The organism is Hymenobacter sp. UYP22 (assembly GCF_040547285.1).
Classification (GTDB): Bacteria; Bacteroidota; Bacteroidia; order Cytophagales; family Hymenobacteraceae; genus Hymenobacter.
Genome location: NZ_JBEPPK010000004.1, coordinates 344,078 through 401,748, shown reverse-complemented (window position 1 = coordinate 401,748; position 57,671 = coordinate 344,078). Strand labels below are relative to the sequence as shown.

Genomic DNA, 57,671 nt, shown 5'->3' with positions numbered 1-57,671 from the left:
CCGATAAGAAGCCTCTCAAACTGGTAACCGTGTTTGCCGGCATGGAAACCGAAGCCGTAGCCAAAGCTCGGGAGCATATGCTGCCCTATCCGCCCAGCAGCCCCTGCATTGCGCTGTTCAAAGATGGCGAGCTGGTGCACATGATTGAGCGTTACCACATCGAAGGCAACGACCTGATGCGTATCGTTAACAACCTGCAAGGTGCTTTTGAAGAATATTGCTAATTAATTGGCTTTTTCTTTACTTGAGTCGTTTAACCGTCTGTAGCGCTGAGCTGCAGACGGTTTTTCTTTTGGGCTCAGCTATAATGGCCGGTTTATGTCTATTTTGATGGAATACGGGGTACAGTCGTTGCCATGGGACAGCCAGTTTTTCGGGTTTCCGGTGGGCCGTTTAAAAGGCAGGCGCTTCACGGAGGAGCAGTTGCGCGAAGTAATTCAGTTGGCCCGGGAGGACGGTTGGCGGCTGGTGTATTGGTTTGTTGAGCCCACGGATACTGTGTCGGCGGCCAGTGCCCGGGCCCTTGGTATTCAGCTCACTGACCGCAAAGCCCGGTATGCCCGGCCAGTGCCGGCCGTACCGCCACCAGTGGCCACCAATATTCTGCCCACCGAGGAGCTCACCCCGCGCCTCTTGGATTTGGCCCGGCAAAGCGGCCACCATTCCCGCTTCCGCGTCGACCCGGTGTTTCAGGCCGGGGTGTATGAGCGGCTCTATGAGCACTGGATCCGGAGCAGCGTAACCGGCCAAACGGCCCGGCAGGTGCTCGTGTATCACCCGCTTACCTCACCCGATGCGCTTGGACTGATTACGCTCGGCTACCAGACCACGCACGCCATCATTGGCCTATTGGCTGTGCAGCACGAGCACCGGGGCGAAGGCATTGGCAAGCAGCTGGTGGCGGCGGCGCTGCACTACGCCCACGCCTGGCAGCTCCCCGAAATACAGGTTGCCACCCAGCTCGACAACAAGGGTGCCTGCCGCTTTTACGAACGGGAGGGCTTTGAGCGCATCCACGAGGAGCACGTCTACCACTTGTGGCTGTGACTTTTTACTTCTTCTCTCTGACTTCTTAATTCGCTACTTCGCTCAGGAATTTGATGCGCATCAGGCGCAAATCTTCCTCCGTGTAGTCGTCGGTGCCGAGTTCTTTGAGGGCCACCGCAATGTTATCGGTCTGGGCCGTCATGAAGTAATCGTAGATTTCATCCTGCCGCTCCTCATCCAGCACCCCGTTGATGTAGTAATCTAGGTTGAGCTTGGTGCCCGAGTAGCAGATGTGCTCAATCTCCTCCATCAGCTCCCGCATATCAATGCCCTTGGTGGAAGCAATTTCCTCCAAGTCCATCTTTTTGTCAATCTGCTGGATGATGTAAATCTTGATTTTCGACTTGTTAACGGCCGATTTTACCACCACGTCGGCGGCCGTCATAATGTCGTTGTCCTCTACGTACTTCTTGATCAGGTCGAGGAAAGGCTGCCCAAACTTCTGCGCCTTGCCCTGGCCCACCCCCGATACGTGCGACAAATCCTCCAGTTTGGTGGGGAACGTCGTGGCCATTTCCTTCAGGCTGGGGTCCTGAAACAGCACGTAGGGCGGCAGATTTTTTTGCTGCGCTACCTTCCGGCGGAGCGCCTTCAGCATTTCAAACAGGGCCTCGTCGTGGCCGGCTGCCTGCTGGACTTCTTCCTGTTCCTGTTCTTCTTTCACCTCTTCCTCGTAGTTATGGTCCTTGGTGAGCTTGATGGAATGCGGATTCTCAATGAAGTCAATACCCTTGGCCGTAATTTTCACTACGCCGAAGTTCTCAATGTCCTTTTCCAGGTAACCATTCAGCAAGGTCTGGCGCAAGAGTGAGTGCCAGAACTGCGCATCGTGGTCTTTGCCTTGGCCATACACGGGCAGCTTGTCGTGGCCGTAGCTTTCCACGTGGGGATTGTTCATGCCCATGAGCACGGTGCCAATGTGGTCGAGGCCGAACCGCTCATCGGTCTGCACGACGGCCTTCAGAGCATTTACCACCTCGTTTTTGCCCTCAAACCGTTCTTTGGGGTGCTTGCAGTTGTCGCAGAAGCCGCAGTCCTTCTCAAAATGCTCCCCGAAGTAGTGCAGCAGCTGCTTGCGCCGGCACACCGCGGAGTCGGCGTAATTGGCCATTTCCTGCAGCAGCAGCTTGCTGTTGTCGCGCTCCGTTACCGGCTTATCCTTGTTGAATTTCTCCAGCTTTACAATATCATCGTAGCTGTAGAACATCAGGCAGTCTCCATCCAGGCCGTCGCGGCCGCCGCGGCCGGTTTCCTGGTAGTAGCCCTCAATGCTCTTGGGCGTGTCGAAGTGGATTACAAAGCGCACGTCGGGCTTGTCAATGCCCATGCCGAAGGCAATGGTGGCCACAATTACATCGGCCTCTTCGTTCAGGAAAGCATCCTGGTTGGCCATGCGTACGTGGGGGTCGAGGCCGGCGTGGTAGGGCAGGGCCCGCACGTCGTTTACCTTCAGCAACTCGGCAATTTCCTCCACCTTCTTGCGGCTCAGGCAGTATACAATGCCGGCCAGGCCCTTGCGCTGCTTCACGTACTGAATCAGCTGCTTTTTGGTGTTGTGCTTGGGCCGTACCTCGTAGTATAAGTTGGTGCGGTTGAAGGAGGTCTTGAACACGGAAGCCTCATCCATCTGCAGGTTTTTCTGGATGTCCTGCTGCACTTTAGGCGTAGCCGTGGCCGTGAGGGCAATGATGGGCACCTGTACGCCCAGCCCGTCAATAATGCTGCGAATTTTGCGGTACTCCGGCCGGAAGTCGTGGCCCCACTCCGAAATGCAGTGGGCTTCATCAATGGCCACAAAGCTGATGACGGCCTTGTTCAGAAACTCAATGGTTTCGTCCTTGGTCAGGCTTTCGGGCGCCACATATAGCAGCTTCACTTCCCCGCTAATCACGTCCTTCTTCACCCGGTTCATTTCCGATTTCGACAGCGTCGAGTTCAGAAACTGGGCGTTTACTCCAAAAGCGTTGAGCTGGTCCACCTGATTTTTCATCAGGGCAATGAGGGGCGAAATGACGATGGCCGTGCCGGGCAGCACAAGGGCGGGCAGCTGGTAGCACAGGCTCTTACCGGCCCCAGTGGGCATAATCACGAAGGTGTTGTTGCCGGCAATTACGTTCTGGATGATGTCTTCCTGCACGCCGCGGAACTGACCGTACCCAAAAACTTCCTTTAACTTGCCTTTCAAATCAGCCTCTTGCTGCACTTGTTGTTTCACGGCTGGCATGGACATCCTCTCTTACTCAGTTGGGTTGGCAGATTGGCGAAGCAGCACACCGGTGTTGCGTACTCAATCTAGGGATTTTAGGTATTCGGTACTAGGGAGTTAAGTGAAAGAATTCGGCCTTAACCAAATTTTGCCGCTACAGTCCAGCTCCCGATATACAATATCAAATTTAGATTGAAACCACAGAACGAACTCAACAATCTTGCAAAAAAAGTGCTTCAGCAGGAAGCTGAGGCAATTCAGGGGGTGGCTGAGGCCATTAGCCGCACCCCCGATTTTGCACAATGCGTAGAGGCAATACTCTCTTTGCGCGGCCGGGTAGTGGTAACGGGTATTGGCAAGAGCGCCCACATTGCCGGCAAAATGGTGGCCACGCTGAACTCCACGGGTACGCCCGCCCTGTTCATGCACGCCGCCGATGCCATTCACGGGGATTTGGGTATGATTCAGCCCGGCGACTTTGTCATTGCCATCAGCAAGTCCGGCGACACGCCCGAGATTAAGGTGCTGGTGCCCTTGCTCAAACGCAAGGGCGTGCCCCTGGCGGCCCTGGTTAGCAAGGCCGACTCTTACCTGGGCGTGCAGGCCGACTATGTACTCCACGCCCCCGTGGAGCGTGAGGCCTGCCCCAATAACCTGGCGCCTACTACCAGCACTACCGCCGCCATGGCCCTGGGCGATGCGCTGGCCGTGTGCCTACTGGAAAGCCGGGAGTTTACGCGCCAGGATTTTGCCCGCCTTCACCCCGGCGGCACTCTGGGCAAGCAGTTGTATTTGAAAGTAGGCGACCTGAGCCGCCAGAACCAGCAACCCCAGGTACCCGACACGGCCCCGCTGAAAGACGTGATTCTGGAAATATCCGGCAAGCGCCTGGGCGCCACAGCTGTGCTAGCTGATGGTGGTGAGTTGGTCGGCATCATCACCGATGGTGACATCCGCCGTATGCTTACCACCTACGAAGGTCGCCTGGAAAGTGTGCGGGCGCAGGATATTCTCACCCCCTCACCCGTGACTATCGAGGTTGATGATTTTGCCATGGAGGCGCTGGCCCGCATGCAGGAGCGCAATATCACGCAGTTAGTGGTGTTGGAGCAAGGCCAGTTCAGCGGCTTTATTCATCTGCACGATTTGCTGCGGGAAGGGCTCCTGTAAGTATTTAGTTAAATATTTTTCAGGAATTGTTCTATAAATTACTGAATCCAGTATTATTGCTCTAGCGGACGAATAGTAGGTAGTACTTCTGTACCTTGGATAAAGTAGTGCTGGAACTGTTCAGCTACTTACTCCGCACGCTCTCGTTACTCTCCTTTTTCTCTCTCCAACAACGAACCTCTGGTTCGGCGCCGATGGAACAACACACGTATCTCGTTGTAATGGCCGGCGGCATAGGGAGCCGCTTCTGGCCCTTCAGTCGTACTCATCATCCCAAACAGTTTCATGATGTGCTCGGCCTCGGGCGGTCGATGCTACAGTTGACCGTTGACCGATTCCGGGGTATTTGTCCGCCGGAAAACGTGTTTGTGGTGACCAACCGCGACTATACGGAGCTGGTCCACCAGCACTTGCCGGAGTTGGGAGCCGACCAGATTTTGGGCGAGCCCATTGGCCGCAACACCGCCCCGTGCATTGCCTACGCCAGCTACCGCATTGCCCAGCGCGACCCGGAAGCCGTGATAGTAGTGACGCCCGCCGACCACGCCGTGATGCATGAGGAGAACTTCCGCGAAGCCATTCGGACGGCCCTGCACGGGGCCCGCACCCACGATGTGCTTATTACCCTAGGCATCCAGCCCTCCCGCCCCGATACCGGCTACGGCTACATTCAGTTTCTGGATGAAGTGGTACGGCCGCAGGATGTGCAAACGATGCCCGGCCACGAGGATAGGACCTTCCCGAAGGACCTGCGCAAGGTGAAAACCTTCACCGAAAAGCCTAATCTGGAGCTGGCCAAAATGTTCGTGTCCAGCGGCGACTTCCTCTGGAACTCCGGCCTGTTTGTGTGGCGGGCCGATGCCATCATCAAAGCTTTTCACCACTACCTCTCCGATATTGCTGAAGTGTTCGATGAGGGCGAAAACCAACTGGGTACCCCGCAGGAGGAAGCCTTTATTGCCCGCGCCTACAGCCAGTGCCGCAACATCAGCATCGATTACGGGGTGATGGAGAAGGCCGACAACGTGTACGTGCTGCCCGCCGATTTTGGGTGGAGCGACCTGGGCACCTGGGACTCCCTGCACCGGATGGGCCACCACGACGCCGACGAAAACGTAGTGGACGGCAACGCCCTGCTCTACGACACTAAGGAGTGCGTTATCAAAACCCCTTCCGAGCGCCTGGTAGTAGTGCAAGGCTTGGAAGGCTACATCGTGGCCGAGTATGATAACGTGCTGCTCATTTGCAAGCGCACCGAAGAGCAGCGGGTGAAGGATTTTGTGGCCGACGTAAAATCGAAGAAAGGCGTGGGGTATAATTAAAGATCGAAAGTAAAAGCCAAAAGCCCCGCTGTCATTCTGAGCTTGCGAAGGATCTTATAGCAGCAGAACGTTTGTCGTAACAACGACTCGTACTGACGTAATAAGGTCCTGCGCAAGCTCAGGATGACAGCGGGGCTTTTACTTTCTCCTTTTAACTTACTTTTTTACCAGCCGTTGGCGCAGCACCTCGTAGAGCATGATGCCGCTGGCTACGCTTACGTTGAGGGAACTGATCTGGCCGGCCATGGGGATGCGCAGCTTGTGGTCGGCGAGGCGCAAGTACTCGGGGCTGATGCCGTCTTCCTCGGAGCCCATGAGCACGGCCAGGGGGCCGGAGAGGTCCACGGTTTCGGCTTCCAGGCTGGCGTCCGACTTCTCGGTGCAGGCCACTACCTGCACGCCCGACTCGCGGAGGAAGGTGAGGGTATCCTTCAGATTGGGTTCACGGCACACCGGAATCAGGTTCAGGGCACCGGCGGAGGTTTTCAGGGCGTCGCCGTTGATTTGGGCGGCCCCGCGGCTGGGGACCACAATGGCGTGCACGCCCATACACTCAGCGTTCCGGGCAATGGAGCCGAAGTTGCGCACGTCCGTAATGCGGTCCAGCACTAGCAGCAGCGGAGTTTTGCCTTCCTCATACAAGCCGGCCAGAATGCTGTCCAGGGGCATGTAGTCGATGGGCGATACGAAGGCTACGGCGCCTTGGTGGTTTTTGCGGGTGATGTTGTCCAGCTTTTCCACGGGCACCATCGACACGGGCACATTGGCAGCTTTGGCCAGCGCGGTAATGTCCTGGGTCATGGAGTTTTTGGTGCCGCGCAGCAGGAAAATCTTGTCCAGCGTGCGGCCCGCGTTCAACGCCTCCAGAATGGGGCGCAGCCCGAAAATCATGTCGATGCTCCGGTCCTGGGGCGGGCGGTGGTACTGGCTCTTGTCGGAGCGGTTACCCTCGCTACGGCTGCCTTCAAAGCGGCCTCCCTCCGGGCGGCTGCCTTCGAAACGACCTCCTTCAGCGCGGCTGTTCTCAAACCGACCACCTTCGGCGCGGCTGCCTTCGTAGCGGCCACCTTCGGGACGCGCATCGTCGTCGCGCCCTGAGGGGCGACGGTTGGGCACCGGGCGGTTTTCGGAATCATAAAATTGGCGGCGCTCCGTTAGCGGCCGGGGCGGGCGGTTCGTCCTTTTCTCCATTGCTCCACGGCGGCATACCAGAGTTGTTCGTACTCGGGGCGGCGCACCAGTTCGTAGTTGTCTGGGGCAAAGGTACTGGGTTTCGCGCGGAAGATGAAGGTGCCGCTGCGTTCCACGTCGGCGCGGTACACCCACCGTTCGGTGCCCGCCTCCCGATACACGCTTTCCGGCGGCCCCAGCACCAGATACAACAGGCCTCTATCGGTGAGCCAGCCCGCTTTATGGGCCGAAAATAATTGGCTGGCTTCCGCTACCCGCCCGTAATACGTGCGAATCAGCTGGCGGGCAATGGGCTGGCTGTTACCGGCCACCGTCAGCCAGAACTGGTCCACGGCTTTCTTCGGGTCGGGGGCATCAAAGAGTTTCTGCCGCTCCTGGGAAGTCGTCAGGTAGATCAGCGGGGCAATCAGCTCATCGGCCGTAGTTAGCTCCGGAAACTGGTTTTCTTCTACCAGCAAGCCGCTTCGCACGGAGCTACTGCCTACCCGCAGCAGAAATAATCCGGCCGGCAGCTTTAGCAGCTCATCGGCCCGAAACTGCGCCGAGTCCTGCACGCTGAGAGTGCGGGCCTGAGTGCCCTGGGTACTGACGGTAGCCATGGGCGGGGCCGCGGCTGCCGAGCTAAGCGAGTACCGGTACACCCGCAGGCGCTGGTCGGGGCCGTAGGCGCTGATACCGAATACTTCCTGAGCGTGCAAGTGGCGGCGCATGAGCGGGCGGTTCAAGGAATCAGTAAGAATGAAGGGCCGCGTCAGGTATTCCGGCCGCAGCTGCAGCCAGGCCGCGTCCCCGCTCAGCGCATCTTCGGCCGGGCCAATGGCCATACTCAGCACCTGCCCGGCCCGTAGCCGACTCATGGGCAGGCAGAAGGAAAGACGGTCGGCCTGCCCTTCGGCTTGTACACGCTGGCGGAGTTGGCGCACGGTATCCTGCCACAAGGGGCGGCGGGCTTCATAGTCTGCCCAGGCTACCACGTGCAGCGGAAACCCTTTGCGGATGAGGTTACGGTCTGGGAACTGCAAGTACACCCGCACACTGTCGCCTTCCCGGCGGGTATCCACCAGAATGCGCCGCTCCGGCCGGTACTGAGTGGCAAAGTCCCGGCGCGGGTTGGCGTGGAGTGCGCCGGCTGCCCAGATAAACAGCAGAGAAAGGAGCAGAGCGTATTTCACAGTTAAGGCAGTAAGGCTTGGTATAACGGGATACTAACGAAAAAAGCCGGCCCCGTTTCCGGAGCCGGCTTTTCAGCGGGCAAAAACCGTGCGGCTTACTGCCGGTAATACTGCTGCAGTAGCGTGAGGGCGCGGGTAGCGCGCTGCTGGTCGCCGATGGCGTCGGCGGCGCGGCCAATGCTGTTAAGGCCCAGCAGGTAAGTCTGGAACTCCTGGTCGAATAAGGCCTGGTTGTGGGTGCTGTAGTAGGCCAGGGCCCGTTCAGCGCGGCCGGTCATGGTGTCCATGATTTCGTTGGCGCGCTGCTGCTCACCCACGGCTACCAGGGCCGGAATAAACTGCGGCACATAGTAGTCGTAAGGAACAGCCTTATCGGGCATCACCTCGAAGCACTTGTCAATCACCTGCTTAGCGCGGGCTTTGTCGCCGGAGGCCAGCAGGGCATCGGCCAAACGCGAGAATTTGTCGCGGTAGTTGGCCGGGAAGCGCAGGTTGTTCTCGTCGTAGAAGATGTTGGCGTTGTCGAGGCCCCGATAGGCGAATTTGTTCATCAGCTTATCGTACATCAGGCCAGTAGCCACGTAGCCTTCCTCCTGACCGCCTTTGGGGTCATAGTTGGGGTCTTTGGCGGGTAGGATGCGGTAGGCCATGCCTTCCAGCTGGAAGTAGGGCTGCAGGCCCATAAAGTCGCGCGAATCCACGGTGCTGCTGAAGTACACCGGGCGCTGCCAGTTGTTGGTGGCCAGAATATCCAGAATTACCAGGCTCTTCTTCTCGATGGCGCTTTTGCTCACCTGCCACTCCATGCGCGGCACCAACTGCTTACGGCGCTCCGCCGGAATGATGCCCATTTTATCCACGGCGGCCGTGTCGATGGGCAGGAAGAAGTTGCGGGTGGGGAAAGACAGCAAAGACTTCGACCCATCACCGTAGCTCACCTGGAGCAACGGGCTGTTCTGGTTGACCAGCTGCATGAACTCCTTCACGTTCACCTCCTTCACCGAGGGGTTCTCGGCGTAGGGCAGGTAGTCGTTGGTGCCCTGCTTGTAGTTGCCGTTCTGCATCGAAATGGGCAACGGCTGCGACAGATACGCCTTGCGCTTCATCTGGTCGATGTACCAGTCGGTGTTCAGGTAGCTCAACACGGCCACGCGCACATCGGTCCGGATGCCTTCCACCTCCTGGGCGTACCAAAGGGGGAAGGTGTCGTTGTCGCCGTTGGTGAACAGGATGGCATTGGGGGCGCAGGAATTCAGCAGGTTCTTGGCCGAATCTACGGAATTGTAGCGGTCCGAGCGGTTATGGTCGTCCCAACCCTGCGTCACCATCAGGCCTGGCACCACCAGGCCCAGCGCCGTTACCACGCCGGCCCGCGCCGTGTCCGATTTCACCACTTTCTCCAGCAGCTCGGCCAAAGCCAGCACACCCAAACCAATCCAGATGGCGAAGGCAAAGGTGGCGCCCGCGAAGGTGTAGTCCCGCTCCCGGGGCTCAATGGGTGGTTGGTTGAGGTAAATCACAATGGCCAGACCCGTGAACAGGAACAGCAGACCCACGATGAAGGCGTTGCGGCCGTCGCGGCGGGCGTGGAAGAACAAACCCAGCACACCCAGCAGCAGGGGCAGGGCGAAGAAGGCATTGCGGGCCGGGCTATCGGCCACCCGCTCGGGCAAACCGGCGCCGTTGCCGCTGCCCCACAGAATGCCCGACTGCTGAATGTCGCCCTCGCGGCCCACGTAGTTCCACATGAAGTAGCGCCAGAACATGTGGCCCATCTGGTATTTGGTCAGGAACGACAGGTTCTGGCCCATCGTGGGCTTCACACCTTCCTGAATGTCCACCCACTTCTTGTAGTTGTACAGGTGCAGCGGGTCGTTGCTGTACAGGCGCGGGAGCAGCATTTTATCCTCGGGGTTGTACTGCAGCACGGGGCGGTACTCGGCCACCACGTACTTGTCGCCCTGGCGCACGTAGCGGGGGGCACCATCTTCCTGAGCAATGGGTTGGGCGTTGAACTGCGGGCCGTACAGCAACGGCCGGTCACCGTACTGCTCGCGCTTCAGGTAGCTCACGAAGGACAGGACGTCCTCGGGGTTGTTCTCGTTGATGGTGGGGTGGTAGGAGCTGCGGATGGGTACAATCAGGTAAGAAGAGTACCCAATCAGGATGAACACGAAGCTCAGCATCACCGTGTTCAGCAGGCGGCTGCGGCGCTTGAAAGACTGCTGGAAACCCACCCAGATAAGGGCCACGAACAGCAGCAGGAAAATCACCAATCCGTAGTTGAAGGGCAGGCCCACGCTGTTCACGAAGAATACTTCAAACGCGCCCGCCAACGTGGGCAGACCAGGAATAATACCGGCCAGAATCAGGCCCACAATCACGCTGCTCACCACTAGCGTAATAATGCCGCCCACCACCGTGGGGTTCTGGGTACGGCGGTAATAGTAGATGAAGCCCAGGGCCGGAATGGCCAGCAGGTTCAGCAAGTGGACCCCAATGCTGAGGCCAATCACGTAGGCTATGAGCACCAGCCACCGGTCCGAGTCGGCCTCATCGGCGCGGTTTTCCCACTTCAGCATCAGCCACACCACCGCCGCCGTGCACAACGACGACATAGCGTACACCTCGGCTTCCTCGGCGTTAAACCAGAACGAATCAGAAAAAGCGTAGGCCAGCGCACCTACGGCCCCAGCACCCAGAATCAGCAGGCTTTGGCCGAAAGTAGGCTCCAACTGCCGGTCGTCGTGCATACCGGGGCGGTGCAGCACCAGCTTTTTGGCCAGCATAGTAATGCTCCAGAACAGGAACAGCACTGTGAAGGAGGAGCTCAGGGCTGACAGCGCATTCACCAGCACCGATACTTTGGTAACGTCGCCGAAGCTCAGCAGGGAGAACAGGCGGCCCAGCAGCAGGAAGGTGGGCGCACCCGGTGGGTGAGGCACCAGCAGCTTGTAGGAGCAGGCAATAAACTCCCCGCAGTCCCAGAACGAAGCCGTGGGTTCCAGCGTGAGGAAATAAACGATGGTGGCCAGGGCAAAAATCAGCCAGCCGGTAAGGTTATTCAGGCGTGTGTAACTCCGCATAAGTGGGGGTAGGGGCGGCCGACCACGGCCGGCCCGTTGCTGAACGACGGGATGTAAGTCGGAAGGGAAATCAGTGAAAGGTCAAAAATAGAGAATAACTACTGAGCCGCGCATCCTTAAATCAACCAACACCCACCCCGGCTTCAACCAACCCGCCAAACCAGCCGCCTTTTGCTCCTGGCAACAACGCCGCAAACAAAAAGACCCGACCAAACAGGCCAGGTCTTTTACAATCTGAGCGTGAGCAGGTTGCCGCCTAGTTCTGCAAAACCAGGCGCTTCGTGCTTAGCACCTTGTCATTCTGTACCAAGCTGTAGAAGTACATGCCGGCAGGCAAATCGGAGAGGTTAATGCTCATGCCGCTTTCCATAGCCTCGGGGCGCATGGCCACCGTCCGGATTTCCCGGCCGATGATATTGCTCAGGCGCAGCTTCAGGTCATTCTTGGCAGTGAGTTGGCTCACAGAAACCGTAACCTGGCCCCGGGCCGGATTGGGGTACACCGATAAAATTGGGGCTAACGCCCGGGCTGTAAGCGAAGGTGCCGTGTAATTGGCCAAGCCGATGCGGCTTTGCTGGGGGGCTTTCCAGGCTACTACGCCGCTAGGCTGGGCGTTGACGTGGAATGTCAGCTTATGATTGTCGCCGAGCTGAATATTGTCGCCGAGCTGAATGGTAATGGTAGCGGCCAGGGCCGACAACTGCGCCAGCAGCAGCAGCGGTACCAGTACAAGGCGAGTAGAGAGTTTCATGGCGAAGAGAAAAGAGAATGCAACAACCGAGGAAAATAGGCCGCTACCTAAGCAAGGTACAAAATTGGACGCGTTGACCAAGTGTCTTGGACAATCATCGTGCCCGTTCCGCCCGCATACTCCACTCAGATGCCGTTCCTACCGAATCCGTTGCATGAGACTTCACTCTAGCTGAATAGCCAGCCGGTTCGGATGGCATGCCAATCCACTGGCTCACAATCAGGTTCTTGCCTCAGTGCAAGTATTTAATTTCCTTCAAGTCAAAATAACGCAGGCTGTTGCCCAAAGCCAGTGCCAGACGGCCAGCCTCGTCCACGCCCACAATCTGGCCCCGCAGGCGCTGCCCATCGGCCTCGTAATCATGCTCCTCCTGGAAACGGTACAGGACCCGCAAATATTCTGTGCGTAGAGTGCCAATGCGGCCACTGCGCAACTGCAGGTAGCGCCGTTCTAGGCTTTCCAGTAGGCGAGCCACCAACGCTGGCAAGTGGTACCTACGACCAGTTATGGCAGCTAGGGAAGTAGCCGTGGGCACGGCAAATTGTTGCTGATTAATATTTAATCCTATTCCTACCACACTGTGCTGAATTTTTGCGCCGTTAAGGGTGTTCTCAATCAGAATACCACCCAGTTTTTGGCTGCCAAAAAAAATATCGTTCGGCCACTTCACGCGTAGCTGTGGGTCGGGACCGAGCAGTTGCGTGAGCCAGTCGTGCACGGCCAGGGCTACGGCCTGGCTCAGCAGAAACTGGTCGGAGGCGGGCAGAAAGGCCGGTTTCCAGACTACCGACATCGTCAGGTTTTCGCCGGCGGCGGCTTCCCACTGGTTGCCACGTTGGCCGCGGCCAGCGGTCTGTTTGTCGGTTATAACGCAGCAGCCATCCGTGGCCCGGTTTTGGACAGCCAGTTGCTGCGCCTCCGTGTTAGTGGAGGGGCATTCGGGCAACCAGACAAGCTGTTGGCCCGTGAAGAGTGTTTGGGGGGATAGTGCCTCCACTCGTTTTTCGTACTTTGTGACGTTCAAACCTAATAATACCCCATGAAAAGTACCCTGGTTCGGCAGGATTCGGACAAGTTGGCAGATGTAGTAGTGCGCGGCATGCAGGAGAAGAAAGCCTCCGACATTGTGGTGCTCAACCTCAAAGACCTCAAAAACGCCGTTGCGGATTATTTCATCATCTGCTCGGCTTCCTCAGATACCCAGATTGACGCCATTGCGCGCTCGGTCGAAGAAGAAGTTGAAAAGCTTACCGGCCAGAATCCCTGGCAAACCGAAGGCCGCATGAACCGGGAATGGGTGCTGCTGGATTACGTAGATGTAGTTGTCCACGTTTTCCTGCGCGACCGTCGCCAGTTCTATGCGCTGGAGGAGTTGTGGGGCGATGCCCAAATTACGTACGTGGAAGACGAAGTAACTCCGGCGGCTGTAAGGTAAACTGCAGCCGTTTGCGTCTACCCATAGGCAGGTGGGCACGCCAACAAACGTGCGGTTGGTGTGTTCCGCCTTTGTTTTTTGTTCTAGCAACCTTAATACATGTCTGATACGACGCCCAAAAAGAAAAAACCGACGCTGCCTAATCCGGCCCCCCGGCCAGGTATGCAGCTCTGGGTGCTGGTAGGCTTGGTCGTGCTCATCCTCGGGATGGTGTACGTCTCGCGCAGCAATCCGCCAATTGATATTACGCAGAAGCGCTTTGAGCAGATGCTCGTGAACGGTGACGTGCGCGACGTAACGCTCAATGGCCGCCAGGTAGAGGTGACCCTCAAGCCGGAAGCTACTCGCAAGCCGCCGTACAGCACAGAATTAAGCCGCCGGGGGCCGCTGGCCCTCAATCAGGGTTCCCAGTATGGCTTTCTGGTAGTAGATGGCAAAACGTTCAAGGAAGACCTCGATAAAGCACAGGCTGCCCTGCCCCCCGACCGCCAGGTAGCGTTGAAGCTAATTGAAGACCGGGGATACGGTGACTTTGTCACTACCTGGGGCTTTATGATTCTGCTGTTCGTGGGCTTCTGGTTTCTCATGCGCCGCATGGGCGGGGCCGGCGGCCCCGGCGGCCAGATCTTCAACATTGGTAAAAGCCGCGCGGCCCTCTTTGAGGGTGGCGACAAAGTGAAAATCACCTTCAAGGATGTAGCGGGCCTGGAGGAAGCCAAAGAGGAAGTGCAGGAAATTGTGGAGTTCCTCAAGAACCCGTCAAAATTCACTGTGCTCGGCGGTAAAATTCCGAAAGGTGCTTTGCTGGTGGGTCCTCCCGGTACGGGCAAAACCCTGCTGGCCAAGGCAGTAGCTGGTGAGGCTGATGTTCCCTTCTTCTCTTTGTCGGGTTCCGACTTTGTGGAAATGTTCGTGGGTGTGGGTGCGGCCCGGGTGCGTGACTTGTTTAAGCAAGCCAAAGCCAAGGCCCCGTGCATCATCTTCATCGACGAAATTGACGCCATTGGCCGCAGCCGTAGCCGGGGCAACGTGCCCGGTGGCAACGACGAGCGGGAAAATACCTTGAACTCCTTGCTGGTGGAAATGGACGGTTTCGGGACCGACTCCGGCGTTATCATCCTGGCCGCTACCAACCGCCCCGATACCCTCGACTCGGCCCTGCTGCGCCCCGGCCGCTTCGACCGCCAAATCAGCATCGACAAGCCCGACATCAACGGCCGCACCCAGATTTTCAACGTGCATTTGAAGCCGCTGACGCTGGGCCCCGATGTGGAAGCCAAGAAGCTGGCTGCCCAGACGCCCGGTTTTGCCGGCGCCGAAATTGCCAACGTCTGCAACGAAGCCGCCCTCATTGCCGCCCGCCGCGACAAGAAGATGGTGACCATGCAGGACTTCACCGACGCCGTGGACCGCGTAATCGGTGGTCTGGAGAAAAAGAACAAGATCATCAGCCCCGGCGAGAAGAAGATCGTGGCTTACCACGAAGCGGGCCACGCCATTGCCGGCTGGTTCTTGGAGCACGCCGACCCCTTGGTGAAGGTGAGCATTGTACCCCGCGGCGTGGCTGCTCTGGGCTACGCCCAATATTTGCCCCGGGAACAGTTCCTCTACAACACCGAGCAACTCATGGACGAAATGTGCATGACCCTGGGTGGCCGTGCTGCCGAGGAGCTGGTGTTCGGTAAGATTTCAACGGGCGCTTTGTCCGACTTGGAGCGCATTACCAAGGTAGCCTACAGCATCGTAACGATGTACGGCATGAATGCCAAACTCGGCAACGTGTCTTTCTACGATTCGAAAGGCCAGAATGAGTATGGCTTTACCAAGCCGTATTCGGAAGCTACCTCGCAGATGATTGATGAGGAAGTACGCACCATCATTGAGCAGGCCTACGTGCGCACCAAGGAGCTGCTGACGGAACGTCGGCACGAGCTGGAAGTAATTGCCAAAGAGTTGCTGGAAAAAGAGATTCTGCTCCAGGATGATTTGGTGCGGCTGGTGGGGCCCCGGCCCTTCGACAGCCAGACTACCTACCAGGCCCATATGGCTGGCACCGACCGCTCAGAAACGCTGAGTGAGCGGAAGCAGGAACACGCTGGCTTGCCCCTAGGCAATGACTTGCCCGACTTGAACCTGCCGGGCGTAGATACTGGTACCGACGCTTCCGGCCCTGCGCCTTCCGAGCCAAGCGGCTCCGCGGTAACACCAGTGTAAGTGTATAGGAAATGAGTTTTGTAACCGCCCGGTTCTTCGTGCAGAGGAGCCGGGCGGTTACGTTTTGCAGCAACTTCATACCAACCTCAATCCGCTACAGGTCAGGCGGGGTACGCTCCTGCAGAAATAGTTGAAATGCCGCTAAATTCTGGCCTTTTGCAAAACCATGGCGGGCTATTGCCGTCCTTATTCCCGGTAGCAGTTGCATCAGCCACTGGGCAAAATCAGTTTCGGTGGCTTCAGGTGCCGCTTGTACGTGAGGCACCGCCAAAGAATCTGCCTCCGAGAGTATATTGCTCATATTCAACAAGTTTTTCTTAGCGAATACGAAAAAAATGCCAACTATCAGCAGTCTGAGGAATGTTCAATTCTGCTGGATACCCTACCGGATTCTCGTTGGCAATGGGAGCCTTATTGTTAGGTTGAAGGCATATTTTAGTTTAGATGCAGGCCATAGTTTTGTGCTGCATTTCAATTTTGGTTTCTTCCAAACTACTCCGAGCGTGCCTGCGCCACCCGCCTAGCCGCCGCCAGATTGGAGCGTAATTCCTCTTACCTTTACCGCCATGTCGGATACTTCGCGTGATATTATTCTGCGCCGGATTCGGGAGTCGTTACGTAAGCCGGCTCCCCAGCCGGAGCGTCCCGACTTTGCGGCACCCCTGCACCCACGCCCCGCACCCACCGACGACCTGGCCGTACTATTTGCACAAAGCTTCGTGCGAGTGGGGGGCGTCTTCTTTTTCTGTGAGTCGGTTGAGCACTTTTATGACCAGCTGTTTGCCTACAAAAAAGAGAAGGAGCTGGAGCGCCTGTATGTGTGGGAGCCGGAGTTGAAAAAACTACTGCACGATGGCGACATTGTGTTTCAGGGAGACGAGGCCGACTTCATCGCTCAGGCAGATGCTGGCCTAACCACTTGCGAGGCCTTAATAGCCCGCACCGGTAGCGTGCTGGTATCGGCGGCTACGAGCAGCGGCCGGCGACTGAGCATCTACCCCGATCAACACCTGATTCTGGCCCGCACCTCTCAGGTAGTTACTGACATCGGGAATGCGCTGGAGTTGGTTCAGCAGAAGTACGGCTCTGACAAGCTGCCCTCGATGGTGTCGCTGACGACGGGACCCAGCCGCACGGCAGATATTGAGAAAACGTTGGTGCTGGGGGCGCATGGCCCGCGCAGCATCGTATTGTTTTTACTGGATGACGCGCCCGCCGCAACTACCTGATTTGGCGCTGCCGCCCGGCCGCCGCGTATATTTCGCCTCTGATTTTCACTTGGGTGCCCCTGACGCCGCCCGCTCCCGGGAGCGGGAGCAGCGCATTGTGCGCTGGCTGGACGAGGCTGCCCAAGACGCCGCCGCGGTGTACCTGCTGGGTGATATTTTCGACTTCTGGTTTGAGTACCGTCACGCCATTCCGCGCGGTTTTGTGCGGTTGCAGGGCAAGCTGGCCGAACTGACGGATGCTGGTATTCCCGTTACGTTTTTCACCGGCAACCACGATATGTGGATGTTCGACTACTTTACCAAGGAGCTCAACATTCCCATTCTGCGCCATCCGGTGAGCCAGCGCATTGGCGGGCATCAGTTTCACATCGGGCATGGCGACGGATTAGGTCCCGGCGACTATACCTACAAAATGCTAAAGCAGGTATTCGCATCCCCGGTGGCCCAGTGGCTATTTGCGCGCCTGCATCCCAATCTGGGTATTGGTATTGCCAACCGTTGGAGCCGCCGCAGCCGCCTGCAAAACGGTGCGGCCGATGAGCAGTACTTCGGGGAGGATGAGTGGCTACTGACCTACTGCCGGGAAGTGCAGCGGGAGTTTCCGCACGAGTATTACGTGTTTGGGCACCGCCACCTGCCGCTGGATGTGGCAGTAGCTCCGGGCAGCCGGTACGTGAACCTAGGCGAATGGGTCAATTATTGCTCCTATGGCGTATATGACGGTGAGCAACTGGCCCTTCGGCACTATGAGCAACAGAAATAGAGCGGAGAATACGGTACCGCAGGCCAGGAAGCGAGTAGCAACAGGCCTCGTCCTGTTAAGCGCTATGCTATCAATTCCATCCTTGGCGGTAGCTCAGACTACGGCTCCGGCCGCAGGCTCAGTGGCGCCTGCCGGGCAGGCTGCGCCAGTAGTTAGCGCGCCGGCCCCCAAGGCTGCACCGGTTGGCTGGGAGTTGGTACGCACTGTTAAGCTGGCGCGGCCCGGTGCCGCTTCCCTCGACCGGCGGGGCAATGTGTACGTGACGGATGCGCAAAATAACCTGCATCAATACAGCCCCGATGGCCAGGCGCTGAACACCTATTCCCCCACGTTACCCGGCCACACCATGCAGGTAGAAGCCTGGAATACGGCCAAGGTGCTGGTGTTTTATGACGACCGTCAGCAGATAGTGTTGCTGGACCGGTTTCTGGCCCCCATTTCGGAGCTGACTTTGTCCGATTACCTTGATGGGCAGGCCCGCGTGGCTACGCTAGCCCCCGACGACCGGTACTGGCTACTAAACGAATCGGACTTAACCCTGCGCCAGCTGGACGTGGTGCAGAAACGCTTTACCATTACCACGCCGCTGGACCTGTTGATTGGCCGCACCCGGCCCGACTTTCGGTTTCTGCGCGAGTACCAGAATAACCTGTACTTGGTGGACTATAACGGCGGGGTATACGTGTTCGATAACCTGGGAAATTACCGCAAAAAGCTGCCTTTTCGGGGAGCGTCTGTCGTGGGCTTTCGGGGGGATGAGCTGTATTACACGGCCGCCGACGGGCTCCACTTCTTCCACCTCTACAACTTAACGGAGCGGCTGGAAGCCCTGCCTGTGACCGGGGCCACGCAGGTGCTGGTAGGGGAACAGTACGCTTATCTGCTGCTGCCCGAGGGCTTGCAGGTGTACAAGCTGTAATAGAAAGCGTTGGCTGGCCTGAAGCAGCAAAAGTAGAGTTGATGGCGGGCTTTCAGTGGGCTGCTGCCCTTTGGTAGGTGCGGTACTTGGCCAAAATTTCATCTCTGGAGGCAAGTGCGCCGTGGTTCGGCTCGGCTGATTTCTGGTTACATTTGGGAATAGCCCCTTCGGGGGGTATTTGCCGCTCTGTTGCCCTCCACAGCCATTTCTACCGTATGCTCCTTCCCGTATTCCGTTCCGCTGGCCTGCTCTTGGTTGTACTCATGCTTGGAACTTCGGTGGCCCCGGCGCAGCAACTCAGTCGGCTGGCTCCCGGAATGGATAAGAAAAGCACCCGCCACCTGCTGCGGGTAAGCGTCACGGATGAAGCAGCTTTCCGGCAGTGGCTGGCACAGCGGTACCCTAAGGCTCAGGCCCAACCCGAGCCCGGCCATGCCCGGCTATGGCGGGTGCGGGGCCTGGCCGCGGCGGCGCTGGCAGAGTGCCCGGCGGTAACCTTCGTGGAAGCCGCCGACCGGCAGGCCCACCCGGAGCGCCAACTCAACGGCGCCGACTTCACTGTTAATAAGGTAACTACCACGCATGCCCGCTACCCCCAGGTAACGGGGCAGGGCTTGGCAGTTTCAGTGAAGGAAAGCCCGCTTGATATTCAGGATATCGACTTCAAAGGGCGCCTCATCAACCCCGACCCCCAGGCTGCGCTGCTAAACTCGCACGCCACCATCATGGCTACGCTTATTGCGGGCGGCGGCAACTCCTCACCCAATGGCAAAGGAGCGGCCTGGAAAGCCCGCATTGCGCAATCCAGCTACGATAACCTGCTGCCCGATGATGGGCCCGGCCTCGCCGCCCAGGGCATATCGGTGCAAAACCATTCCTACGGGGTGAGCGTGGAAAACTTCTACGGCCTCGAGGCCCGGGCCTACGACCAGCAGACCTACCAATATCCTAACCTGCTCCACGTTTTTTCTTCGGGTAATGCTGGCAACCGGCCCGCTCCGGCCGGCACTTATACCGGCTTAGCCGGCACGGCCAACCTCACCGGAGAATTCAAGAATGCTAAAAACAGCCTGAGTGTGGGTGCTACCGATGCCTTGGGGCAGGTTGCGCCCCTAAGCTCCCGAGGGCCCGCCGCCGACGGTCGGGTGAAGCCGGAGCTGGTTGCCTTCGGCGACGGGGGTACTTCCGATGCGGCCGCGCTGGTATCGGGCGTCAGCCTGCTCACTCAGCACGCTCACAAGCTGCGCACGGGCAACCTGCCCTCGGCGGCGCTGGTGAAAGCCGCGTTGCTGAATACCGCCGACGACACGGGCCGCCCCAATGTAGATTTTGTGGCAGGTTACGGCCAGGTTGATGCCCTGGGGGCGGTGGAAACCATGCTCGAAGGCCGGTTTAAGGAAGGCATTGCCCAGCAGGGAACGGGCGGGTTGTTTTCCCTGCCCATACCAGCCGGTACCCACCGAGTGAAAGTAACCCTGACCTGGACCGATCCTGCTGCCGCCGCCAACGCGGCTACCACGCTCGTCAACGACCTGGACCTGACTCTACTTAATATGGACCGGGGCCAGGTCTGGCACCCTTGGACGCTGAGCACGTTTCCGCACCTCGATTCCCTGGCCCAGCCCGCCCGCCGCCGCCCCAACCACCGCGACAATGTGGAGCAGGTTACTGTTGATAACCCGGCGGCCGGCGACTGGATCATTCGGGTGCAGGGGTACCAGCTGGGGCAGGGGCCGCAGTCCTTCAGTATCGCCTATGAGCTGGAAAGCGGCCTAACCTGGGTGCATCCATCCGAAGCCCGTAACCTGCGCGCCGCTGAGGCGGCACTGTTGCGCTGGCAGTGGACCGGGCCGGCCACCACGGCCCGCCTGGAGTACAAGCTGGCTGGGCAAGCTGGCTGGAACACCATCAGCTCCGCCGTGGACCTAGCGCAGCAAACCTTCCGCTGGACGCCCCCGGCTACTTCGGAGGCGGCTCAGCTGCGTCTGCTCACCAGCGCGGGCGCAACGGTTTCGGATACGTTTGTCGTGGCCCGGCCCCTGGCTCTCAATACGGCCTACAGCTGCCCCGAGGAGACCCTGCTGAACTGGCACCGCGTGCCCGGTGCCACGCACTACCAGGTGTACGTGCTGGGCGCCACCCACCTGGAGCCCTACCGCTTGCTTACCGATACTACTCTGCTGCTGACGCCCGCTGAGGCGGCAGCCCGCTATTATGCCGTGGCCCCCATACTGCAGGGGCGGGTGGGAGAGCGGGGCAGTACTGCTGATGTTACGCTGCCCGAATACGGCTGTTATGTTCGGTCGTTTCTGCCCAGGCAGCTAGTCACGGATACGGTTCAGTTCGACTTGTTGCTGGGCTCCACTTTCCGGGTGCAGACACTGGGGCTGGAGCGCCGCACCGCCGATGGTAGCTTTGAGCTGGTACAAACCGTAATGTCGGCAACTGCGCTGAACGTACTTCTCACGGACCCCCAACCCGTGGTGGGCCGGGCCGAATACCGGGCGCGTCTGCAGCTCGAGAGCGGCCGGGTGCTCTATAGCCAGCTGCAGGAAATCTATTACGTGCCTGCTACGGCCGACGTGCTGGTATATCCAGTGCCAGTAGCTGCCGGCGAACCGCTCACTATTGTAGGCCCCCAGGATCAGGAGCTACATTTGCGCTTGTTCGACGCTACCGGCCGGCTGCTGCTAGAGCGCCTCACCGATACCGGCGTCATCAAGAGCCTGGAAACGCAGGGGCTGAAGCCCGGAATATACTTTCTGCGGGTAAGTGCGCGGGGCAGCAGCCGGGAAGTAACGCGCCGCGTGGTGATTATGTAGGGTATACCAACTTCCACCAGTAGCCGGCTGGCCCCGGAAACACTGAGTAAAGAAATGTTGGTTCAGACTACTGCATCCCCCAATAAACGGGCACAGATGGCCGCTGGGTCTTTCCTGCTAAGTCTGAGGCCGAAGAGGAGCTACTATGTAGAGAAGCCGTATTCTAGATGAAAGCCGGCGGTACAGCTGCCAGATAATCATTGCCTAGTCGTTTGGCACTGCCTGATGAAACTACGGTGCTTTGCTGCGCGAATTAGCCGGCACTCGATTAGCGCTCTGTCGGGGAGCGTACCTAATTGATGTGGTTGGTAGGAAGACAAGCCGCATTTCAGGCGGAATACCGTGCGCCTTGTTTTAAACCTGTTACTCTACCACCCGGCTTCGTCTCTTGCAGGTGGCAAGTTGCACAGCATTGTGCCTAACAGCCTTATTGCCAGCAGCCACATGCGCTGGAATTGCTGCTACCATTTAGTTACGAGGGAGCTAAAAACAAACAGCCCCCACTCCGCAGAGTGGGGGCTGTTTAATTACCTGCTAAGCCGGAGCTTAGTAGATATAGTTCAGAGCCGTGCGGTCATTGGTGTTGAAGGGGCGGTTAGCACCCGAGCCAATGCAAGCCAGCATCCAGGAGTTTGGATCGGGGCTGGAAGGTGTGCCGGGTACCAGGATGGCACCAACGGTGCTAGCACCTTCGTTCACGGCCGAGCCACCGCAGCTGTACTGACGGCTCATGTAGTCGGTGTGGCGGAAGCCGATGCAGTGACCAACTTCGTGGGCCAGAATGGTAGCAATGTAGGTAGAGGCATTGGCCGTACCGATGGCAGCCGAGTTAACCGATACCGAGCCGTAGGGGTTGCCGCCCGAGGGGAAGCCGGCCGAAGCCAGGTAGCTGGAGCCCGAAGGAGCCGCGCTCAGTACGATGTTGCCACCCGAGGTAACGCGGGAGAAACGGATACGCAGGTTCTCCGCATTGTAGCGACGAATCAGCTCGTCCGTAGCCGTGATGTAGGCGGAGGGCAGGCTGCTGGCCACGCGGATGGTGATGGTACGGGGCAGGCCAGTAACCAAGTTGGTGGTGCGGTACTGCTCATCCTGGCCTACGCGCAGCATGCTGTAATCGGGGGAGCTAGCCAGCATTTCGTTGGTCAGCATGATGTCGCCTTCCACCAGCACACCGCCTTCTACTTTCTGGGCACCGGCAGCAGTAAAGCCCAATGCTTTAATCTGATTAACGGTGGCTTCCGACACTTCATTCTTTACTTCTACATTGGCTTTTTCCTGGCATGACGAGAGCGACAAACCAGTAACTGCCAGCATGGCAAGCGGGGCGAGTACTTTAAAAGTTTTCATGAATTTTGGTTGTGGAGTGGATGAAGAACGTGACAAACATAGGTTCTTGTTAATGATATTTCAAAACAATGCCTGTTAAATTATCAAAATTATATACGAAATATTGCATGCCTGATGAGCTTTACTAGTCTGACTAGCGGAGGTGTAATAGGACTATAGTAGTTTGTGAATTTTTGATGAAAAATGCATTTTCAGCGTAGTAGCCCACATTCGGGTTACCAGCGCACAAGCGTTTTGCTGGGGCCCGAGGAAGCGTAGCTGGGCAGTAGCAGGCGAAGTAAAAAATGCCCAACTGTTGCCTGAATCAGCCGCCAAGCATGGCCCCGGCTAATTCTCTATCTTTGTAAACAACCCATTCCGCGCGGCCAGCCTTTCCGGCCGCTTTACATATAGATCCTTCAAGCCGTGGCTTGCTCATCCTGCTCCTCCGGTGGGGGCTGCTCAACTTCATCTGTCTCGGGCTGCGGCTCCAAAGGCAGTTGCAGCAGCGGCTGTACCCGCCTCAACGTTTTCGACTGGCTCCATGACCTGGATGTTCCCAGTGACTTTAAAGAATTTGACCTCGTAGAAGTCCGCTTCAAGGGCGGGCGCAAAGATTTCTTCCGCAACCAGAGCCGCCTGCCGCTTATTACCGGGGATGCCGTGGTGGTGGAAGCTGCCGGCAATGGCTGGCATCTCGGCCACGTCTCGCTGAAAGGTGAGCTGGTGCGCCTACAGATGAAAAAGAAGAAAGTACCGCTCGACTCCAAGGATATCCGCCCCATTCTCCGGGTGGCTACCGACCAGGATGCCGAGCGGTGGCAGGCCGTGCGCGACCTGGAAACCGGTACCATGTTCCGGGCCCGGGCCGTGGTAGATGAGCTGCGTCTGAAAATGAAGCTCTCCGACGTGGAGTACCAGGCCGACCGTACCCGCGCCACCTTCTTCTACTCAGCCGATGACCGGGTAGACTTCCGGGACCTGATTAAGCGCCTGGCCGATGAGTTTCGGGTGCGGGTAGAAATGCGGCAGATTTCGCTGCGCCACGAGGCCGGCCGCCTGGGCGGTATCGGGAGCTGCGGGCGGGAACTGTGCTGCTCTACCTGGCTTACCGACTTCAAGAGCGTAAGTACCACCGCCGCCCGCTACCAGAACCTGAGCCTGAACCCCGCCAAGCTTTCGGGGCAGTGCGGACGCCTGAAGTGCTGCCTCAACTATGAGCTGGATACCTACCTGGATGCCCTGAAGGACATTCCGCAGGTGCAGCGCCCCTTGCTCACGGAAAAAGGCGACTACACCCTGCAGAAAACCGACATATTCCGGCGCAAAATGTGGTTTGCCGTGCGCGGCGACAACAACTGGGTGGTAGTGCCTACTGAACGCGTGCGGGAAGTGCAGGAAATGAACAAGCGCGGCGAAAAGCCCGACAGCCTGCTGGTGCCCATCCGCGAGGAGGAAAAGGCCCCGGAGGTAACGGCCATTGTAGAAGGCTCGCTGGAGCGCCTCGACGATAAGATAAAATCAGCCAAGCGCAGCAAGCGGGGCAAGAAGAAGAGAGGGGATGAGTCAACCTCGGCGCTACCGGCAGCGCCGCGCCCGGGTCGTAGCACCCGTCCTGCTTCCTCGGAGCCTCGTCCTGCACCAACGGAAGATGCCCCAACGGCCTCAAGCCCGGCGGCAGCTGGCCCGGAGGCAACCGAAGAGCGTGCCCGGCCCCGTGGGGCCGCCGCCCGCCCGCTCAACCGCCGGGGCCGGGGCCGCAACGAAGGCCGCCGGCCTGAAGCCGGCCGCAACGACACGGGCAGCCCGGCTCCTGAAGCTGGCCGGCCCGGCCGGGAAGGAGCCAACCGGCCACCACGCGCCGCTTCTCAGGGTGGGGAGGGGCCAAGCCCGGCAGCTGGCGACGCCGCCGAAAGCCGCCGTGGCCGCTCCGGGCGGCGCGGCGGCCGCTCGGGCCGGGGTACTACCCCGGATGGTGCTACTCCCTCCGCCTCCTAACTGCTGCGTATGCGTTTTTTCCGCCGTTTGCTGCCGATGCTGGGCCTTGGCCTGTTGGCTGCCTGCAACCCCAATGAGGTATACGAAAAGAACACGGACCTGAAGTCGCCGCTGGGGGAGCCCTACGTGTGGGCGGTGCAGGAGAAGCCGGCTTTTGAGTTTGAAATTCCTGATACAACGCAGCGCTACGATGTGTACTTCAACGTTCGGAACGCCTCCGGCTACGAGTACTACAATTTGTACGTGCGGCACACGCTGACCGGACCCGATGGCAAGCCAATTTCGCGGCTACTGCACCAGATGCTGCTGATGGACCCGCAAACCGGCGAACCCCGCGGCGACGGTTCCGGCGACATTTTTGACCACCGGTTTCTGGCCCTGCCCAACCAGAAATTTTCTCAAACGGGCCCGTACAAAATTGTGCTGGAGCAGTACATGCGCCAAGATCAGTTGCGGGGTATTATGGCCGTGGGCGTACGGGTAGTAAAGCACGCGCAGTAAGCTGCTGGCTGCGGCCACGTACGCAACAAAAAGGCCCGCCGGCTATTCCGGTGGGCCTTTTTGTTGCTGGTAGTAGAAACTTAAATGCGCTCCACTTTCACGGCGTTCTGGCCTTTGCGGCCGTCAATCAGATCAAACGACACCCGGTCGTTTTCGCGGATTTCGTGGATCAGGCCCGTCTGGTGTACGAAAATTTCCTGGCCGTTTTCATCATCAACGATGAAGCCGAAACCCTTGGACTCATTAAAAAACTTCACTTTGCCGGTTTTCATAGCGGGTGTAAGCGGTTGTGGGTTGAAAGAATGGGGGTAAATCTACATGGTTTTTCAGATTGGTAAAAGAACTACGCATGGAACGCCGCTGCCGGGGCTGCGTATGAACAGGCACTTCTTCACTTCACACTGCCCTCCAATGCCCGACTCACCCACTCCTACCTCACCCGCCAACGAGCAGGCGGCCCAGCAAAACCACTCCCGCACTCCGGAGCAGAATAGTATGCCAGCTGAGTTGCAAACCCCCGCCAACACTACCGGGCAGCAGCCTTTCGCCGATGACTTCAACCACGAACAAAATGAAGTAGCCGGCGCCAGCCGCGGGGAGTTTGGCCGTCAGTCGGGGCAGGGTGTAACGCAGGGCGGCTACGGCAACGAAGCCAGCCGGGGCGAAAACACATACGTCGGCACCCTGGAAACTCCGGCCGCCACCACGGGCTACGTGGGGGAGCGGGAGCAGCGGCCCGCTGGGTTGCCCTCCGAGGAAAACGGCAGCTTCGGTACGCAGGCGGTAGGCGCGGCCCTCCCTGCCAGCTCGGCGGTGGGCACGCACTTCGCCAACGATAATGCGGCTCCTAAAGGACCAGACTCAGGCTACGCAGCCGACTACGGAACTTCCTCCCTGGGAGGCAGCCTTTCGGGGGAAGGTCAGCCTGCTACCAACCAGCGCAACCAGCAAGAGGACTACACGCCCAACCACCCGGAGGGTGGCCCGCAGGGGCTGCATACCGGCGCCGAGCCTACTAATGCCACGGATGCTGCCGGCGAGGCCGACTCAACCCCCAACAACGGGCCACGCAGTGGCTACACGGCTGCGGGCTCCCCAGATGCTCAGGGCGGCGCAGCCACGGGCTTCGGCTCCAAAGGAGGCTCCTACAACGACGAATACGACTCGGCGGAAGCAGGCCAAGCCGGGGGCTCCCCGGCCCAGGGCGGCTTCGACCGCCAGGATGCGGCCCGCAACTACGGAGCTGCTTCCGACGACCAGACCCAATCGGAACAGTCGCCGGACTATGGCCCTACTCCCGGCCGCACTGGCTCCCCCGACTAAGGCTACACAGCCGCGGCCTCTGCGGCTCAGTGCCTGCTACAACGCCCGACTGGGGCCGCTTCCGGCGGCCTTGGTCGGGCGTTACGGGTGGTAGACAGCTTGATACAGCGCCCCTTTCTCGTTGCTGAATATAAAGTCCCGGTCGTTGATAAAGACCAGGGCTTCAGCCTGGCCTGATTTGGCTAGCGGAATGGTGGTTTTCAGGCCATCGAATAGGCGGCGGCCGGGCAGGCGCTCAAACTGATACACCTGTCCCTCGCCCAGCAAAGCCACCCGGTGCCCATCGGGGCTGATGTCGGCGGCGGTAACCCAGGTAGGCAGGGCCAAGCTGTCGGCGAGGCGGGCCGTGTGGCGGCCAGGCTGGGCTGGTAGCACGTATTGCTTCACTATGCCGCTGTTGCCGCGGTTTTTGGTGAAGAGGTAGAGGCTGTCCTGGTGGTAATAAAACGCTTCGCAGTCAAAATTACGCTGGGCCTTGCGGGGAGGGAATACGCGCTGATCGGGGTAGTTGAAGATAATGGTGTCCACCTGCCGGAACTCGGGGCCGCTGAGGCGATACACGCGCAGGTTGCGGCGTTTGTTTTTGTTGTTGCCGAAATCACCCACGTAGAGGCGGTGTTCCTCATCCTGAGCCAGTGATTCCCAGTCGATATTCTGCAGGGGCTCAAGGTCGAGGGTTTGCAGCAGGTCGCCCTGGCGGGTAATGCGGTAGAGGCGGGCCGTATTGCCGCCGTCGGCGTGGGTCCATAGGTCGCCCTGGGTGGTGGCGTTTTCTAGGCCCGAACTCTCTTGGGCTTTGGCATGGATGCGGCCAATTTCCGTGATGGTATACTGCCTGGAAGCATCCGCAAAAGTGCCCCGCCCTTGGTTGGAGGTGCAGCCCACGGCGGTAACTACCAGCAAAACCAGAACAATGCGTAAGAAAACAACCATAAGAAGCGGAGCCCGTGACGAGAACTAACCGAGTTTCTGCCGACTTACGCCGAGCAGGGGAATTCGGCCGCCGAAATTGGGGATTTTCCTGGTTCCGTGCGCTAGGGCAGGGGTAAGCAAAGCGGTACCTTGTTGACAAGAACTACGTTCCTACCCTCGTTGGATGCTTATACTAGCTGCCTTTGTTGCCGCGCCAAGGAGTTGGGCCGCTCGCTGCACTCCGCCGTTGCGGCCCAACTCCTTGGCGCGGTGCTAATGCTCCAATGAGGATACCACTCAGCCCGAAGCCTATTGGGTGAGCCAGTTGCTGCTTGCCTTCCCCTCACTCCTGCTCCCTGCACATGCCTTCAGCTCAACACCGGGTATGGTTGCCACTTTTCAAACGCAGCCTTATTCAGCACACAGATTCGCCCCAGAGCGGCGGGTTGGCGCATCAGGCCGCCCAGCTGCCGGAGCGTCATCAGCACGCCCGCGAACCGCTCACCCACGTGCGTATCTCGCTCTAGCACCTCAATAGCCGCAGTATGCCCCTTGATGAGGGCTTAAGTGCAAAGCAGTGGGGGCCACCCGGTACTTCAGCTAAGTGAAGCTCTACCGTCAACTGGGTGCGCTAGAGGCATCCGGGGAAGCGTGAGAGTGTCCTGCTGTTGCAAGTCTGCTCAGATACCGGTGGGCTTGCCGTCGAGGCTGAGGGCGTTGCGGTTGTGCCAGTATTGCTCTACCTGCTCGGGGCCGCGCTTTTCCATGGAGCGGTTTAGCTCGTTGCGCTCGGTTTGGTAATCTGATCCTTCCGCGAGATATTGACGCGCCCATCCGCAGCGGCCGTACCCACAAAGAACAGGTGCTGCTTCCTATAAACGCTTGAATGTCGGCACTGATGACGGCTTATTGCTTGCCCATGGGAGAAAGGGAAATTTGGCTGGATAACGAGGTAGGAGGTATCCGGCTTCAGGTGGGTATTTTTGTTACTTTTGAAGTACACCTTCCACGTATTGCGTTGCTATGGATACCGCTGATATTACAGCCTATATAGAGCTGAACCCGCAGGTGCGCTTTGGGAAGCCTATTGTAAAGGGGACCCGCACAACGGTGGCAGAAGTGCTGGAAATGCTGGCCAACGGCATGAGCACAGCCGACATAGCGAAAGATTTTCCGGCTATTGGGCCGGAGCAGGTGCGGGCTTGCCTGCTGTATGCAGCCTACAAGGAAAGCGTGGTGCTGCTATCGGTGGCGTAAGCTGTTATGCGCCTACTGCTCGACGAGAACATTTCTTGGCGGCTGGTAGCCTACCTGCGCGCCCACTGCACGGAGGTACTACACGTCCGAGATATCAGCCTAGATAACAGTCCGGATACTACTATCTGGCGCTATGCCCGGCAGCACGGCTTCGATGTGCTGACCAAGGATGAAGATTTTCTGCGGCTGGTGCTGGCCGAAGGGTTCCCACCCCGCGTGGTAGCCGTACAGAATGCGCAAGTGCCGGTAGCAAAACTAGCCGAGTTCCTGTTGGCCCGGCTGCCTCAGCTGCGCGAGTTTCTGGGGACACAGACGGAGTTTGGGATGCTGCTGTTGCGGTTAGGGTAGAGCAATTACATTCGGCCGGCCCTCGAAGGCGCACCACATCAGGGGTATGCGGTTGACCTCCAGCAGGTGGGCGGCGGTTTCATTGCCGCTGCCGGTCAGGTTCAGCAAAGCTACGCGGTTTTCGTCGAGCACGCGCAGGGTATCCTGGCTCTTGGGCGAGATATTGACGCGCCCAGCCGCGGCGGCCGTGCCCACAAAGAATGCGTGCTGCTGCTCGATAAACGTCTGGGTGTCAACACTAATGGCGGAGCATTTCTTGCCCATGCGGTAGAATGGTTTAGCAGGGTTATTTGCGTCTTCTTGAACTCAGTTCTTCCCCTTTGGCAAGTCGATAAGAACCTTTAGTTGCTTGAGTCTCTGATCTGATTAAGACATCCAGTCCCGAAACAATTACAAACTGCTCCGGTGCTATCGTAAGATAGCACACTTCCACTTTCTGACCTTTTCTGACTTCGTTTACAGAGGTTTTTGCGGACGAAGTAAATGTTACGTACTGCCCATTCTGAATTTTAAAGCGCACAGTGGGTAAGCGGTAGAGTAGGTCTAAACCGTATAGGTCTAAGTCCATAATCTCTCCCTGTGTGCGTATTCCTCGCCTCAGAATCTCTATCCGGCTGTACTGCCCTCTGTTTAAAAAGATAAGTACACCAATCAAGCTGGCAACGCCCAAGAAGGATAAGATGAATACTGTGTCAATCATACTAGATGTGATAGGCGTATTCCTCTTGTATCCCTATCTATATTGCTCTCTCATGCCTTTGTACAGCATCCACAGCAAGTATTGTGTTCTTGGTACGAATAGATAAATACTCGAATCATTCAACCGCATTCAAAAGTATCCACACAGAGTAACATATAAATCCAATGCCAATAAGCATAAATACTTTAGGGCCTAAACTGCCGGGTGATGAACCGACGATAAACTCCTCTGGGTCGGTAGAATTATAAAGTATGTCAATTTTCTCCCCTTCACGATAATGTCTTTCTAAGTCATTAAGTAAGGTGGTGTAGCTTTTAGAAATCCAGCGTTTGTCATCGGTGACAAAGCGAATAGAATAGTGATATATACCTCTGTCGCCGAAAATCTTGCGCCAAGAGTCGTCGATAACACTGGTAACAATGCCCGTGGTTGATTTGCCGTCCTGAGCTAGGCGTTGATGTTTATTGCGCAAAATGTTACCGGATAGTAGGCATGCGGCCCCTAGAATAAACCACATGAATACTTGAAGTTCAGCACTCATACTTACATAGAATTACTCCCGCTTCAGCACCTCCCGAATCCCACTCAAGCCGCCGGCAATGCTTTCCAGCTTGTCGAGCATTTGTAGGAGCTGGCCGGCGCCGGAGTTGCGGAGGTTGTCGCGGAAGGTGGCTTTGATTTCCTGCCAGCGGGCTTCTTCGGCGGGAGTGAGCCAGCCCAGGAGCTCGCGCAGCTTGAGCAGGTTGGCTTCGGTGGCGCTGGTCAGGGTTTGGGCTTCGCTTTCGTAGTGGGCGGCCAGCAGGTCCGTGATTTCCTGGTCGTTCATCACGGGGCGCACTTTCTCGGCCAGCTTGTTCATGTTGCGATAGGAGCCCTGCAGCTTGAACGGCGGCTCGGTGCGGTAGGCGTCGGCCTGGGCGGCGCTGGCAATGTAGGCCGCATTCACACGGGCCACCACGTCGCGCAGGCGCAGTAGCTTCTGGAGCACCGCCACGTACTCGTTCAACTCCTCGGGCGTGTGGTTGCCCTCCAGGCTCAGGCCGTCTTGCTGCCCGGTTTCGGCCAGGCGGATGAGGGCGGGCACGTCCTGGGGGCTTTGGGTGGCGAGGCGACCTAGGGCGGCGTTGCTGGTGAGGGCGTTTTCGAGGTAGGAGAGGCGGAAAGCTTCCTCGGAGCCGGTGCTCAGGATGTCGCCGAGGTTGTAGATGTCGGCGCGGTTAGCCAGCATGTCGGGCAGCTGAAACACGTCGCCGCTTTCGGTGTAGGGGTTGCCGGCCATCACCACTGCCACCTTGCGGCCCCGGAAGTCGTAGGTGCGGGCGCGGCCTTCGTACACGCCCTCAATCTTGCGCTGGGCGTCGCAGAGGGAGATAAACTTCTGCAGAAACTCGGGGTTGCAGTGCTGGATGTCGTCCACGTAAATCATCACGTTGTCGCCCATCTCGAAGGCCAGGTTCAGCTTCTCCAGTTCCTGCCGCGCCCCGGCGTTGGGGGCTTGGGCGGGGTCTACGCTGGTTACGGCGTGCCCAATGGCCGGCCCGTTGATCTTCATGAAGATGAGGCCTAGGCGGTTGGCCACGTACTCCATGAGCGTGGTTTTGCCGTAGCCGGGCGGCGAGATGAGCAGGAGCAGACCCATGAGGTCGGTGCGCTTGCCTTCACCCGCCGTCCCGATTTGCTTAGCCAGGTTGGCCCCAATCAGCGGCAGATACACTTTATCAATCAGCTGATTGCGCACAAAGGAGGTAAGCACTCGGGGGCGAAAATCCTCCAGGCGCATGTCCTGGGCGGCCTGCACCAACAGCTGCTTCTTCAGCTCCTGAAATTGCTCGAACTGCGGCACCAGCACCCGGTCGTAGTGCAGCAGCCGGCGCCGGAAGTCGGGGAAGTTAAGGTGGTATTGGTTTGTGGTTTGTGGTTGTTGGTTGTTGGTTTCGATGCGCGGGTGGCTGCCCTGGAAACCTTCGAGGGTTTCGCGGGTGGGGGTGTGGACGACGCGGGCGGGGTCGTAGGAGTTGGTGAGCAGGAGGACGGCGGTTTCGAGGGCCACTCCGGTGGATCCCACCCCCAGCCCCTCCCCGGTGGGGAGGGGTGCGTTCTGGAATGAAGGTAGAGGCGCTTGATTGGCAAGCGAAACCGTCTGGCTTCCCCTCCCCGCCGGGGAGGGGGTTGGGGGGTGGGGTCCGCGGAACTGCGCCGCCTGCACCCACTGCCGCACCAGATTAAACTGCGCTACCGGCTGGTCCTTCAGCTGGTTGATGGACTGCTGGAACAGCTCCGTGGCCTGCCGCTCCTGCAGCTGCTTCTGGAGCTGCTGGAACAGCTCGGCGGCTTCGGCAGCAATGATGAAGGTGCCGGTGTGGGTCAGCTCGTGGAAAAGGTAGTCGCCTGCTTCCGCACCTTGGCTAAGGGTGAAGAGGCCGGTTTGCCGGGCGAAGGTTTCTACGGCGGCTTGCAGCTCGGTTTTCAGCTCATCGAACTCCTGCGAATCGGGGAATACCTGCAGCAGCACCCCAATGCCCTGGAGCTGCCGCTCCCAGTGGGCGCGCTGGTCGGGGTCGGCGAAGCGCAGCCAGTAGAGGGCCGCGGCCGCGCGGGTGTCGGCGGGGTAGCGGAGTAAGTCTGCTGTGCGGGTGAGGCGCACCAGGGCCGTGAGCAGCAGGGCCGCGTCGTGGTCGTGCACACCTTTGAGGTAGCCTTCCTGGTAGCGCGCGGCCATAAACTGCTGCACGTAGGTTAGTAGTTCGGCGGCGCTGAGGTAGCCTAGCTCAGGTACGGACAGCACGGCGGGGCGGCCCGCTTCCGGGTCGGCGGGGGTGGGGTGCTGGGCCGCCTGCAGAATGCGCCAGGCCAGGAACTCGGCCCGGTACACATCCTGGTTTTCCGACACGACGGTTTGCTCCCACACTGGCCTAGCGGCCAGCAGGGTGGGGTCGTTGATTTTCTGGAAGAAGTTGGTGCCGGTGAGGTGGTAGTGCAGGTCGCCGTCGCGCAGCACCACGGTCAGCTCTAGCGGCTGGGTATTCACGGTGAAGGCGTGGGGGCCGAACTTGAGGGTCTGGCCGCCGTCGGCGAACAGGTCGGCCCGGTCGCGGAGCTGGCGCACGGCGTCTTCGCGCAGAGTTTTCAGCCGGCTAAGCACGTCGTCGGCCTTCACCGAGTCGCCGAGGCCTAGCAACTCCTGGGCGGTCTGGCGCACCTTCTCCACCATCACGTCGGCAGCAAAGTACCCGTTGATATCCGCCACCGATTCCAGGCGGGTAAGGCGGCTTTGCACGGCTTTCAGCAGCCGTTCGGCCGATTGCAGCAGGGCCGTGGCACGCTGGTTGCGGGCCGCCACCAGAGCCGTTTTCTTCGATTCAAAAGCTTCTACTACCTGCTCGCGCCGGGTGGTGAGCTGCTCGATAAACTGGTCGAAGTCGGGAAACTTGCCTTCCAGTTCCTCCAGCTGCACCATGAGCTTAGTCAGGTACTCGTCGCACTTGGCGGGCGTGTCGGCCAGGTCGAGGTAGTTGGTGAGGGCCTGTTCCAGCAGCTTGAGTTGGGCGGTGAATTCGGCCTGGGCCTCGGTGCCGGCCAGAGCCTGCCGCCGCCGTTTCAGCGCCGCCCGAATTTGGTTGAAGCGGGCGTACACCGTTGAGATGTTGTCGATGATGGCCGTGGTCTGGGTGGGGTCGGGGATGGGCAGGTTGCTCACGACCTCAATCAGCAATTCCAACTCCTGGGCCACGGCGGTGGCTTCCTGCTCGCGCTGGTCGGCCTCCACGGTTTTCTGCACCAGCTCCACACCGTCGGCAATGGCCTGCACGCGCTGGGCGTAGGGCGTAAGGGCATCGGGTTTCAACAAGAAGTCCACGGTTTGAGTGGCTACTTCCTTGCTCAGCTCCTCTAGGCCAGTCGCGTGCTGCTCCACGGCCGGCAGCTCCACGTAGCGCAGCTCCTTCAGGGAAATTACCTCGCCCCGCACCCCGCGCAGCTCGCCCAGCAGCTGCACAAACTCCGTCACGGTATCGGGCGCCAAGCGTCGGATACGGCCCATCAGCTCGTCGGCCTTCTGGAAAACGGTTTGGGTTTGCTGGGCGGTGTTTTTGCGGATGCTCTGCACCTTCTCAAACTCCTCCACAGCGGCTGTGGCCGTCTGCCGGATGTCGCCCAGGGGCTCGGCCAGGGCCTGGGCAGCGGGCTCGCGCAGCCAGTGGTAGGCGTCGGTGAGGGCGGTGGTCTGGCGGATCAGGTCGAGGTAGAGGCCGGCGTAGGAATCGTCCTTGCCGGTCAGCGTCAGCACTTCCTGCACCTCGCTCATGGCGCGCACAATCTCCTTGTTGCCCAGCTTGTAGAGGTAGGAATCGGAGGTGACGGGCAGCTCGAAATCGGGCGCGGTGTAGGGCGTCTGCCAGATCTGCACGGCGTGGTGCTTCTTGGGCTCATCGTCGGCCCGGAAGTAGCACAGCTCCCCGTTCTCGAACAGGGCGTAGCCGTGGCACACAATGGGGTTATCCACGCGCTGGGCAATGCGGTTGTAGCTCAGCAGTAGATAAATGCCGGCTTCCTTCTGGAAGAACACATACAGAAAATCTTCCCCGTTGGGCGAAGCCACGCGCTTCTCAAACAGCATGTCGCGCAGGCCGTTGTCGAAGAGCTTATTGTCGCCGGTTTGCAAGTAGAAGCCGTGCGGAAAAATCAGGCCCTGCCCGTCGGGCAGCAGCACGCAGGCATCGGCCAGTGCATCGAGGCGCTGAGCCGTTTTGAGCTTGTGGTTGAAGATGAAGTAGCGGTACGTCTGCTCCTGATAGGGCCGAATTTTCAGCAGAATCAGGTTGCCGACCACCGCAAAGTATATTTCCGAGTCGTCCAGGGTCTGGTCCTTGTCGTCCACCGGCTCGCTCAGGATGCCGTGGCCGGTGCTGGTGTTGTCCTCAACTTTGATTGTCAAATCCCCGCCAATCGTCTCCACGAACACCTTGTCCTCGATGCTGATGTGGGGGTGCTTGCCGCCGCGCTGCATGTCGCGGGTGGCGCGCTTCCACTGAAACTCGTGCTGGGGTGGGAAAAAGTACTCGTGGTCGGAGCGGTTGTCGAGGTAGGTGAGCGTGTCGCCCTGCAGGAGCCACTTAAACGTCTTCACGTCCGAAGCACTCTTGCCCACCCGAAACACCATGAACAGGTGTGTGCCAATCACCGCAAACTTCACGAACTGGGTGTTCTTGTAGTAGCGGTACAGGTTGCGGAACTCCTCCAGAAACTGCGGGTTCTGCAGCAGCTCCAGCCCCAGCGGCCGGAAGTCGTGCGCGGCGTACTCGTACACGCCAAACACGTCGGCCAAATCCGGCTCCGCCTTCAGCCCCAAGGTCACGTTGTACCCAAAAATGAAGCGTTGCCCCACCGGCACCATGTCCCAGGGCACGCAGTTGTTTTCCGTAGTAATGCGGCCCGTGCCCAGTAGGCGCGTATCCACGGCCCCAAACACCTGCTTGCGCTCCGCGTTGAGCTTATCCAGCCGCTGGCGCAAGTCGGTGCTGCTCTTAAGCAGACGGTTGCGCAGGATTTCGTAGGTGCCGGTTTCTAGTTGTTCCATGGGGTGGGACCCCACCCCCCGGCCCCCTCCCCTCCGGGAGAGGGGGAGCCTGACGTTAGGTGGTTGGTTTTAGATTCGTGATAAGCTGAGGCAGCTATCCTTGTTGAATTGGTAGGAGCGTTTTTAGGTGCTCGGTAATGGTTTGCAGAACCTGCGGCGTATGGTGTAGCACGTCTTCATTCGTGAAGCGCAGTACCAGAAAGCCCGCTTCCTGCAGGTTGTGGGTGCGGCCGCCGTCATATTCTGCTTGGCTCGCGTCGTCGTGAATGCTGCCATCGACTTCAATAATTAGCCAGGCCTGAAGGCAAACGAAATCGACAATAAACTGCTGAATAGCGTGCTGGCGGCGAAATTGCACGCCCAGCTTATGAGCGCGCAGTTCTTGCCACAGATGCTTTTCGGCCGAGGTAGGATTCTTTCGGTTAGCCCGGGCATACTCCTTCAACCCCTTGATCCACCGCTTGGCATCCGTGGTATACATACCAAAAGGATAAAGTGAATGCTCATCAAAATCCTGATTCATACTCAATAGCTTTTAGCACTATTTTACTATGCTGAATCAAGATATCAGAATCAACTGCGCCGCCGTGGCTCCCCTCTCCCGAGGGGAGGGGCCGGGGGTGGGGTTACCTCAACTCCAGCGTCCCCACCTTCTTATCCCCGATACCCAAGGCGGATGCCGTGCTGGCCAGCTGCGTAATGGTGGCGCGGGTCGCGTCGTCGCCAGCTTGATTCATCATTTTCAGCAGCAGAGTTGAGACGCTGAGGTTCTTCATGTCTTCGCTGCTCAGGCCGAACTGGTCGACGAAGCGGCGGAGGTTGGTCTTGAAGTCGCCCCCGCCATCGGTGCTGAAGAAGGCATCTTTCACGGTGCCGAGCACTTCAGAGTTGTGCACGGCACGGTCTACCATTTTGCCTTTCGTGATGGAGCCGATGATCTGGTCGAAGAACATCGTTTCCCCACCCACGATGTCGATTTTGGCGGCTTTGAGGGCCTCGCCGATAACGTCGGCCTGGGAGGCGGCAATGTCTTTCTGGATGCTGATCTGGGCCAGCTCCACCGACTTCTCCTTATCGAGGCGCAGCTTGAATTCTTCGTGGTCTTTGCCCACGCCGTCGAGCTTTTTCATGGCGTCGGCCTTGGCTTCGATGCCCTTGGCTTCCACTGCAAACTTCTGCTCCGATACGGCGGCTTCGGCCAGACCCTTCTTCTGGTCGGCGTCGGCTTTGGCCTGGATGATGTCGGCGTCGGCGAGGCCTTTCTCGCGGTTGATTTTGGCGGCAACCAGGCCCAGCTTCTCGTCGGCTTCGGCTTGGGCGCCAGCTTTGGCCTGAATGGCCTGGGCTTCGGCGGCGGCGGTGAGCTGGAGCACGGTGGCTTCGGTTTCACCTTCTTTCTGGCGGGCCGTGGCTTTGGCTTGCATCACCTGGGCTTCGGCCAGGCCTACGGCCGTGGCTTTGCTGGCTTCGGCTTCGGCGAGGGTGCGGATGGCTTGGCCTTTGAACTCAGCAGCGGCCTTCTCGGCTTCAGCATCAATGAGAGCCTGCTTGGCGCGGAACTCGGCGGCTTGGCGCTCCATGTCGGCATTGCCGACCAAGGCTACCGTGGCGGCTTCGGCCTCCTGCTTGGCCGCCGTAATGGCCACCAGCTTTTCCCGCTCGGCCTGGGCCTGGGCGCGGGTGTCTTTGATGCGTTCTTCCTCCTGCACGGTGGCTTTTTCTACTACCACTCGCTCCCGGATGATGGTTTGGATGTTCTTGCGCTCCTCTTCCAGCGCCTTTTCCTTTTCAATCTGGGCCAGGGCCACAATCCGCTCCCGCTCGTTGGCTTCCAAGGCTTTGGCCTGAGCTACGCGTTCGGTTTCCACGGCGTCGGTGCGCTGCTTGTTGCGCTCGGCCACCAGCACTTGCCGGTCCCGGTTCTGCTCGGCAATGCGCACTTCCTCCTCGGTAGCAATGCGGGCCTTTTCGCCCTTGAGGCGCTCTTCCTGCATCACTTTCTCGGTTTCGGCCAGCTCCCGCGACTTGATGTTGGCAATTTCACGCTTCTGCTTTTCCTGGTTTTCAATCAGCTGCTTTTCCAGCTGCAGAATGGTTTCCTGAGCTTCTACGTCCTGCTTCTTGATGGTTTTCTGCTGCTCCCGCTGGATAGAGTTAGCCTGAATTTTCTGCTCCGAAGTCAGGGCAATAATCTTTTTGATGCCCTCGGCGTCCAGAATATTATCCTGGTTCAAGGCAGCCAGCGGGGTTTGCTCCAGGTAATCAATGGCGCAGTCGTCAAGGACGTAGCCGTTGAGGTCGGTGCCGATGATGCGCAGGATTTCCTGCTTGAACTGCTCCCGAGAATTATACAGTTCAATAAAATCGAAGTGCTTGCCCACGGTTTTCAGCGCCTCGGAGAACTTGGCGTCGAAGAGGCTTTCCAGTGCCGCTGGGTCGGAGGCGCGGTGGGCACCGATGCTCTGAGCCACGTTGATAACGTCCTGCTCAGTTTTGTTGACCCGCACAAAGAAGTTCACCTTCACATCGGCCCGCAGGTTGTCTTTGCACACCAGCCCCTCGGAGCCCGCGCGGGCAATAACGATGGTTTTGAGCTTGATGTCCATTACCTCCAGCTTGTGCAGAATGGGCACCACGAAAATGCCGCTGAACGACACTTTGGTATCACCCAGGCCGGTGCGCACCAGGGCTTCGCCTTGCACGGCCTTTTGGTACATGCGGGCCACAATGGCCAGGAAACCCAGCACGAGGACGGCAATGATGACAATTACCACCAGGGAAAGTTGTTCTAACATGGATGTAAGGAGTAGGAGTAGAGTCAAAGAGAAGGGAAAGATGGAAATGGCCCGCTAGCTTTTATAATCTAACAAAGCAGGCTCTGACAAAGGAAGCAAAAGGTATAGTGCGTGGTGCCAGACCTGCCAAAAAAACCGACCAGCTTAGGCTGCCTGAAAGGCAACCGAATCAGGCCACGTCGTAGGGCTCGATGAGGTAGCAGCGGCGCTGGGCGTCGTAGTCAATAATTAGGGCCGAATCACCTTTGCGCAGCTCGGTAGTGGGGGAGGCGGCCCGCACGTTGAGCATCAGCGGAGCACCACTCCGGAGCTGTACACTAACCTGGCCCAGCCGCTCATGGGTGGCGGGCAGCAGTACGGTGCACACTTTGCCCAGGGGCTGGGCGCCCTCGTCGTGGTTGCGTTCCATAGCGGCAAACAGGTGCACAAACGGCAGCGTGAGCACCTTGGCCAGCAGCAGGCTCCCAATAAACAGCGGCACCAGTAGCCCCAGGCCCAGCAGCCAGGATTCGTTGCCGAGGTAGTAATTGAGCAGAATACTGCCCACCCACAGCGGCAGGGCCACGAAACTCAAAAACACCATCAGCGGCACCCGGCCCAGGTTGAAAAACGCCAGTGCGTGGTTGAGCCAACTGACGCCCATACCGGAAGCGTCGGTGCCCACGTGTACATCGTGGGGTACGTCGAAGTCGTGGCCGGTTTGCACGTCCAGGGTCTTGAAATCGAGTAGCCCCAGAATAACAACCAGCCAATACAGCAGCACGAACACCAGCAGGCCGGTAGCCAGCACGTTGGGGGGCGAAACGGCCGCGTGCAAAAGTTCGGTCATAGGCATATCGGGCAAGGTAGAGGTATACGTAAGGTGCCGGTGCCGAACAGGGGAAGTTATTAATGCTTATTCCAATCCTAGTTTCGCTTTCAGGGCCTGCAAATCAGCTGAGGCTTGGCCGCTGCCGTCTTTACCCAGGGCCTTCTCAATTTCCTGGTCGATGGACTTGCTTTCATTGGCAATCTGCCCGTACGATTCGGCCAGCGCCTCTTCTGTCGCCACCTTCTCCTTCATACGTTCCAGCAGGGCCACCGTCCCCGACGAATCAAGTTGGGCCAACTGCTGATTGATGGTTTTGGTGGCTGTACTTACCGTTACGCGGGCTTTCAGGGTTTTTAGCTCGTTGTCCCACTGCGAAATGGTGCTTTTAAGCTGTTGCACGTTCTGGTCAAGTTGCTGGGCCGACGCTTCAAACTTCTGCTGATCCTGGACGGCGCGGGCGGCCTGGGCTTCGTGCTGGGTTTTTTTGAGCAGAGCTTCGGTGGCAAGGCGGTCGGCTTCAGTGGCCTCTATTTCTTGGCGGTGCGCTTTCTGCAGCAGCAGGACGGCTTTGTTTTCGTAGTCGAGGGCCCGGTTCCGTTCGGCTTCGCCTTCGTTGCGGGCCCGGATGGCCAGGGCCTTCACTTCGGCCAGCGCATGCAGGGCCTTGTCGAGGTCCTGGCGCAGGTCGCGCAAGCCCTGCTCTGTCATTTTGATGGGGTCTTCGAGCTGGTTAACGGCCGAATGCGCTTCGGCCTGCCCGATTTTGAAGATGCGGTTGAAGAGGTTCATGGCTGTTGGGGACTTGGTTTAGAAGGGACTTGGGGACTCGGTTGTGTGGGAGTGTCGCGCCGACAGTCATGCTGAGCGCAGTCGAAGCATCTCTACCTCTGGCTAACCAACACCATTGCAACGAAGCGGTAGAGATGCTTCGACTGCGCTCAGCATGACGTTTAGGCGTCCCCAATACCTCCTTTTGAAAACGCAATTAATTCGTCGCTGAACTCGCTAAGAAGTAGCGCCAGTGAGTTGAAAACGGCTTCCAGCTCGGGCCGGTCGAGGTGCTCCAGTTGCAGGGTGTCGCGGAAAATGACTTTGCGGCCCGACTCATCCAGCACGAAGGCGCCATGGATGATGTCGCGGTTTTTCTGCAGCAGGCGCTGGTAGATGTCGCAGTTAGGGGCGGGTAAATCCAGCAGGTATTGTTCCAAAATAAGCAGTGGCTCGCCGCAGCCCAGCACCAGGTGGTCAATACCCAACTCCGGCTTGCTTACCACCAGCAGGTTATTAGCCGGGTCTTGGTACTGCATATCGAAACCCAGTTCCAGCAGGTAGCTCTGAATTTTGGGAAAGTAGTGGTTGGCCATATAATGGAGGGAGAGAGTGTAGAAGCGGCCAAGATGGAATAAAAGCCCGGGCTTAACTGGCTGACCCTGGAAGCAGTAACAAGTAGTTGCTCAAAAAAGGAGCGTAGGATACGAGAGGCTGGCGGTATTATAGTAGCTTTACGATGCAAGTGTACTCAAAGTTTGAGATATGCTCAAATTGTGAGCGAATAATTTTTTACGCTATGTCCTACGTTGGTAAGAACATTCGGAAGATAAGAACGGTCAAAAAGCTCAGTCAGGCCGCTTTTGCGGAGCTTTTTGGGTTAGCCCGTCCCAGCGTGGGTGCCTATGAAGAAGGCCGGTCAGAGCCCAAAATGGAAACGCTCATCCAGATTGCTCAGCATTTTGGCTTGTCCGTGGACTTGCTACTTACGAAAGAGTTGACAGTAAACGAGCTCTACCATTTCGATATTTTTAAGCAGGAAGTTACTCCAGCTCAAGCCCCCAATTCTGCCCACGCCGACCAGCAAGCGGCCCTAACGCCCTTTGTACCCGCCACCCGCCTGCTCGAATACATTGTGCAGCACCACAACTCGGCGTTCGTGGATGCCTTACCATCCCTCACGTTTCCGCACGAGCTAGGGCCCACTACCCGCGCTTTTGAAATAGTAGGGGCCGAAATGCAGCACCAGCAGCAGGGCCTGCGCCACCAGGACGTGGTGCTCTGCTGCCGCGTGGATAAAGCGGCGGCGGCCGGACTGCGCGCGGGCCGTATCTACGCCTTTGTGACCCAAAATAGCCTCTTGGTACGGCGGCTGGCGGAGCGCCTGTCGGCCACCGTGCTCAAACTCCGCGCTGACAACCCCGACTATGGCGCCCAGGAGTTTGCCCTCGACCAGGCTCTGGAAATCTGGGAAGTGAAGGCCGTATTCACCACCCATCTGCGCCCCCCGTCCCGCATCGAGGACCGCGTAACGCGGCTGGAGCGGCAGGTAGAGGAGCTGCTAGCCCGGCTGGGATAGGGGCCCGGTTTCGTTGACCTGAGGGCGAAGCCTGCGGAGTGGAAATGATATGGTATTCTCGTCTTTGACTGCCGCTACCGTAGCACCAAGTAAGGTTGGAGCTTTTCCAGCGTGGCTTCATCCAGTATCCGAACCTGGCGGAGGTCGGCGGGTTGGCGGAAGGGGCCGTGCTGCTGGCGGAAGGCTACCAGCACCCGCGCCAGTCGTTTCCCTACATACGGGTGCGCCTGCAAAACCTCGAAGGAAGCGGTATTCACATCAACCAGGGCAGGGCTGAAGCCGGCCGCCACAAAGGTGTACTTGCGCAGGCTGTCAACCAGATCGGGGGCGTCGCGCAGGGCGTAGATTTCCGTGAGCTGATCTTCGCGCAGAAAACCACCCAGCCGCTGCCTGTACTCCACCACCCGCCGCGCGTAGCCCCGGCCTATGCCCCGGATCTGCATAAGCTGGGTAGTGTCGGCCGTATTCACATCGAAGGCCGCGAGCTTGGTAGGTTTGCTCTTAAAACGGCTCGTAACGGCTTCAAATGGCTTTCGGTTGGCAAACTGGCTCGGTCCTGATGAGTTGCGCGCGTACTCCCGGGCTTCCCGCGGCGGCAGTTGGTCGGGCAGCTGGATGTAAGGGGCCAGGCGGGCGTAGGTAGTGTCGGAAAGGCCGTAGGCTTTGCGGAGTTGCTCTTTGGCCCGGAAGCCTCCTGCCGCGCTGCGGTACTTCACCAGCCGCTCGGCCAGCCAGGCTGGGAGTCCCCGCGCCTGCCAATCCAGAGCGGTGAAGGTGTTGGGGTTGAAGGGGGCCAGCGCCACCTGCGGCACCCGGGTACGGGCGGCGTAGGCGCGGCGCGGATAACGGCTATTAAACTGCGGGCGGGTAGTGCGGCGGGCGGCCAACTCGGCGGCCCAGGCATTCAACTTTTGGGCATCGGCACGGGGCTCATACGTGGGCAAGGCCGGCCGCAGCAGGCTCGGCAGCCCCAGAGCCACAACCATCAAGAGTACTAATACAACCAAGCCGGAGGTTTCGCGGCGGGAAAAGCCGAAGTAGCGGCGCACGGCCCGTTGAACCGGGTGCAGCACGGAGCGGCGGGATACGGGCGGCTGGGCGGGCACCGGGCGCTGGGCGGGAGCAGGCATAACAGAATACGCGTCAGTAACGGATAGTACTGTTGAGTTTAGCGGGAAATCCGGATAAAACCAAACCTGCCGCGCCCAGGCGGCTTCTGCCTTACTTTCTGATCTTCACATCTACCTCGTAACGGTAGCGGGGCGGCCCCCCCAGGGGCACGGCAAAGAAGGGCAGGGCCACATCGTACTGGTCGGTCACGTAAAAAACCAGGTCGTTGGTGGCTTTGGAGAGGGAGGTCAGCTGCAAATCCAGGGACAGGCCGTGTTCTTTATCGGCAATGAGGTGGGTGCTGCTGGCCCAGGCATTGTCGCCGCTGGCCTTGGCCGGGTGGCCGTTTTTGGCCACGCTGAAAATCTTCAGCGCCACATCACCATCCACGTCAAAGTTGCTTTGCTTGATGCTCACCACGTGGTCGTTCACGAAGGGGTAAAGGTGGGTTTTGGCCCGTTTCTGGGGCGAGAGGCGGAAGCTATACTCGTAGGTAAAGGCGTTGCCGCCCTCCACGGCCACATTCTGGGTAGGGGAGGTGCTCAGAAAGTAGCGGTACAGGTTGCCGTCGTCGCCGGATTTTCCCTGAGTCACCAGCTTGAACACGTAGCCATTAAATTCCGGCACAAACTCGCCCTCCAGCGGGTTCAGCGGCCCGAAGGTGTACCACTTGTTGTCGTAGCTTTTATCGGCCCCAAACTTTACCTGTTTTAGGAGGGTACCGGCCCTGAACCGGCCCTTGGGCTCGGTGGCCCGGGCGTCGGGCGTGGAGTGGGCGCCGGCGCCACCGTACAGGCTGAACTCAGTGGTGGTATTCCAGCCGTACTTCGCCTCATCGTGCTGGCCGCCGCAGTCGGGGTCGAACACGCGGATGTACACGGGCTGGCGGTTTTCCTTGGGAATAAGGAAAAAGAACGTCTGGGTGAAATCATCGTCGCCCCAGCTTTTATCGGCCTGGCTGCCAAACGTAACCAGAAAGGCAACGTTTTCGCCGGGGTTGGGTACGGCCTGGCCTTGCGCCCCCAACACGATGCTCAGTAAAACCAGGGGAAGCAGGCCCCGCACCACCCGCAGAAAAGACAATACCATATTTCGAAAGTACCGCCTGCGGGGCAAATTCAGCAAATCATCCGGCCAAATACCGCTGCCCGTTGCTGAAACCGCGCGGGGCCCGTATCATTACACCATATTCTGCCTACCCATTAGCTAGCTCCGATGCCTACTGCCACCCGTACCACCGATTTTCTGGATGCCCTGGCTGCTGACGTGGAGCGGGTGCGTGAAATTGCTAACCGCCGCTTCCGCCCCCTCACCGATGACCAGCTGAACCGGGGGCCCGGGCCCGGTAAGTGGAGTGTGGGTCAGTGTCTGGAACACCTGAACATTGTGGGGGGACTGTATCTGCCGGTTATGAGCCGCAAGGTGAAGGCGGCCAAAGAGCGGGGCTCCTCGCCGGCCGCCACGGTGGTACACGGCTACTTTGGGCACAAAATGACGGAAGCCATGCGCGCGCCCGCCTCGGAAAAGCCCATGAAAACACCCCAGCAGTATGCGCCCAGCGGGTCCCGGCTGCCGCGCACAGTTATTGAGGTGTTCAGCCGCCAGCTGGATGAACTGAGCAACCTGATTGAGCAGGCCCGCCGCGTGAATGCCAACGCCGTGCGCATCCCCAACCCCATCATTCCGCTGTTGCTCCCCCGCCTCACCGATGTGCTGGAGCTGTTGGTGGAGCATATTAAGCGCCACGTTCGGCAGGCGGAGCGCGTGCTGGAAAGCCGGGAGCTGTAGCAAGCAGGTTACTGCAGTGCCACGGGGTTGCCCGAGTGCCTGGGCGAGTGGGGCAGAAAGTAGGATAAGGAAATAGTTGCGCCCCGGAGGTATTCCCGGTGCTGAAGCTGGCGCTCCAGGTAGCCCGGCAGAAGGGGCGTCAGGCTGGCCTGATAGCACGCCTGAACGTGCACCCTCTGCCAGCAGTAGCCCCCGCCAACTTGCAGCCCGGCATCAATAGGTCGGATATCGGCGCTGGAGCCGCCCCCCAGAATACCGAAGCCCCGACCACTACCCGACCTATAGCCATACACCAGGCGCTGCCGCCCCGCTGCTGCCCGCGTTATGTTGCCCCAACTATCGGTGTACTGGTATCGGTAGCGCCCGCGCATTCCTAGCCCGGCGTAGCCGCCTACCAGCAGTTGCCAGCCATTGCCGGCTCCGGCCGGCTGGTACACCAGCAGCGTATGAGCCAGCAGATAGGTAAGCCGGTAAGCATCCTGGCTACGGTAGCGGCCCACTGTTGGCACGCCTTTTTGGTCGGCTTCATACGTGACATCTTCCCGCAAACGGTAGCCGCGCATGGCTCCGCCCAGACCATATTGCAGCGCCCAGTGTGAGGCCAGGCGGGTTTCGGCCACTACGCCCAACTGCCAGGTTGGCCGCGCCCTGGTTGCGTAGAGTGCCTGCCCGCGCAGGTGTACCCAGCCCGCGCCTCCACCCGCCTGCACGCCATACTGAGTGCGGTGTTGAGCCCTGGCGGCGGTGCCGGTCAGCAAACCTAGCAACAGGCTTGCGCCGAGTAATTTGAATGGGTGATGCATACCGGCCGGAATAGAGTTGGGTAATAATGTCGGGGGCTAAGGTGGCGGCAAAATAGGGTAGCAACCATCTGAAATAAGCAGCTAGGGCTACTGCGGGGAAGGAGTTGAAAAGTCTGACTGTTGCTCTCAGTCGGGTAGCCAGATGCACCGCTTAATGCACTGCTGATGAGGTTTTACTAGGATAGGTGGAGGCTACTGCCGATACCTAACGGCAGCAGTGTAGTCTGATTGGTAGGTATTTTTTTCTACTGCTGATGTGGAATCTGCCCACAGTCGGCATCTGGGTTTTTATCAACTTGCCCCGCTTATACGTTCCTGCTGCATGCGTCCATTCCTGTTGAGTTTACTTGCCCTGCTGATGTTCTTCGCCACCGGCTCCTCTCAGACCACCCCGCCCGGCGCGGGTGGCCCTAACCCAGCAACCTGGAAAAAGATTGACCAGCTGCTGGCCAAAGACCAGACCGCCTCGGCCGCCAAGTTACTGGAGCCGCTGTACCAACAGGCCCGCCGCCAGCAGAACACTCCCGAGCATTTGCGGACCCTGCTCTATAAGCTGCGTTTGCTGGAAGCCCGGGAAGAAGAATCCGACGTGCAGGCTATTCAGCTGGTGGAGCAGGACCTGCAAACGGCCCGGTTTCCGGCCCGGCCGGTGCTGCACAGCCTGCTGGCCCAACTGTACGCCCGTTACTACGACGCCCACCGCTACCAGCTCTACGACCGAACCCGCACCAAAACGGACACCGCCGACCAAAGCCTTACCGACCTGCGCACCTGGGATGCCGCCCGCCTGGGAGCGGCTGTGGTGGAGCACTACCGCGCCTCGGTGCAGGACGAGCCCCACCGTCAGCAGCAGCTGAAACTCGCCACGCTGGGCTACCTCAGCCGGGGCGGCAGCACCGAAGGCCGGGCCCTGCGCCCTACTTTGTATGATTTGCTCGCTCACCGCGCCGTGGAAGCCCTCGGCAATGATGAGCTATACATCACCAAGCCCGCCCAGCAGTTCGAGCTGATGGATGCCGCCCTGTTCGGCCCCGCCCCGGAGTTTGCCCGCCTGAAGCTGACGGCCCCGCAAGCTGATTCGCTGAACGGGCAGTTCCACGCCCTGCAGGTGTTGCAGCAGCTGCTGGCCTTCCGCCTCCAGGATGCCGGTAACCCCGCCGCCCTGGCCGACGCTGACCGGCTGCGGTTGGAGTTTGTGCACGAGCACGCCACGCTAGCCAACAAAACCGAGCTGTACCGCGCCGCCCTGGCCCGTGCCGCCGATACGTACAAAGCCCTGCCCATCAGCGCAGAGCTGCGGGTGCTAGAAGCCGGCACCTGGGAAGAAACCGACCCCGCCCAGGCCCACGCGCTGGCCGTAGCCGCCGAGAAGCAGTTTCCCAAATCCCGGGGCGTGCAACAGGCAGCTGCCCTACGCCAGCGCCTGGAGCGGCTGGAACTGGCCTTCACTACCGAGGACGTGCTACTGCCGAATCAACCATGGCTATTACGCCTGACGGTGCGCAACGCCCCACTCCTATATGCCACGGCCTACCGCATCAGCAATGCGCAGGTGTTGCGCCAGCTGGAGCGGCCGGAGTTGTACCAGAACAAAACCTGGCAGCAGCGCTACGCCCGCGCCTTGGCCGCCAAACCGGTTGCCACCTGGACGCTGGACCTGCCCGGCCCCCGGGACTTCCGCAGCCACACCGTGCAACACGCCGGTCCGGCTTTGCCGCTGGGGCAGTATCTCATCGTGCTGAGCACCAGCGCCAGCAACCCCACCAAGGAGCAAGTCGGTGCAGTTACGGCTTACAGCCAGGTGCAGGTGAGCGAGTTGAGCTATGTGCGCCGCAGCGCCGACCGTACCGAGGGTCCCGAGCTGCTGGTGCTGCACCGCCAAAGCGGTGCGCCTCAGCCCGGTGTGCAAGTGCTGCCCTTCTTTCAGTTCTACGACCAGAAAAAGCGGGAATATCAGCAGCGGCGCGGGGAGCGGTTGACTACCAACGCCGAGGGCCAGACCCAGATTCCGGTGGGCCAGTTTACCGGCGAAAACACCCAGATTGAGGCCGCTCTGTTCACGCATGGCCCTGATTCGCTGCTGATGGCGGAGAGCTTGGGCTATTTCATGCCCCGCCGTAACCAACTGGACCGCCAGGAGGAGGCCCAGCGTCGCACCTTCCTCTACACCGACCGCGCCATCTACCGCCCTGGCCAAACAGTATACTTCAAGGGAATTCTAACAGAAACGCTGGCCGGAAAATCAAAGCTGCTGACCAAACGGGCTGTGAGTTTGCGGCTGATGGATGTGAACGGGCAGATGGTGAAGTCGCTTGATTTCGTGACCTCGGAGTTTGGCTCCTTCCACGGCTCCTTTGTGCTGCCGACGGGGCTGCTAAACGGCGAAATGTCGTTGCAGACGCAGTACGGCAGCCAAAGCTTCGCGGTGGAGGACTACAAGCGGCCCACGTTCCAGGTTACGTTTGAGCCGGTGCAGGGTACGCCCGTGCTGGGCCAAGAGGTGACGGTGCGCGGCAAGGCCACGGCCTACGCCGGCCAACCCATTGACGGGGCCACGGTGAGCTACCGGGTAGTGCGGCGCACGTTCTGGCCCTTCTTCGGCCGGGGCTTCTACGGTGGCGGCCGGCCTGAGCAGGAAATCCTCAGCGGCACGGCCCGCACCGATTCGGCCGGGGGCTTCTCCATCACCTTCAAGGCCAAAGGCGACGCCGCGGCGGCTGGCAAGCGCGGCGGCTGGGGCCCCGGCTACGCCTTCGAGGTAACAGCCGACGTGACGGACGCCGCCGGCGAAACCCGCACCGGCACCCAGCGCGTGAGTCTGGGCACCGAGGCCCTGACCCTGCGCCTGGAGCTGCCCGAGCTGCTGAACCGCGCCGAGCTGCCCACGCCCCGCCTGCTCAGCACCAACGCCGCCGGCGAGGCCCAGCCCGCTCGGGGCCAGCTGCGTCTCTACCGCCTCACGCCGCCCGCCCGGCCGCTGCGCCCCCGCCTCTGGGAACAGCCCGAGCGGGAAGCGTTGAGCCAGGATGAATTTAAACGCCGCTTCCCGCTGGATGCCTACAGCCGGGAAGACAACGACAGCACCTGGGCTCGTACCCTCGTGCTCACCCAGGACTTCGATACCGACAACACCCCGCTGCTGCCCGCCCTGCAAACGGCCTTGGCCGCCCAGCCGCCCGGCCGCTACCTGCTGGAAGCCACCGCCGCTTCGGCTGCGGCCAGTCAGCCCGAACCCCGCGCCGAGCAGCGGTTCACGCTGTTCGACCCCGCTGCCACCACGTTGCCCGTGCCCACGGCCGATTGGTTTGTGCCGTTGCAGGACAGCGTAGCACCCGGCCAGACCGCCCGCTTCCTGGTGGGTAGCTCCCTGGATGGGGCCCGCGTGCTGCTGGAAGCCGAGGCCAAGGGGGAAACCCTGCGCCACGAGTGGCTGACCCTGCCCGCCGGCGAGCAGCGCGTGGTGGAAGTGCCCATGCCCGCCGCCCTCGGCGAAACCCAGCTCTACGTGCACCTCACCCAGGTGCGCGACAACTGCCTCTACACCCACACGGCCCCGGTGCAGGTGGCCACGCCGCCCACCCCGCTGGTGCTCAGCATTGCCACCTTCCGCGACAAGCTGCAGCCCGGCCAGAAGGAAACCTGGCGCGTCACCATCCACCAGACCAACGGCCAACCCGCCGACGCCGAGCTGCTGGCCACGCTCTACGATAAGTCGCTGGACGTATTCCGCCCTCACGATTTCGCCGCCCCGGAGTTCTACCGCCCCTACTTCCCGCCCACGCTGGCCTGGCAGGGCCGCTTCGGCACGGAGGATGGACAGGAGCTGTTCAATCGGTACGTTGCTACGTACTATCCCGACGCTATCCTCTACCCTCATCTGAATATGTGGGGATTATGGGGCAATGATGAAATTCCGGACCAGGAAGAGTTGAGGGATAAGGTAGTAGCCTCTGAAACGGTAAAGGGCAACACGGACAGTCCGGCCGACCTGGCCGGCTTAGAGCCCGGCTCGGGCATTATGGTTGCGGCTGACCGGGAAATGGCCCCGATGTCGGCTGCGGCTCCAATGGCCCAAAATGCTAAAATGGCCCGCTCGGCTAAGTTCGGTGCCCCTTCCCCCGTTTCTCCACCTGAAACTGCCCAGCCCGACCTGAGCACCGTGCAGGCCCGCAAGGATTTCCGGGAAACAGCCCTGTGGATGCCCGCCGTGCGTACCAACGCCCAGGGCGAAACCGTGCTGGAGTTCCAGCTGCCCGAAGCCGTGACGCGCTGGCAGCTGCTGGCCCTGGCCCACGACCAGCAACTGCGTACCGGCCTGCTGCGCCGGGAACTGGTGACGCAAAAGAGCCTGCAGGTGACGCCCAATGCTCCCCGCTTCTTCCGGGAAGGCGACCAGCTGACCTTCTCAGCCAAGCTCAGTAACCTCACAGCCCAGGCCCTCAGCGGCACCGCTCAGCTCATTCTGCTCGACGCCCGCACCCAACAACCCTTGGAAAGTCAGCTGCTAAAAAGCCCGGCTCAGGTGAAGTTTAGCCTCAACGGCAACCAAAGCCAAGCCGTGAGTTGGAACCTGACCATCCCCGAAACCGCCGAAGGCCAACTCCCCCTCGAAGCCATTACCTACCGGGTAGTAGCGCGCGGTCAGTTGGCATCCGCTAGTTCTCAATTGTCAGGCAAAGACAAGAAAGAGCAGCGCAAACAGCGCCGCCAGAACAGTCAGGCAACTGGTAACTCACAACTGGCAACAGTTGAAGATGGCGAGGAAAACACCCTGCCGGTGCTGCCCAACCGGGTGCTGATTACCGAAACGCTGCCGCTGGCGGTGGTGGGGCCGGCTACCCGGGAGTTTGAGCTGAAGAAGCTCACCAGCACCACTTCCAGCACCCGCCGCAACTACTCGCTCACGCTGGAGATGACGCCCAACCCGGCCTGGTACGCCGTGCAGGCGCTGCCCTACCTGATGGAGTACCCTTATGAGTGCTCCGAGCAGACCTTCAGCCGCCTTTACGCCAATCTGCTGGCCGCTAAAATTCTGCAGAGCAACCCCCGGCTGCGCACCGTGCTGGCCGAGTGGCAGCGCGCCGCCCAGGCCGGCGATAAAGCCGCTCTCAGCAGCAAGCTGGAGCAAAACCAGGAGCTAAAAAATCTGCTGTTGCAGGAAACGCCCTGGGTGCGCGACGCACAGAACGAAACCGAGCGGATGCGCCGCCTCGCCGAGCTGTTCGACGAGCCCCACCTCAAAGCCGAAACCGCCCGCGCCCTCACCAAGCTGAAGCAGATGCAGCTGCCCGATGGCTCCTTCCCCTGGTTTGAGCGCATGCCCGCCGACCGCTACATCACCCAGCTCATCGTGGCCGGCTTCGGCAAGCTGCAGAAGCTAGGGGCCTTCGATACCCAGCAGGACCCCACCGCCCGCCAACTCCTGCAAAACGCCGTGGCGTATCTGGATGGCGAGCTGCAGGACGACTACACCCAGCTCCGCAAGCAGCCTAAGGTAGATTTGAAGCAGGACCACCTTACCGATCTGCAGGTGCAGGCCCTGTACGCCCGCAGCTTCTGGCCCGCGCTGGCCGTGCGCAAGGAGGCCCAGTCGGCCCAGGCCTACTACCGGCAGCAGGCCGCCACCTATTGGCCGGGCCGCACCCGCTACCTGCAGGCCGAAATGGCCCTGGCCCTGCACCGCGCCAAAGTGCAGCCCTCTGCCGTCAAAAACATCCTCACGGCGCTGCAGGAAAATGCCCTGCACTCCCCGGAGCTGGGCATGTACTGGAAAGAAGTGCGCGGCGGCTACTACTGGCGCGAAGCCCGCACCGAAACCCAGGCCACGCTCATCGAAGCCTTTGATGAGGTGCTCAACGACCAGAAATCGGTGGATGAGATGAAGCTGTGGCTGCTCAGTCAGAAGCGCGTGCAGAACTGGGAAAGTACCCGCGCCACCGCCGATGCCTGCTACGCCCTGCTGCTGCGCGGCTCCAGCTGGCTGCAGCCCACCCAGCCCCTGCAGGTAACGGTAGGAGGGAAGCCCGTGCAGCCCACCAGCCAGCAGGCCGGCACCGGCTACTACAAAGTAACCTGGCCCGCTGCCGACATCAAGCCCGCCCAGGGCCGCGTAACGGTGCAGAAGCCCGACGCCGGCGTGGCCTGGGGCGGCCTGTACTGGCAGTACTTCGAGCAGCCCGAGAAGGTAACGGCCGCCGTGGGCGGACTGCAGCTGGAGCGCCGCCTGTACCGGGAACAGCGCACCGCCGCCGGCCCCGTGCTGGAGCCCCTCACCGCCGCCACGCCCCTGCGCGTGGGCGACGTACTGGTGGTGCGCCTCGTGCTGCGCTCCGACCGGGACCTGGAGTACGTGCACCTCAAAGACCAGCGTGCCGCTGGTCTGGAGCTTATCGGCCAGACCTCCGGCTACCGCTACCAAAGCGGCCTGGGCTACTACGAGAGCCCCCGCGACGCGGCCACCAACTTCTTCATCAGTTACTTCCCCAAGGGCACCCACACCTTTGAGTACCGGCTGCGGGCCGCGCAGGCCGGCAACTTCTCCGGCGGCCTCTCCCAGCTGCAGTGCCTGTATGCCCCCGAGTTTACGGCCCACTCGGCCGGCACGCGGGTGCAGATTGCGGGGAAGTAAAACGGATTTTCCCGCAGTGGTTCGGGGTGGAAAGCGCAGGGTTTCGCAGTGACTATTCACCGCGAAACCCTGCGTATTCCACCCCGAGCCACTGCGGGAAAATACCGAGGGGTTGTCCTACCCGCTAATGGATTGTACATTTGCAGTCCGTTTGGTTTTATATAAGAATGAAGTTGTTACAACGCGCTGCTTTTCTACTACTGGCATTGCTGCTGAGTGCTGCCACTGCCTGGGCCCAGGATGAGGCCAAAGCCCCCGCTACGCCTACCAACCTCCCCGGCGAGGAAAAACTATCGGCCCAGGAGCGCGCTGAGCGAGATTTTCTGATGCCAGTACGCCGCAAGCAAGCCGCCAAGCTGCGCGCCACCGCCGAGGAAGCTGGCGTGCATCAGCCCGCCATTGAGGCCACTATTCAAAACCTGGAAGCTCTGCCCGAAGCCGACAAGCTGGCCCCCGTAGCCGCCCCCGAAACTCCGGCCGCTCCGGCCGTTGTGCACCGCCGCACCAGCAGCACGCACCGGAGCAGTAGCCGCACCTCTTCGCGCAAAAAGACTACTGCCAAGAAATCGACCGCCAAGAAGACAAGCACCCGGAAAAAGAGTACCCGGCGCCGCTAGCGCCCACCCACTTTTACAGCAAAAAGCCCCGCCGATGCATCATCGACGGGGCTTTTTGCTGTAGGCAGTTCAACGGTTACGCGTCCTGGGGCATGAGGCGCACTACCAGGCCATCCATGCGCGGGTGCAGGCGGATCTGGCAGGAGAGGCGGCTGCCCTGGGTCATTACGGGCAGGCTTTCCAGCATGGCCAACTCATCGTCGGAGGGCTCGGGCAGCTCGGGGCCAGCCAGTACCTCCACGTGGCAGGTGCCACACAGTGCCATGCCGCCGCAGGTAGCCTGAATGTCGTAGCCATCGGCTTTCATCACTTCCATCAAGCTCAGGCCCATATCAGTGGGCGCCTGAATTTCGCGCCGCTGCCCAGGCGCTTCCTCTACATATACGCGTACGTCTTCAGTCATAATATTTTAGAAGTGAGATTTTAGAAGTGAGAAGTGAGACGATGTTCACAGGTAATCTTTGAACATCGTCTCACACTTCTCACTTCTAAAATCTCATGTCTTACAAAGTCGGTACCCCGTTTACAGTGGTGTACTTGAGGGTGTACTTTTTGTCGGGGTAGATGTATTTGAAGGCGCCCTGGCACATGAGGGCGGCCTCGTGGAAGCCGCACAGAATGAGCTTCAGCTTACCGGGGTAGGTGTTGATGTCGCCGATGGCGAAGATGCCGGGCTCCGAGGAGGAGTAGTCGAGCGTGTTCACCTTCACGGCATCATTCTCAATTTCCAGGCCCCAGTCGCCAATCGGGCCCAGCTTGGGGGTGAGGCCAAACAGCGGAATGAACGAATCCACATCTACCTGCTCCGCGTCGCCAGAGTTGGCCGTGATGGTTACGGCATTGAGGCGGCCGTTGCCGTGCACGTGGGTTACGTTGCTGCTGAGGACGAGCTTTACCTTGCCAGCTTCGTGCAAGTGTTGCACCTTTTCGGCCGAATCAGCCGCGCCGCGGAAGGTGGTGCCGCGGTGTACCAGCGTTACTTCTTTGGCTACATCGGCCAAGAAAATCGTCCAGTCCAGGGCTGAGTCGCCGCCGCCGGCAATTACCAGGCGCTGGTCGCGGAAGGTTTCCGGGTCGCGCACCATGTAGTACACGCCTTTGCCGCCTTCAAAATCGGTGAGGCTTTCAATGGCGGGCTTGCGGGGCTCAAACGAGCCCAGGCCGCCCGCAATGGCAATGGCTTTGCAGTTGATTTCGGTGCCGTCGATGGTAGTAACCACGAATGAGCCATCGTCCAGCTTGCGGTAGCCTTCCACCCGCTCACCCAGCGTAAAGGTGGGGTGAAAAGGCTCAATCTGCCGCATGAGGTTGCTTACCAAATCACCGGCCAATACCTCCGGGAAGCCCGGAATGTCATAAATCGGCTTCTTGGGGTAGATTTCGGACAGCTGCCCGCCCACCTGGGGCAGAGCGTCTACCACATGGCAGCGCAGTTTCAACAAGCCGGCTTCAAATACAGCAAACAGCCCCACCGGGCCCGCCCCGATAATGCAGATATCGGTGGAAATGGAATTGGTCATGCAACAACAGCGAAAAACGAAACAAATGGGAGGGTAATCGTCCCTAGGTAACAGCTGAACACCCCAAATCGTTGGCCTCCGGCCTTAATCTGGTAGCAGCAGCGCACTACGCGGGTGCAAAGATAGGGAGCTGGCTCCCAGCCTGTGTCCTTACTACAAAACTATGCAGTATTGTGTCGCTGCAGATCTAGAAGCGGGCACGTAGATGTACTTTGACCCTATGTCACAAATTGCAGCCAATGTGCCTTGAGGAAAGTGAGACTAGAGGATAGGTTTGTCTATCAGTCCACCTTCACAAAAAATTATTAACAATTATGTTCACTTCCTCTCGCATACTATCCGCAGCCGTTCTGCTGGTAGCCAGCGCTTTAAGTAGCTGCAGTAAAGAACAGGATATTGCTCCGGCCGCATCAGCTTCTACGGCATCCAGCAACGTAACCGACCCCAATTACATTGGCGGGCCCAGCGTAATTGCGTATGGACAACAAGCTACCTATAGTTATGTACACCGGGGTAACGGTGGAACTTGGGACTTAGGACTTGATTCGGGCTTTTCGGTTGTATCGATTACCGATTACCGGGGTAAATCTTATATCGTAGTACAAGCACCTAGCTATGATTCTCAAACGACGCTGGATTTCTGGACGCCGGACGAATACTACGGTGGTGGGCGAGGAATTAGCTCTGGGCCTACTACTTTGTACTAGCTCCGCCAAAGCTCAATCAGCCCTGATTAAATGAAAAAGGCCCTCAGTACTGGACTGAGGGCCTTTTCTGTGGTCGTGTAAGGAGTCGAACCTTAAACCTTCTGATTCGTAGTCAGATGCTCTATCCAATTGAGCTACACAACCAACTTGTTACCGTTTCGGAAGCGTTTTTCCGTTTTGGTTGTGCAAAGATAGAGGCTAAAACTTGGGTAGTGCAAGCGGCCGGCGAAAAAACTGCTGAAAAAGCAGTGAAAAGAATGCAAGCTGCTGAAATTCAGCTAACATTTTTTTGCTCTTTTTCTGCGCCCTGTGCCAGCACCCGCTTTAGAGCCCGGGTAAACAGAAAGTAGAGGCCAAACAGCGAAACTGCCAGCAGCACCACAACCAGCACCTTGCCCGCCGTGCCCGTGTCGGGGTCCTGAATGAGTTGGAGCACGTCTTGAGCCTTGGTGCCCAACCAGTAGAAAAATAATGTGCGTGGCAGCATGCCTACCACCGAGGCCGTGAGAAACTGCCGCTGCGGTACGCCTACTACCGCAAGAATAAATGTAATAAGGGCAAAGGGTAGCACTGGGGAAAGGCGGGTGAGTAGCACTAGCCGCCAACTGTCGCGGCGGAGCTCGTGCATAATGGCGTGGGCCTTCGGAAACCGCTCCAGCAGCCGAATCAGCTTACCTTGGTCGAGCGAGTGGGCAATGAGGTAGCCTCCGTAAGCCGCCAGCATATACGTCAGCAGCATACCCGCAAACCCCGGCCATCCGAAGAAAAAGGCTGTTACCAGCACTACCACGGTAGTATGGGTGAGGGAAAGCGTCATGGTGCAGGCCACCAGCACAAAGTAGAGTAGCATTTGCCAGGTCGAGAGGTGCGTTAGCCACGCCTGATTTTCGTGCAGAGTCCAGGCCAGCACACTGTCGCCGACCAGGGGCAGCACCGTGAGTAGCACCAGGGAAATAAGAGTGGAGGTGTTCTGATGGAAAAGTTCTTTGATGAAGGACATACGCAGCAAACAAACGGGCCCACAGTGAGAAGGCAGCTCAAAGGTAGGAACGTAAGAAGGGCCGGGAAGGCTACACTAGCCGAAAGCGGATAGCAGAACATACTGCCAAAACCCCACTACCTTTGTTTCTGCCAACTGCCCACCCTCATTCTCCACCGTTTCTACGCTCGTTTTCATGAAATTCGGAACCAAGGCTATCCACGCTGGCGTGCACCCCGACCCCGAAACCGGGGCCATCATGACGCCCATCTACCAGACCTCAACCTACGTGCAACGCTCCCCCGGCGACCACAAGGGCTTTGAATACTCGCGCACCCACAACCCCACCCGCTCCCAACTGCAGGACGCCCTGGCGGCCCTGGACAATGGCAAGCACGGGCTGGCTTTTGCTACCGGTATGGCGGCCATTGATTGCATTGTAAAGCTGCTGCAACCCGGCGACGAGGTTATCAGCACCAACGACCTGTACGGGGGCTCTTACCGCCTGTTCACGAAGGTGTACGCCGCTTACGGCATCAAATTTCACTTTGTGCCCATGCACGATATGACGGCCGTGGAAGCTGCCGTGACTGAGCGGACCAAACTGATTTGGGTGGAAACACCTACCAACCCCCTGCTCAACATCATTGATATTGCCGCCGCCTCGGCCGTAGCCAAAAAGGCGGGTGCTCTGCTGGTAGTCGATAACACGTTCAGTACGCCCTACCTGCAAACGCCGTTGGAGTTGGGTGCCGATATGGTGATGTACTCACTGACCAAGTATATGGCCGGCCACTCTGATACCGTAATGGGGGCCGTGGTGGTGAACGACGACGAACTGCACCAGCGCCTGAGCTTCTACCAGAATGCCTGCGGTGGTACGCCCGGCCCCCAGGACTGCTTCCTGGTGCTGCGCGGCCTCAAAACCCTGCACGTGCGCATGCAGCGCCACTGCGAGAACGGCCGTAAGGTGGCCGAGTACCTCAAAGCCCACCCCAAAGTGGAGAAAGTGTACTGGCCCGGCTTCCAGGACCATCCCAACCACGCCGTGGCCGCTCAGCAAATGCGCGACTTCGGCGGTATGATTTCTTTCGTGCTGAAAGGTGACCGGAAAGAGGATGCCATTGCCTGCCTGGAGAAATTCCAGCTGTTCTCCCTGGCCGAAAGCCTGGGCGGCGTAGAAAGCCTCTCGGGCCACCCCGCCACCATGACGCACGCCAGCATTCCGGCCGAAGAACGCCGCAAAGCCGGCCTGTCGGACTCGCTGATTCGCCTGAGCGTGGGCATTGAGGATGCCGAAGACCTCATCGACGACTTAAAGCAGGCCATTGGCTAGGCCACCGGCGTAAGCTGAAACTCCGAAACGCCCCCGCAAACGAACAGTTACGGGGGCGTTTTGCGTTGCTGACGCATGGCCTGAACCGGGCAATCTGCCGGCGACGGCCTGCCGTATGTGGTAGCCCCAATCTATTTCTGATGCCGCTTTACTTTCGTTGTATCTGGCTGCTGCTCCTGGTGCTGATAGGCTGTACGGAGCCTACTCCTGCGCCCGCGCCCCGCCCGACCACGCCGACTCCTGTACCTACCGCGCCGGCCAACTCAGTGAGCTACCTGGCCCTGGGCGACTCCTACACCATTGGGCAGAGCGTGCCGGCCTCCGACCGGTGGGGTGTGCAGCTGGCGCAGCTCGCCCAAGCCGAAGGGTTACAGACTCCTGACATCATTGCCCAGACTGGTTGGACCACCGGGGAGCTGCAACAAGCCATAAGGGCGGCCAATGTGCAGAAAACCTACGGGCTGGTGTCGTTGATGATTGGGGTGAACAACCAGTACCGGGGCTTACCGCTGGATACGTACCGCACAGAATTTCGGCAGCTTTTGCAAACGGCCGTTCAGTTTGCCGGGGGGCGCCCTCGCCGCGTGTTCGTGCTGTCTATTCCCGATTGGAGCCAGACTCCGGCCGGCCGCAGCTACCCCCAGGCCCGCATCAGCCAGGAAATAGACCAGTTTAATGCCGTGGCCCGCGAAGAATGTTCGAAGGTAACAGTGGAGTTCGTAGACGTTACGGACCTTACTCGGAGTGCCAGCTCCGCGCCCGCTCAGTTTGCCCCAGATGGCCTGCATTACTCCGGCTTGCACATGGGCCAATGGGCCAATCGGGCGCTGCCCGTTGTGCGGTTATTACTGAAGTAATCGGCGCGTAGTAGCCAACAGCGAATATTGGCAGAGAGGCTACTGCTGCCTTTCTATCCGAAATGGCTCTGACCGATAGTACACTGGTCTAAGGCCCGGTTGT

The 57,671-nt window shown here is 59.3% G+C and carries 45 protein-coding genes and 1 tRNA gene (1 of these 46 cut by a window edge); 22 read left to right on the top strand and 24 right to left on the bottom strand.

Features of this window, described 5'->3' with window-relative positions; all coding sequences use genetic code 11:
- Positions 1-224: the 3' portion of a BrxA/BrxB family bacilliredoxin gene (locus tag ABIB60_RS10225; RefSeq protein ID WP_315996733.1), read on the top strand. Its footprint begins 199 nt before the window's first position; 224 of the gene's 423 nt are visible here — the last part of the coding sequence; its start codon lies off the left edge, out of view; it ends in the stop codon at positions 222-224.
- 94 nt (positions 225-318) lie between these two features.
- On the top strand, positions 319-1,047 hold the full coding sequence (locus ABIB60_RS10220; protein ID WP_315996732.1) for a GNAT family N-acetyltransferase: 729 nt from the start codon (positions 319-321) through the stop codon (positions 1,045-1,047).
- A gap of 25 nt (positions 1,048-1,072) precedes the next feature.
- Here ABIB60_RS10220 and recQ read toward each other — a convergent pair whose 3' ends face one another.
- The gene (recQ, locus tag ABIB60_RS10215; protein ID WP_502915119.1) at positions 1,073-3,271 is read right to left on the bottom strand and encodes a DNA helicase RecQ; all 2,199 of its coding nucleotides are present in this window, start codon (positions 3,269-3,271) and stop codon (positions 1,073-1,075) included.
- A gap of 174 nt (positions 3,272-3,445) precedes the next feature.
- On the opposite strand from recQ, the gene ABIB60_RS10210 reads away from it, so the two are divergent.
- Both ABIB60_RS10210 and ABIB60_RS10205 read left to right on the top strand, forming a co-directional pair.
- Positions 3,446-4,423: a KpsF/GutQ family sugar-phosphate isomerase gene (locus ABIB60_RS10210; protein WP_502915116.1), complete on the top strand. Its 978-nt coding sequence runs from the start codon at positions 3,446-3,448 to the stop codon at positions 4,421-4,423.
- A gap of 194 nt (positions 4,424-4,617) precedes the next feature.
- Positions 4,618-5,745 carry a mannose-1-phosphate guanylyltransferase gene (locus ABIB60_RS10205; protein ID WP_354579633.1) on the top strand — a complete coding sequence of 376 codons (1,128 nt, stop codon included), beginning with the start codon at positions 4,618-4,620 and terminating at the stop codon, positions 5,743-5,745.
- A gap of 156 nt (positions 5,746-5,901) precedes the next feature.
- Here the strand turns inward: ABIB60_RS10205 and rlmB are convergent, their stop codons facing one another.
- The 5 genes from rlmB to ABIB60_RS10180 all read right to left on the bottom strand — a co-directional run bounded on the left by rlmB (position 5,902) and on the right by ABIB60_RS10180 (position 12,942).
- Entirely contained in the window at positions 5,902-6,936 is a 1,035-nt protein-coding gene (gene rlmB, locus ABIB60_RS10200) for a 23S rRNA (guanosine(2251)-2'-O)-methyltransferase RlmB (RefSeq protein WP_354579631.1), read from the bottom strand.
- Positions 6,900-8,108, bottom strand: coding sequence for a GWxTD domain-containing protein (locus ABIB60_RS10195; protein ID WP_354579630.1), 1,209 nt, complete (start codon positions 8,106-8,108; stop codon positions 6,900-6,902). Before ABIB60_RS10195 ends, rlmB begins: the two co-directional genes overlap by 37 nt.
- Positions 8,109-8,203: 95 nt before the next feature.
- A complete protein-coding gene (locus tag ABIB60_RS10190) occupies positions 8,204-11,194 on the bottom strand; it encodes a protein O-mannosyl-transferase family (protein ID WP_354579628.1) in 2,991 nt (996 codons plus the stop codon).
- 256 nt (positions 11,195-11,450) lie between these two features.
- A complete protein-coding gene (locus ABIB60_RS10185) occupies positions 11,451-11,945 on the bottom strand; it encodes a T9SS type A sorting domain-containing protein (RefSeq protein ID WP_354579626.1) in 495 nt (164 codons plus the stop codon).
- Positions 11,946-12,177: 232 nt separating this feature from the next.
- Positions 12,178-12,942 (bottom strand): biotin--[acetyl-CoA-carboxylase] ligase, encoded by a 765-nt coding sequence (locus ABIB60_RS10180; RefSeq protein WP_354579625.1) that lies wholly within the window; start codon positions 12,940-12,942, stop codon positions 12,178-12,180.
- A 42-nt stretch (positions 12,943-12,984) separates the two neighbouring features.
- Here ABIB60_RS10180 and rsfS point away from each other — a divergent pair, with 42 nt between their 5' ends.
- The 6 genes from rsfS (at position 12,985) to ABIB60_RS10150 (ending at position 21,327) form a co-directional block, all read left to right on the top strand.
- Complete coding sequence (rsfS, locus tag ABIB60_RS10175; RefSeq protein WP_315999286.1) at positions 12,985-13,380, top strand: ribosome silencing factor; 396 nt, start codon at positions 12,985-12,987, stop codon at positions 13,378-13,380.
- A gap of 99 nt (positions 13,381-13,479) precedes the next feature.
- Positions 13,480-15,594 carry an ATP-dependent zinc metalloprotease FtsH gene (ftsH, locus tag ABIB60_RS10170; protein ID WP_354579624.1) on the top strand — a complete coding sequence of 705 codons (2,115 nt, stop codon included), beginning with the start codon at positions 13,480-13,482 and terminating at the stop codon, positions 15,592-15,594.
- A 566-nt stretch (positions 15,595-16,160) separates the two neighbouring features.
- Entirely contained in the window at positions 16,161-16,823 is a 663-nt protein-coding gene (locus ABIB60_RS10165) for a LutC/YkgG family protein (protein ID WP_354579623.1), read from the top strand.
- A complete protein-coding gene (locus ABIB60_RS10160; RefSeq protein WP_354579622.1) occupies positions 16,798-17,586 on the top strand; it encodes a UDP-2,3-diacylglucosamine diphosphatase in 789 nt (262 codons plus the stop codon). Before ABIB60_RS10165 ends, ABIB60_RS10160 begins: the two co-directional genes overlap by 26 nt.
- Before the next feature lie 64 nt (positions 17,587-17,650).
- Positions 17,651-18,505, top strand: a complete 855-nt coding sequence (locus ABIB60_RS10155; protein WP_354579621.1) for a hypothetical protein — start codon at positions 17,651-17,653, stop codon at positions 18,503-18,505.
- A 215-nt stretch (positions 18,506-18,720) separates the two neighbouring features.
- The gene (locus ABIB60_RS10150; RefSeq protein ID WP_354579620.1) at positions 18,721-21,327 is read left to right on the top strand and encodes a S8 family serine peptidase; all 2,607 of its coding nucleotides are present in this window, start codon (positions 18,721-18,723) and stop codon (positions 21,325-21,327) included.
- Between the two features lie 546 nt (positions 21,328-21,873).
- On the opposite strand, the gene ABIB60_RS10145 is transcribed toward ABIB60_RS10150, so the two are convergent.
- Entirely contained in the window at positions 21,874-22,677 is an 804-nt protein-coding gene (locus ABIB60_RS10145) for a M57 family metalloprotease (RefSeq protein WP_354579619.1), read from the bottom strand.
- Positions 22,678-23,082: 405 nt separating this feature from the next.
- Here ABIB60_RS10145 and ABIB60_RS10140 point away from each other — a divergent pair, with 405 nt between their 5' ends.
- Together ABIB60_RS10140 and ABIB60_RS10135 are read left to right on the top strand one after the other, a co-directional pair.
- Positions 23,083-24,654: a PSP1 domain-containing protein gene (locus ABIB60_RS10140; protein ID WP_354579618.1), complete on the top strand. Its 1,572-nt coding sequence runs from the start codon at positions 23,083-23,085 to the stop codon at positions 24,652-24,654.
- 9 nt (positions 24,655-24,663) lie between these two features.
- Positions 24,664-25,155 (top strand): gliding motility lipoprotein GldH, encoded by a 492-nt coding sequence (locus ABIB60_RS10135; protein WP_354579616.1) that lies wholly within the window; start codon positions 24,664-24,666, stop codon positions 25,153-25,155.
- An 80-nt stretch (positions 25,156-25,235) separates the two neighbouring features.
- Here ABIB60_RS10135 and ABIB60_RS10130 read toward each other — a convergent pair whose 3' ends face one another.
- The gene (locus ABIB60_RS10130) at positions 25,236-25,427 is read right to left on the bottom strand and encodes a cold-shock protein (RefSeq protein WP_354579614.1); all 192 of its coding nucleotides are present in this window, start codon (positions 25,425-25,427) and stop codon (positions 25,236-25,238) included.
- A 139-nt stretch (positions 25,428-25,566) separates the two neighbouring features.
- On the opposite strand from ABIB60_RS10130, the gene ABIB60_RS10125 reads away from it, so the two are divergent.
- Positions 25,567-26,478 (top strand): hypothetical protein, encoded by a 912-nt coding sequence (locus tag ABIB60_RS10125; RefSeq protein WP_354579613.1) that lies wholly within the window; start codon positions 25,567-25,569, stop codon positions 26,476-26,478.
- Positions 26,479-26,559: 81 nt separating this feature from the next.
- Here the strand turns inward: ABIB60_RS10125 and ABIB60_RS10120 are convergent, their stop codons facing one another.
- Entirely contained in the window at positions 26,560-27,411 is an 852-nt protein-coding gene (locus tag ABIB60_RS10120) for a hypothetical protein (protein WP_354579612.1), read from the bottom strand.
- Positions 27,412-27,752: 341 nt separating this feature from the next.
- Here ABIB60_RS10120 and ABIB60_RS10115 point away from each other — a divergent pair, with 341 nt between their 5' ends.
- The 3 genes from ABIB60_RS10115 (at position 27,753) to ABIB60_RS10105 (ending at position 28,995) form a co-directional block, all read left to right on the top strand.
- Entirely contained in the window at positions 27,753-27,917 is a 165-nt protein-coding gene (locus tag ABIB60_RS10115; protein WP_315999298.1) for a hypothetical protein, read from the top strand.
- Between the two features lie 496 nt (positions 27,918-28,413).
- The gene (locus ABIB60_RS10110; RefSeq protein WP_354579611.1) at positions 28,414-28,647 is read left to right on the top strand and encodes a DUF433 domain-containing protein; all 234 of its coding nucleotides are present in this window, start codon (positions 28,414-28,416) and stop codon (positions 28,645-28,647) included.
- Positions 28,648-28,653: 6 nt separating this feature from the next.
- The gene (locus ABIB60_RS10105; protein ID WP_354579609.1) at positions 28,654-28,995 is read left to right on the top strand and encodes a DUF5615 family PIN-like protein; all 342 of its coding nucleotides are present in this window, start codon (positions 28,654-28,656) and stop codon (positions 28,993-28,995) included.
- Here ABIB60_RS10105 and ABIB60_RS10100 read toward each other — a convergent pair.
- The 8 genes from ABIB60_RS10100 to ABIB60_RS10060 form a co-directional block, all read right to left on the bottom strand.
- A complete protein-coding gene (locus ABIB60_RS10100; protein WP_354579608.1) occupies positions 28,987-29,259 on the bottom strand; it encodes a pyridoxamine 5'-phosphate oxidase family protein in 273 nt (90 codons plus the stop codon). The genes ABIB60_RS10105 and ABIB60_RS10100 overlap by 9 nt on opposite strands.
- Before the next feature lie 551 nt (positions 29,260-29,810).
- The gene (locus ABIB60_RS10090; protein WP_354579605.1) at positions 29,811-30,236 is read right to left on the bottom strand and encodes a DUF3592 domain-containing protein; all 426 of its coding nucleotides are present in this window, start codon (positions 30,234-30,236) and stop codon (positions 29,811-29,813) included.
- 12 nt (positions 30,237-30,248) lie between these two features.
- A complete protein-coding gene (locus tag ABIB60_RS10085; protein WP_354579604.1) occupies positions 30,249-35,270 on the bottom strand; it encodes a DNA repair ATPase in 5,022 nt (1,673 codons plus the stop codon).
- Between the two features lie 94 nt (positions 35,271-35,364).
- Positions 35,365-35,793, bottom strand: a complete 429-nt coding sequence (locus tag ABIB60_RS10080) for an endonuclease domain-containing protein (protein ID WP_354579602.1) — start codon at positions 35,791-35,793, stop codon at positions 35,365-35,367.
- 103 nt (positions 35,794-35,896) lie between these two features.
- Complete coding sequence (locus ABIB60_RS10075) at positions 35,897-38,065, bottom strand: flotillin family protein (protein ID WP_354579600.1); 2,169 nt, start codon at positions 38,063-38,065, stop codon at positions 35,897-35,899.
- Positions 38,066-38,234: 169 nt separating this feature from the next.
- Positions 38,235-38,894: a hypothetical protein gene (locus ABIB60_RS10070; RefSeq protein ID WP_354579598.1), complete on the bottom strand. Its 660-nt coding sequence runs from the start codon at positions 38,892-38,894 to the stop codon at positions 38,235-38,237.
- 66 nt (positions 38,895-38,960) lie between these two features.
- Positions 38,961-39,665 (bottom strand): PspA/IM30 family protein, encoded by a 705-nt coding sequence (locus tag ABIB60_RS10065; RefSeq protein WP_354579597.1) that lies wholly within the window; start codon positions 39,663-39,665, stop codon positions 38,961-38,963.
- Between the two features lie 161 nt (positions 39,666-39,826).
- Positions 39,827-40,240 (bottom strand): CesT family type III secretion system chaperone, encoded by a 414-nt coding sequence (locus ABIB60_RS10060; protein WP_354579596.1) that lies wholly within the window; start codon positions 40,238-40,240, stop codon positions 39,827-39,829.
- Between the two features lie 203 nt (positions 40,241-40,443).
- Between ABIB60_RS10060 and ABIB60_RS10055 the strand changes: the two genes are divergently transcribed.
- The gene (locus ABIB60_RS10055; RefSeq protein WP_354579594.1) at positions 40,444-41,223 is read left to right on the top strand and encodes an XRE family transcriptional regulator; all 780 of its coding nucleotides are present in this window, start codon (positions 40,444-40,446) and stop codon (positions 41,221-41,223) included.
- Between the two features lie 74 nt (positions 41,224-41,297).
- On the opposite strand, the gene ABIB60_RS10050 is transcribed toward ABIB60_RS10055, so the two are convergent.
- Together ABIB60_RS10050 and ABIB60_RS10045 are read right to left on the bottom strand one after the other, a co-directional pair.
- The gene (locus ABIB60_RS10050) at positions 41,298-42,353 is read right to left on the bottom strand and encodes a ComEA family DNA-binding protein (protein ID WP_354579593.1); all 1,056 of its coding nucleotides are present in this window, start codon (positions 42,351-42,353) and stop codon (positions 41,298-41,300) included.
- A 91-nt stretch (positions 42,354-42,444) separates the two neighbouring features.
- Positions 42,445-43,422, bottom strand: a complete 978-nt coding sequence (locus ABIB60_RS10045) for a hypothetical protein (RefSeq protein WP_354579591.1) — start codon at positions 43,420-43,422, stop codon at positions 42,445-42,447.
- Positions 43,423-43,548: 126 nt separating this feature from the next.
- Here ABIB60_RS10045 and ABIB60_RS10040 point away from each other — a divergent pair, with 126 nt between their 5' ends.
- The gene (locus ABIB60_RS10040; RefSeq protein ID WP_315999310.1) at positions 43,549-44,121 is read left to right on the top strand and encodes a DinB family protein; all 573 of its coding nucleotides are present in this window, start codon (positions 43,549-43,551) and stop codon (positions 44,119-44,121) included.
- 8 nt (positions 44,122-44,129) lie between these two features.
- Here the strand turns inward: ABIB60_RS10040 and ABIB60_RS10035 are convergent, their stop codons facing one another.
- Positions 44,130-44,924, bottom strand: a complete 795-nt coding sequence (locus ABIB60_RS10035) for an outer membrane beta-barrel protein (protein WP_354579589.1) — start codon at positions 44,922-44,924, stop codon at positions 44,130-44,132.
- A gap of 322 nt (positions 44,925-45,246) precedes the next feature.
- On the opposite strand from ABIB60_RS10035, the gene ABIB60_RS10030 reads away from it, so the two are divergent.
- Positions 45,247-51,552 (top strand): alpha-2-macroglobulin family protein, encoded by a 6,306-nt coding sequence (locus tag ABIB60_RS10030; RefSeq protein WP_354579588.1) that lies wholly within the window; start codon positions 45,247-45,249, stop codon positions 51,550-51,552.
- A 167-nt stretch (positions 51,553-51,719) separates the two neighbouring features.
- Positions 51,720-52,169, top strand: coding sequence for a hypothetical protein (locus ABIB60_RS10025; RefSeq protein ID WP_354579587.1), 450 nt, complete (start codon positions 51,720-51,722; stop codon positions 52,167-52,169).
- Positions 52,170-52,245: 76 nt separating this feature from the next.
- On the opposite strand, the gene ABIB60_RS10020 is transcribed toward ABIB60_RS10025, so the two are convergent.
- From ABIB60_RS10020 to ABIB60_RS10005, 4 genes are all read right to left on the bottom strand, one after another.
- Positions 52,246-52,572: a 2Fe-2S iron-sulfur cluster-binding protein gene (locus tag ABIB60_RS10020; protein WP_044003093.1), complete on the bottom strand. Its 327-nt coding sequence runs from the start codon at positions 52,570-52,572 to the stop codon at positions 52,246-52,248.
- Between the two features lie 100 nt (positions 52,573-52,672).
- Positions 52,673-53,689 carry an NAD(P)/FAD-dependent oxidoreductase gene (locus tag ABIB60_RS10015; protein ID WP_354579584.1) on the bottom strand — a complete coding sequence of 339 codons (1,017 nt, stop codon included), beginning with the start codon at positions 53,687-53,689 and terminating at the stop codon, positions 52,673-52,675.
- Between the two features lie 777 nt (positions 53,690-54,466).
- A tRNA-Arg gene (locus ABIB60_RS10010) sits at positions 54,467-54,540 on the bottom strand.
- Positions 54,541-54,670: 130 nt separating this feature from the next.
- Entirely contained in the window at positions 54,671-55,396 is a 726-nt protein-coding gene (locus ABIB60_RS10005; protein WP_354579583.1) for a TVP38/TMEM64 family protein, read from the bottom strand.
- A 175-nt stretch (positions 55,397-55,571) separates the two neighbouring features.
- Between ABIB60_RS10005 and ABIB60_RS10000 the strand changes: the two genes are divergently transcribed.
- Entirely contained in the window at positions 55,572-56,711 is a 1,140-nt protein-coding gene (locus ABIB60_RS10000) for a cystathionine gamma-synthase (RefSeq protein WP_354579582.1), read from the top strand.
- A 140-nt stretch (positions 56,712-56,851) separates the two neighbouring features.
- A complete protein-coding gene (locus tag ABIB60_RS09995) occupies positions 56,852-57,568 on the top strand; it encodes an SGNH/GDSL hydrolase family protein (protein ID WP_354579580.1) in 717 nt (238 codons plus the stop codon).
- Positions 57,569-57,671: the final 103 nt, after the last annotated feature.

Bases quoted from the DNA above. Each gene is read 5' to 3' on its own strand.
- rlmB (WP_354579631.1), bottom strand. From the start codon at position 6,936: ATGGAGAAAAGGACGAACCGCCCGCCCCGGCCGCTAACGGAGCGCCGC.
- ABIB60_RS10100 (WP_354579608.1), bottom strand. From the start codon at position 29,259: ATGGGCAAGAAATGCTCCGCCATTAGTGTTGACACCCAGACGTTTATC.
- ABIB60_RS10075 (WP_354579600.1), bottom strand. From the start codon at position 38,065: ATGTTAGAACAACTTTCCCTGGTGGTAATTGTCATCATTGCCGTCCTC.
- ABIB60_RS10030 (WP_354579588.1), top strand. From the start codon at position 45,247: ATGCGTCCATTCCTGTTGAGTTTACTTGCCCTGCTGATGTTCTTCGCC.
- ABIB60_RS10190 (WP_354579628.1), bottom strand. From the start codon at position 11,194: ATGCGGAGTTACACACGCCTGAATAACCTTACCGGCTGGCTGATTTTT.
- ABIB60_RS10000 (WP_354579582.1), top strand. From the start codon at position 55,572: ATGAAATTCGGAACCAAGGCTATCCACGCTGGCGTGCACCCCGACCCC.
- ABIB60_RS10045 (WP_354579591.1), bottom strand. From the start codon at position 43,422: ATGGTATTGTCTTTTCTGCGGGTGGTGCGGGGCCTGCTTCCCCTGGTT.
- ABIB60_RS10105 (WP_354579609.1), top strand. From the start codon at position 28,654: ATGCGCCTACTGCTCGACGAGAACATTTCTTGGCGGCTGGTAGCCTAC.
- ABIB60_RS10120 (WP_354579612.1), bottom strand. From the start codon at position 27,411: ATGGTTGTTTTCTTACGCATTGTTCTGGTTTTGCTGGTAGTTACCGCC.
- ABIB60_RS10080 (WP_354579602.1), bottom strand. From the start codon at position 35,793: ATGAATCAGGATTTTGATGAGCATTCACTTTATCCTTTTGGTATGTAT.
- ABIB60_RS10165 (WP_354579623.1), top strand. From the start codon at position 16,161: ATGTCGGATACTTCGCGTGATATTATTCTGCGCCGGATTCGGGAGTCG.
- ABIB60_RS10035 (WP_354579589.1), bottom strand. From the start codon at position 44,924: ATGCATCACCCATTCAAATTACTCGGCGCAAGCCTGTTGCTAGGTTTG.
- ABIB60_RS10220 (WP_315996732.1), top strand. From the start codon at position 319: ATGTCTATTTTGATGGAATACGGGGTACAGTCGTTGCCATGGGACAGC.
- ABIB60_RS10065 (WP_354579597.1), bottom strand. From the start codon at position 39,665: ATGAACCTCTTCAACCGCATCTTCAAAATCGGGCAGGCCGAAGCGCAT.
- ABIB60_RS10015 (WP_354579584.1), bottom strand. From the start codon at position 53,689: ATGACCAATTCCATTTCCACCGATATCTGCATTATCGGGGCGGGCCCG.
- ABIB60_RS10130 (WP_354579614.1), bottom strand. From the start codon at position 25,427: ATGAAAACCGGCAAAGTGAAGTTTTTTAATGAGTCCAAGGGTTTCGGC.
- ABIB60_RS10110 (WP_354579611.1), top strand. From the start codon at position 28,414: ATGGATACCGCTGATATTACAGCCTATATAGAGCTGAACCCGCAGGTG.
- ABIB60_RS10155 (WP_354579621.1), top strand. From the start codon at position 17,651: ATGCTATCAATTCCATCCTTGGCGGTAGCTCAGACTACGGCTCCGGCC.
- ABIB60_RS10160 (WP_354579622.1), top strand. From the start codon at position 16,798: ATGACGCGCCCGCCGCAACTACCTGATTTGGCGCTGCCGCCCGGCCGC.
- ABIB60_RS10070 (WP_354579598.1), bottom strand. From the start codon at position 38,894: ATGACCGAACTTTTGCACGCGGCCGTTTCGCCCCCCAACGTGCTGGCT.
- ABIB60_RS10115 (WP_315999298.1), top strand. From the start codon at position 27,753: ATGCCTTCAGCTCAACACCGGGTATGGTTGCCACTTTTCAAACGCAGC.
- ftsH (WP_354579624.1), top strand. From the start codon at position 13,480: ATGTCTGATACGACGCCCAAAAAGAAAAAACCGACGCTGCCTAATCCG.
- ABIB60_RS10040 (WP_315999310.1), top strand. From the start codon at position 43,549: ATGCCTACTGCCACCCGTACCACCGATTTTCTGGATGCCCTGGCTGCT.
- ABIB60_RS10135 (WP_354579616.1), top strand. From the start codon at position 24,664: ATGCGTTTTTTCCGCCGTTTGCTGCCGATGCTGGGCCTTGGCCTGTTG.
- ABIB60_RS10085 (WP_354579604.1), bottom strand. From the start codon at position 35,270: ATGGAACAACTAGAAACCGGCACCTACGAAATCCTGCGCAACCGTCTG.
- ABIB60_RS10205 (WP_354579633.1), top strand. From the start codon at position 4,618: ATGGAACAACACACGTATCTCGTTGTAATGGCCGGCGGCATAGGGAGC.
- ABIB60_RS10055 (WP_354579594.1), top strand. From the start codon at position 40,444: ATGTCCTACGTTGGTAAGAACATTCGGAAGATAAGAACGGTCAAAAAG.
- ABIB60_RS10025 (WP_354579587.1), top strand. From the start codon at position 51,720: ATGAAGTTGTTACAACGCGCTGCTTTTCTACTACTGGCATTGCTGCTG.
- ABIB60_RS10150 (WP_354579620.1), top strand. From the start codon at position 18,721: ATGCTCCTTCCCGTATTCCGTTCCGCTGGCCTGCTCTTGGTTGTACTC.
- ABIB60_RS09995 (WP_354579580.1), top strand. From the start codon at position 56,852: ATGCCGCTTTACTTTCGTTGTATCTGGCTGCTGCTCCTGGTGCTGATA.
- ABIB60_RS10050 (WP_354579593.1), bottom strand. From the start codon at position 42,353: ATGCCTGCTCCCGCCCAGCGCCCGGTGCCCGCCCAGCCGCCCGTATCC.
- ABIB60_RS10185 (WP_354579626.1), bottom strand. From the start codon at position 11,945: ATGAAACTCTCTACTCGCCTTGTACTGGTACCGCTGCTGCTGCTGGCG.
- rsfS (WP_315999286.1), top strand. From the start codon at position 12,985: ATGAAAAGTACCCTGGTTCGGCAGGATTCGGACAAGTTGGCAGATGTA.
- ABIB60_RS10005 (WP_354579583.1), bottom strand. From the start codon at position 55,396: ATGTCCTTCATCAAAGAACTTTTCCATCAGAACACCTCCACTCTTATT.
- ABIB60_RS10060 (WP_354579596.1), bottom strand. From the start codon at position 40,240: ATGGCCAACCACTACTTTCCCAAAATTCAGAGCTACCTGCTGGAACTG.
- ABIB60_RS10145 (WP_354579619.1), bottom strand. From the start codon at position 22,677: ATGAAAACTTTTAAAGTACTCGCCCCGCTTGCCATGCTGGCAGTTACT.
- ABIB60_RS10020 (WP_044003093.1), bottom strand. From the start codon at position 52,572: ATGACTGAAGACGTACGCGTATATGTAGAGGAAGCGCCTGGGCAGCGG.
- recQ (WP_502915119.1), bottom strand. From the start codon at position 3,271: ATGCCAGCCGTGAAACAACAAGTGCAGCAAGAGGCTGATTTGAAAGGC.
- ABIB60_RS10125 (WP_354579613.1), top strand. From the start codon at position 25,567: ATGCCCGACTCACCCACTCCTACCTCACCCGCCAACGAGCAGGCGGCC.
- ABIB60_RS10090 (WP_354579605.1), bottom strand. From the start codon at position 30,236: ATGAGTGCTGAACTTCAAGTATTCATGTGGTTTATTCTAGGGGCCGCA.